The sequence below is a fragment of the Allomesorhizobium camelthorni genome, from assembly GCF_011045125.1.
GTDB lineage: Bacteria > Pseudomonadota > Alphaproteobacteria > Rhizobiales > Rhizobiaceae > Allomesorhizobium > Allomesorhizobium camelthorni.
On sequence record NZ_JAAKZF010000009.1, the window covers coordinates 1 to 56335 of the forward strand.

The 56335-nt window shown below is 63.4% G+C and carries 52 protein-coding genes and 1 pseudogene (1 of these 53 cut by a window edge); 30 read left to right on the forward strand and 23 right to left on the reverse strand.

What is annotated here, in order from left to right:
* Positions 1-257: 257 nt before the first annotated feature.
* From G6N73_RS09540 to G6N73_RS09560, 5 genes are all read left to right on the forward strand, one after another.
* Positions 258-431, forward strand: coding sequence for a hypothetical protein (locus G6N73_RS09540; RefSeq protein WP_165026752.1), 174 nt, complete (start codon positions 258-260; stop codon positions 429-431).
* A 141-nt stretch (positions 432-572) separates the two neighbouring features.
* Positions 573-899, forward strand: a complete 327-nt coding sequence (locus G6N73_RS09545; protein ID WP_165026754.1) for a DUF982 domain-containing protein — start codon at positions 573-575, stop codon at positions 897-899.
* A 9-nt stretch (positions 900-908) separates the two neighbouring features.
* Positions 909-1172: a DUF982 domain-containing protein gene (locus G6N73_RS09550; protein ID WP_165026756.1), complete on the forward strand. Its 264-nt coding sequence runs from the start codon at positions 909-911 to the stop codon at positions 1170-1172.
* A 128-nt stretch (positions 1173-1300) separates the two neighbouring features.
* A complete protein-coding gene (ku, locus tag G6N73_RS09555) occupies positions 1301-2137 on the forward strand; it encodes a non-homologous end joining protein Ku (RefSeq protein WP_165026759.1) in 837 nt (278 codons plus the stop codon).
* A 15-nt stretch (positions 2138-2152) separates the two neighbouring features.
* A complete protein-coding gene (locus G6N73_RS09560) occupies positions 2153-2923 on the forward strand; it encodes an exodeoxyribonuclease III (RefSeq protein ID WP_165026761.1) in 771 nt (256 codons plus the stop codon).
* Between the two features lie 25 nt (positions 2924-2948).
* Here G6N73_RS09560 and G6N73_RS09565 read toward each other — a convergent pair whose 3' ends face one another.
* Entirely contained in the window at positions 2949-3191 is a 243-nt protein-coding gene (locus G6N73_RS09565; protein ID WP_165026764.1) for a hypothetical protein, read from the reverse strand.
* A gap of 126 nt (positions 3192-3317) precedes the next feature.
* Between G6N73_RS09565 and G6N73_RS09570 the strand changes: the two genes are divergently transcribed.
* Positions 3318-3626: a hypothetical protein gene (locus G6N73_RS09570; RefSeq protein ID WP_165026767.1), complete on the forward strand. Its 309-nt coding sequence runs from the start codon at positions 3318-3320 to the stop codon at positions 3624-3626.
* Between the two features lie 29 nt (positions 3627-3655).
* Here the strand turns inward: G6N73_RS09570 and G6N73_RS09575 are convergent, their stop codons facing one another.
* Positions 3656-5521 (reverse strand): TadE/TadG family type IV pilus assembly protein, encoded by a 1866-nt coding sequence (locus G6N73_RS09575; RefSeq protein ID WP_165026769.1) that lies wholly within the window; start codon positions 5519-5521, stop codon positions 3656-3658.
* Between the two features lie 222 nt (positions 5522-5743).
* Between G6N73_RS09575 and cpaB the strand changes: the two genes are divergently transcribed.
* The 8 genes from cpaB (at position 5744) to G6N73_RS09615 (ending at position 13550) form a co-directional block, all read left to right on the forward strand.
* Complete coding sequence (cpaB, locus tag G6N73_RS09580) at positions 5744-6640, forward strand: Flp pilus assembly protein CpaB (RefSeq protein ID WP_165026772.1); 897 nt, start codon at positions 5744-5746, stop codon at positions 6638-6640.
* Positions 6641-6687: 47 nt separating this feature from the next.
* Entirely contained in the window at positions 6688-8097 is a 1410-nt protein-coding gene (locus G6N73_RS09585; RefSeq protein ID WP_425484067.1) for a type II and III secretion system protein family protein, read from the forward strand.
* Between the two features lie 2 nt (positions 8098-8099).
* Positions 8100-8369, forward strand: a complete 270-nt coding sequence (locus G6N73_RS09590; RefSeq protein ID WP_165026777.1) for a hypothetical protein — start codon at positions 8100-8102, stop codon at positions 8367-8369.
* Between the two features lie 15 nt (positions 8370-8384).
* Complete coding sequence (locus G6N73_RS09595; RefSeq protein ID WP_165026780.1) at positions 8385-9596, forward strand: CpaE/TadZ family protein; 1212 nt, start codon at positions 8385-8387, stop codon at positions 9594-9596.
* Positions 9593-11011, forward strand: coding sequence for a TadA family conjugal transfer-associated ATPase (locus G6N73_RS09600; protein ID WP_165026782.1), 1419 nt, complete (start codon positions 9593-9595; stop codon positions 11009-11011). Before G6N73_RS09595 ends, G6N73_RS09600 begins: the two co-directional genes overlap by 4 nt.
* Positions 11012-11016: 5 nt before the next feature.
* Positions 11017-11979 (forward strand): type II secretion system F family protein, encoded by a 963-nt coding sequence (locus G6N73_RS09605; protein WP_165026785.1) that lies wholly within the window; start codon positions 11017-11019, stop codon positions 11977-11979.
* Positions 11979-12947: a type II secretion system F family protein gene (locus tag G6N73_RS09610; RefSeq protein WP_165026787.1), complete on the forward strand. Its 969-nt coding sequence runs from the start codon at positions 11979-11981 to the stop codon at positions 12945-12947. Before G6N73_RS09605 ends, G6N73_RS09610 begins: the two co-directional genes overlap by 1 nt.
* Positions 12948-13082: 135 nt before the next feature.
* A complete protein-coding gene (locus G6N73_RS09615; RefSeq protein ID WP_165026790.1) occupies positions 13083-13550 on the forward strand; it encodes a tetratricopeptide repeat protein in 468 nt (155 codons plus the stop codon).
* Positions 13551-13558: 8 nt separating this feature from the next.
* On the opposite strand, the gene G6N73_RS09620 is transcribed toward G6N73_RS09615, so the two are convergent.
* Positions 13559-13858, reverse strand: a complete 300-nt coding sequence (locus tag G6N73_RS09620) for a hypothetical protein (RefSeq protein WP_165026792.1) — start codon at positions 13856-13858, stop codon at positions 13559-13561.
* Positions 13859-14130: 272 nt separating this feature from the next.
* Here G6N73_RS09620 and G6N73_RS09625 point away from each other — a divergent pair, with 272 nt between their 5' ends.
* Entirely contained in the window at positions 14131-14382 is a 252-nt protein-coding gene (locus tag G6N73_RS09625) for a GlsB/YeaQ/YmgE family stress response membrane protein (RefSeq protein WP_165026795.1), read from the forward strand.
* 74 nt (positions 14383-14456) lie between these two features.
* Here the strand turns inward: G6N73_RS09625 and G6N73_RS09630 are convergent, their stop codons facing one another.
* The 4 genes from G6N73_RS09630 to G6N73_RS09645 form a co-directional block, all read right to left on the reverse strand.
* Positions 14457-16280 carry an alpha,alpha-trehalose-phosphate synthase (UDP-forming) gene (locus G6N73_RS09630; RefSeq protein WP_165026797.1) on the reverse strand — a complete coding sequence of 608 codons (1824 nt, stop codon included), beginning with the start codon at positions 16278-16280 and terminating at the stop codon, positions 14457-14459.
* Between the two features lie 173 nt (positions 16281-16453).
* Complete coding sequence (locus tag G6N73_RS09635; protein WP_165026800.1) at positions 16454-18622, reverse strand: amylo-alpha-1,6-glucosidase; 2169 nt, start codon at positions 18620-18622, stop codon at positions 16454-16456.
* A 67-nt stretch (positions 18623-18689) separates the two neighbouring features.
* Positions 18690-19772, reverse strand: coding sequence for a glycosyltransferase family 4 protein (locus G6N73_RS09640; protein WP_165026802.1), 1083 nt, complete (start codon positions 19770-19772; stop codon positions 18690-18692).
* Positions 19741-20064 (reverse strand): hypothetical protein, encoded by a 324-nt coding sequence (locus G6N73_RS09645; protein ID WP_165026804.1) that lies wholly within the window; start codon positions 20062-20064, stop codon positions 19741-19743. Before G6N73_RS09645 ends, G6N73_RS09640 begins: the two co-directional genes overlap by 32 nt.
* An 89-nt stretch (positions 20065-20153) precedes the next feature.
* Between G6N73_RS09645 and ligD the strand changes: the two genes are divergently transcribed.
* Together ligD and G6N73_RS09655 are read left to right on the forward strand one after the other, a co-directional pair.
* A complete protein-coding gene (gene ligD, locus G6N73_RS09650) occupies positions 20154-22817 on the forward strand; it encodes a DNA ligase D (protein WP_165026806.1) in 2664 nt (887 codons plus the stop codon).
* A 152-nt stretch (positions 22818-22969) separates the two neighbouring features.
* Positions 22970-23374, forward strand: coding sequence for a Fur family transcriptional regulator (locus G6N73_RS09655; protein ID WP_165026808.1), 405 nt, complete (start codon positions 22970-22972; stop codon positions 23372-23374).
* Positions 23375-23547: 173 nt separating this feature from the next.
* Here G6N73_RS09655 and polA read toward each other — a convergent pair whose 3' ends face one another.
* Positions 23548-26502, reverse strand: a complete 2955-nt coding sequence (gene polA, locus G6N73_RS09660; RefSeq protein ID WP_165026810.1) for a DNA polymerase I — start codon at positions 26500-26502, stop codon at positions 23548-23550.
* Positions 26503-26903: 401 nt separating this feature from the next.
* Here polA and G6N73_RS09665 point away from each other — a divergent pair, with 401 nt between their 5' ends.
* The 6 genes and pseudogenes from G6N73_RS09665 to G6N73_RS09690 all read left to right on the forward strand — a co-directional run bounded on the left by G6N73_RS09665 (position 26904) and on the right by G6N73_RS09690 (position 32469).
* A complete protein-coding gene (locus G6N73_RS09665) occupies positions 26904-28292 on the forward strand; it encodes a M20/M25/M40 family metallo-hydrolase (protein ID WP_165026812.1) in 1389 nt (462 codons plus the stop codon).
* A gap of 7 nt (positions 28293-28299) precedes the next feature.
* Complete coding sequence (locus G6N73_RS09670) at positions 28300-28917, forward strand: ribonuclease D (RefSeq protein WP_165026814.1); 618 nt, start codon at positions 28300-28302, stop codon at positions 28915-28917.
* Between the two features lie 264 nt (positions 28918-29181).
* The gene (locus tag G6N73_RS09675; protein WP_165026816.1) at positions 29182-29484 is read left to right on the forward strand and encodes a hypothetical protein; all 303 of its coding nucleotides are present in this window, start codon (positions 29182-29184) and stop codon (positions 29482-29484) included.
* Positions 29485-29529: 45 nt separating this feature from the next.
* Positions 29530-29688, forward strand: a pseudogene (locus tag G6N73_RS38540) (transposase); the annotation flags it as partial.
* Positions 29688-30299, forward strand: coding sequence for an IS5 family transposase (locus G6N73_RS38545; RefSeq protein ID WP_425484068.1), 612 nt, complete (start codon positions 29688-29690; stop codon positions 30297-30299). The pseudogene G6N73_RS38540 and the gene G6N73_RS38545, both read left to right, overlap by 1 nt.
* On the forward strand, positions 30247-32469 hold the full coding sequence (locus G6N73_RS09690; protein WP_165026822.1) for a calcium-binding protein: 2223 nt from the start codon (positions 30247-30249) through the stop codon (positions 32467-32469). The genes G6N73_RS38545 and G6N73_RS09690 overlap by 53 nt, the downstream gene beginning before the upstream one ends.
* A 76-nt stretch (positions 32470-32545) precedes the next feature.
* On the opposite strand, the gene G6N73_RS37915 is transcribed toward G6N73_RS09690, so the two are convergent.
* Positions 32546-32680 carry a hypothetical protein gene (locus G6N73_RS37915; RefSeq protein WP_281352865.1) on the reverse strand — a complete coding sequence of 45 codons (135 nt, stop codon included), beginning with the start codon at positions 32678-32680 and terminating at the stop codon, positions 32546-32548.
* Positions 32681-32904: 224 nt separating this feature from the next.
* On the opposite strand from G6N73_RS37915, the gene G6N73_RS09695 reads away from it, so the two are divergent.
* The 3 genes from G6N73_RS09695 (at position 32905) to G6N73_RS09705 (ending at position 36519) form a co-directional block, all read left to right on the forward strand.
* Positions 32905-33270: a hypothetical protein gene (locus G6N73_RS09695; RefSeq protein WP_165026824.1), complete on the forward strand. Its 366-nt coding sequence runs from the start codon at positions 32905-32907 to the stop codon at positions 33268-33270.
* Between the two features lie 206 nt (positions 33271-33476).
* The gene (locus G6N73_RS09700; protein WP_165026827.1) at positions 33477-35702 is read left to right on the forward strand and encodes a transglycosylase domain-containing protein; all 2226 of its coding nucleotides are present in this window, start codon (positions 33477-33479) and stop codon (positions 35700-35702) included.
* Between the two features lie 67 nt (positions 35703-35769).
* Positions 35770-36519: an SDR family NAD(P)-dependent oxidoreductase gene (locus G6N73_RS09705; protein ID WP_165026830.1), complete on the forward strand. Its 750-nt coding sequence runs from the start codon at positions 35770-35772 to the stop codon at positions 36517-36519.
* Between the two features lie 57 nt (positions 36520-36576).
* On the opposite strand, the gene G6N73_RS09710 is transcribed toward G6N73_RS09705, so the two are convergent.
* From G6N73_RS09710 to G6N73_RS09735, 6 genes are read right to left on the reverse strand one after another with little or no spacing between them, the layout of a single operon-like run.
* Positions 36577-37038: a MarR family winged helix-turn-helix transcriptional regulator gene (locus G6N73_RS09710; protein ID WP_165026834.1), complete on the reverse strand. Its 462-nt coding sequence runs from the start codon at positions 37036-37038 to the stop codon at positions 36577-36579.
* Entirely contained in the window at positions 37035-37619 is a 585-nt protein-coding gene (locus G6N73_RS09715; RefSeq protein ID WP_165026837.1) for an amino acid synthesis family protein, read from the reverse strand. Before G6N73_RS09715 ends, G6N73_RS09710 begins: the two co-directional genes overlap by 4 nt.
* A gap of 13 nt (positions 37620-37632) precedes the next feature.
* Positions 37633-38604 (reverse strand): UPF0280 family protein, encoded by a 972-nt coding sequence (locus tag G6N73_RS09720; protein ID WP_165026840.1) that lies wholly within the window; start codon positions 38602-38604, stop codon positions 37633-37635.
* Positions 38601-40136: a 6-hydroxynicotinate reductase gene (locus G6N73_RS09725; protein ID WP_165026843.1), complete on the reverse strand. Its 1536-nt coding sequence runs from the start codon at positions 40134-40136 to the stop codon at positions 38601-38603. The genes G6N73_RS09720 and G6N73_RS09725 overlap by 4 nt, the downstream gene beginning before the upstream one ends.
* Positions 40133-43051, reverse strand: a complete 2919-nt coding sequence (locus tag G6N73_RS09730) for a molybdopterin-dependent oxidoreductase (protein WP_165026845.1) — start codon at positions 43049-43051, stop codon at positions 40133-40135. Before G6N73_RS09730 ends, G6N73_RS09725 begins: the two co-directional genes overlap by 4 nt.
* The gene (locus G6N73_RS09735; protein WP_165026847.1) at positions 43048-43911 is read right to left on the reverse strand and encodes an FAD binding domain-containing protein; all 864 of its coding nucleotides are present in this window, start codon (positions 43909-43911) and stop codon (positions 43048-43050) included. Before G6N73_RS09735 ends, G6N73_RS09730 begins: the two co-directional genes overlap by 4 nt.
* A 191-nt stretch (positions 43912-44102) precedes the next feature.
* Here G6N73_RS09735 and pncA point away from each other — a divergent pair, with 191 nt between their 5' ends.
* Complete coding sequence (gene pncA, locus G6N73_RS09740) at positions 44103-44702, forward strand: bifunctional nicotinamidase/pyrazinamidase (protein WP_165026848.1); 600 nt, start codon at positions 44103-44105, stop codon at positions 44700-44702.
* Positions 44703-44722: 20 nt separating this feature from the next.
* Here the strand turns inward: pncA and G6N73_RS09745 are convergent, their stop codons facing one another.
* The 8 genes from G6N73_RS09745 to gcvA form a co-directional block, all read right to left on the reverse strand.
* A complete protein-coding gene (locus G6N73_RS09745; protein WP_165026849.1) occupies positions 44723-45430 on the reverse strand; it encodes an ABC transporter ATP-binding protein in 708 nt (235 codons plus the stop codon).
* A complete protein-coding gene (locus tag G6N73_RS09750; RefSeq protein WP_165027055.1) occupies positions 45427-46152 on the reverse strand; it encodes an ABC transporter ATP-binding protein in 726 nt (241 codons plus the stop codon). Before G6N73_RS09750 ends, G6N73_RS09745 begins: the two co-directional genes overlap by 4 nt.
* Positions 46149-47114 carry a branched-chain amino acid ABC transporter permease gene (locus G6N73_RS09755; protein ID WP_165026850.1) on the reverse strand — a complete coding sequence of 322 codons (966 nt, stop codon included), beginning with the start codon at positions 47112-47114 and terminating at the stop codon, positions 46149-46151. The genes G6N73_RS09750 and G6N73_RS09755 overlap by 4 nt, the downstream gene beginning before the upstream one ends.
* On the reverse strand, positions 47111-47992 hold the full coding sequence (locus G6N73_RS09760; RefSeq protein ID WP_165026851.1) for a branched-chain amino acid ABC transporter permease: 882 nt from the start codon (positions 47990-47992) through the stop codon (positions 47111-47113). The genes G6N73_RS09755 and G6N73_RS09760 overlap by 4 nt, the downstream gene beginning before the upstream one ends.
* A 100-nt stretch (positions 47993-48092) precedes the next feature.
* Entirely contained in the window at positions 48093-49391 is a 1299-nt protein-coding gene (locus G6N73_RS09765) for an ABC transporter substrate-binding protein (RefSeq protein WP_165026852.1), read from the reverse strand.
* A gap of 147 nt (positions 49392-49538) precedes the next feature.
* Entirely contained in the window at positions 49539-51002 is a 1464-nt protein-coding gene (locus G6N73_RS09770; RefSeq protein ID WP_165026853.1) for a hypothetical protein, read from the reverse strand.
* 206 nt (positions 51003-51208) lie between these two features.
* Positions 51209-52516, reverse strand: a complete 1308-nt coding sequence (pncB, locus tag G6N73_RS09775; RefSeq protein ID WP_165027058.1) for a nicotinate phosphoribosyltransferase — start codon at positions 52514-52516, stop codon at positions 51209-51211.
* 103 nt (positions 52517-52619) lie between these two features.
* On the reverse strand, positions 52620-53594 hold the full coding sequence (gene gcvA / locus G6N73_RS09780) for a transcriptional regulator GcvA (RefSeq protein ID WP_165026854.1): 975 nt from the start codon (positions 53592-53594) through the stop codon (positions 52620-52622).
* 197 nt (positions 53595-53791) lie between these two features.
* Here gcvA and speB point away from each other — a divergent pair, with 197 nt between their 5' ends.
* From speB to G6N73_RS09795, 3 genes are all read left to right on the forward strand, one after another.
* Positions 53792-54853: an agmatinase gene (gene speB / locus G6N73_RS09785; RefSeq protein ID WP_165026858.1), complete on the forward strand. Its 1062-nt coding sequence runs from the start codon at positions 53792-53794 to the stop codon at positions 54851-54853.
* A 145-nt stretch (positions 54854-54998) separates the two neighbouring features.
* Positions 54999-56090, forward strand: coding sequence for an ABC transporter substrate-binding protein (locus G6N73_RS09790; RefSeq protein WP_165026860.1), 1092 nt, complete (start codon positions 54999-55001; stop codon positions 56088-56090).
* Positions 56091-56238: 148 nt separating this feature from the next.
* A protein-coding gene (locus tag G6N73_RS09795) for an ABC transporter ATP-binding protein (protein WP_165026862.1) crosses the window boundary here: on the forward strand, positions 56239-56335 show its beginning. The gene runs 941 nt beyond the window's last position; only the first 97 of its 1038 coding nucleotides appear in the window; the start codon lies at positions 56239-56241; its stop codon lies beyond the right edge, outside the window.

Sequence of the window (56335 nt, forward strand, 5' to 3'; positions counted from 1 at the left end):
GGCTCACATAGCGCAATCCGTAGAGCGCCCCTGGCCACTCTGAACCGGGAGCCCGCTCGCCGGAGCCGGCGGAAGCTCGCCGTCGCGACCACGGGAGGCCTCATTCTTGCGCATGGCGCGCTCCCGCTCGGTTCTCCGGTAAGCCAACCGACGACCGGGTCACTTGTTCCGAATCCGCCATGGGGATTTGTCGCCCGCATCGCCACGAAGCGGAACGAACGGGCTGGCGGATGGTTTTGGTTGTGAAGGAGACGCCGATGTTCGACACGCAACCGATCTGGATGTTCGCCACGGTGCTCGGCCCGGTGATCCTGGGCGCCATCATTGCTTACGCCCTTCTGGCGCGCCGCCGCCTGTCGCCTCGCGAAAAGCGCGAGCGCGATGCCGCCACACGCCGGCTCTATGATGAAGAAAGCAGCAAACGTTCATAGGCCGCAGCGCACCGGATCATACCTGCCGCTGTGGCTTCCAGCTGAGTGGAACCTTTTCGCGTCACGACAGTTTGAAGGCTCAGCCAGCGCTGCCCGCACCCGCTTGCTCAAAAGACGACCGATAAGAAACCGGAGGAAGTGATGGACGACAAACGCTTTCCCTCGCCGCTCGAACTGCGCCTCACCGAAGCCCATACAAGGCGGGTTGCCACCGTTTGGGAAGCGATCGAGTGCCTTCAAACACAATGGCCGATCAGCACCCTGCCGGCCTACCGCGCGGCGATGCGCGCCTGCCGGGACGCGCTCGACGGGCTGCGGCCGGTGTCGGAGGCGCGCCGCGCATTCCGCACTGCAGCGCGCGAGGCCGGCCTTCTCGGCGCAAAGGCGGGCCCGCCCGCCCGCCCCGTTTCACAAGATATAAACCCGCGCCGGACCGGCGCACCCGCAACGCAATCCAGATCCGCGTGAGAGGCCACGATGCTGCAGAGCGTTTTTGAAAAGCCGGTTAAGGTGGTTCTGGGCCGGCAGGCCGGCATCACCTCGGTCGTCGGCCCGGAGCAGGCCACGCAATGCCTGACCAGCGGCTTCTGGCCGGATAAGTCGGGCGTTGCATTCGAGAACGCGATGAGCGCCTGCCTCAAATCGCTTTCCGGCGCCTGCGCGCCCGAAATGGCGCGCGAAGCCTTCATATCGGCGGCAAGGCGCGCCCATGTCCTGGTGGAGGACGAGATCGCGCACTGAGCCGGCGGCCGATCCATCGGCGCGACCGCGCATCCTCCTCGACGCCTCAGAACCCAGGAACGAATCAGGCTTCCGGCCGTTCGCCTTCACTTGTATAGTCAAGGGCTTGGACGCCGTGGAGATGTATTATGGTAGCACGGGCGGTATGGAAGGGCTTTCTGAAACTTGGCACCGTCACCTGCGGCGTCAAGCTGACCGGGGCGACTAGCGAAGCCGAGAAGGTGCATTTCCGCACCCTCAATCGCAAGTCGAGATTGCCGGTGAAGGCCCGCTACGTCGACGAGGAGACCGGAAAGCCGGTCGAACGGGAAGACCAGGTCAAGGGTTACGAACTGGACAATGGCGATTTCGTGCTCATCGAGCCGGAGGAGATCAAGAGCCTGAAGGTGACGTCGGAGCATACGCTCGACATCGAAGGCTTCGTCGACAAGGCTTCGGTCCAGTCGCTCTACCTCGAAAAACCGTATTATCTCTATCCCGCCGACCGGGCCTCGACCGAGGCTTTCGCCGTCGTCCGCGAAGCGATGAAGCGCAAGAAGCGGGTCGGTACGGCCTCCATAGTGCTCTATCAGCGCGAGCGCCCGGTGGTCATCGAGCCGCTTGGCGACGGCATGATCATGACGACGCTGCGCAACCACAACGAGGTCGTCGTCGCCGACACCGTGTTCGACGACATCGGCGACCGCAAGGTCGACCCCGACATGGCCGAGATCGCCTCGCTGATCATCGAGAAGAAGGTGACGGCATTCGATCCGTCGAAATTCGAGGACCGTTACGAGAATGCTCTGATCGAGTTGATCAACGCCAAGCGCGCCGGCAAGAAGTTGCCCAAGGCAGCCCCTGCGCCGAAGGAGAACGTCATCAACCTCGCCGATGTTCTGCGCAAGAGCCTGGAGAAGGAAGGCGTAAAGGCTCCGGCCAGGAAGCCTGCCGCCAGGGCCGAGCCGAAGCGCAAATCCGCCTGACGCCGTCAGGGCGGGATGAAGATCGCGACGTTCAACATCAACGGCATCAATGGCCGCCTGCCTCACCTGCTGCAATGGCTGGAAGAAGCAGAGCCGGACGTTGTCGCCTTGCAGGAACTGAAATGCGCCGATCGGCGATTTCCGGCGGCGGCGCTCGCGCGCGCCGGATATGGCGCGATATGGCAGGGGCAAAAATCCTGGCACGGTGTCGCCATACTGGCGCGCGGCGCCGAACCGGTGGAAACGGCGCGCGGCTTGCCGGGAGACGATGGAGACGGCGAAAGCCGATACGTCGAGGCCGCGGTCAAGGGTGTGATCGTGACCTCGCTCTACGCTCCGAACGGTAACCCGCAGCCCGGCTCGCGCTTTAACTACAAGCTGGCCTGGATGGAGCGGCTGCAGGCGAGAGCCAGCGAGCTATACGAAACCGGCCTGCCGGTGGTGCTGGCCGGAGACTTCAACGTCGTTCCCACCGAAGCCGACATCTATCCGACCACTTCGTACCGCGATAACGCGCTGGTTCAGCCGGAAAGCCGCGCCGCTTTCCGCGCCCTCCTCGCCCAGGGCTGGACCGACGCGATCCGGGCGCGACACCCCTCCGAAACGGTCTACACGTTCTGGGACTACAAGCGCGGCCGCTGGTCGCGCGATGCCGGCCTGCGGCTGGACCATTTGCTTTTGAGCGGCGAACTCGCCGGCAAGCTTATAGACGCCGGAGTCGACAAGGCTGTGCGCGGCAGGGAAGGCGCAAGCGACCATGCGCCGACATGGATCGTGTTGCGGTAGCAGCGCGCGGGGAATGAGCCTGGGTTCAGTCGGCTGCCGGCGCGCTGTTGGTGGTTGTGGCGGGAGCGTCGGTCTGCTGCTGGCCGCCTCTTCCGGTGTCCGGCGTTGGGTCAGTATCGACTTCGGGCGCCGGGACGGGCTCCTGCGATCCAGGCGCGTTCGGATCGGTTTCGCCGCAGCCTGCCAGCATGGCAAGAAGTCCGATGGCGAGTATGTCGATCTTCATGCCGCCTCCGTCGAGCTTGATCCCCTTGGTTCGGATCAGCACTAGCTCTCGTCAACAGGCGGGCGCCCGATTGGTTCCGGTCCGGTGGCCCGGCGGAACCTTCCTCCCGGTCCATTGTTTCGGAAAGGGCCGGGCAATGCCGCCGTGGCAACTTCTGGAGCATCACCAATGAACACCGCGAATCTGCAGCTTGAGGGCCTCTATCTGGCCATCGCGTCCATCAACAGCGCGCTTGTAGGCAAGGGCCTGCTTACGGTCGAGGAAATCGACATGGCGCTTCGCCGGGCGGAAGCGAATGCTGCCGGCGAGGACCGGCTGACCGAAGATCTTCGCCCGGCGAACCGCGACGCCGTCTGCTTTCCCATCCGTCTGCTCCAGATCGCCAACAACAGCCAGGCGGCGGGTGATGTCCCGCAATTTTCGGAGCTGGCGAGGCTCGTCGGCGAAACCAAGCGACCCTACAACGACCAGATGTGACGGCCTGTTGCCAACCTGCCAGACGCTCGTCAGCTGACGATGCGCAAATTGGACAATTCGTTGGCGATGTCCTTGAAGGTCTCGGCGAGGTTGCCACCGGTGGTATTCCAGAACAGTTTCGCCGGCTTGGACGGGTCTGAGGGATCGTTGCGGAACCGCGAATCGGACGAGCATTTGCGCAGCGCATCGATCGCGTTGCTGCCGCTGGTGGTGCCCGAGTTGAGATCCAGCGCCACGGTCATCACTATTATCCCGCCGGATTTGGCGTTGTTGCAGAGCGTCGCCATCTGCTCGTTGAGCGCCTTGGTGTAGTTGCTGTTCGAATAATCGAACTGCCCGACAGCACTGCTGGTGCCGAGGAACAGCCGGCCGACGCTCGAGCCGTTGTAGCCCGGCTGGAGATAACCGTAGGACGAATAGATGGATTTGCTGCCGGCAGGGTCGGAATAGCCGAGCGAGGATGGGGTGTAGTAGGTGTTGGCGCCATCGGTCAGCACGATAACGATCTTGTCGTTGCCCCTTTCGCTGTTGGGGCGGCCTTGCGCAAACGGCTCGCCTCCGGAAACCGCGCGCCAGCCCCAGGCCATGCCTTCAGGCACGTTGGTTCCCCCGTTCGGCGCCATCAGGTCGATGGCTGCGTTGATCGACGAAAGTCCTTCCGGCACGCCGACATCGGTCAATGGCGTGATCGGGTTGGTCGTACAGCCGTAGTTCGGACCGGTGCCCTTGGGCGAGGTCGCGCCATAGGGCCTGACGTCGAAATATTTCGCCATATGGCGCTGGCGCTTGGTTCCGGTTCCGTCTTCGATGCCGTCGTTCCACCAGTTGTTGATTGCCGAAAATCCATCGGGATCGGGATGAGCGTCCGTCGCCCATCGGTCACCGGGTTCGTCGGGCGCAAACATCGGAACGAACATCGTCGCGGGATCGCCGACGCCGATGCCGGTATTCAGGGTTCCGCCCGATGCAGGCGCGTCGTTTACATTGTAAGGGTAGGGGCGGGCTTCAACGCACCCCTGCCAGCTCGCGTAGGTGCTGATGGTCTCGTCGTAGTTGACGACCTTCATGTCCTTGTAGAGCGACTGCCGCGAGAGGATTTCGCCGTCTTCGGCGCCCCAGCCGGTTCCCTTCTTTTTCCACACTCCGTCGATTTTTTCTGCGGTCTTGGCGGGATCCGAGAGCGTCGACCAGTCGAAATTCTCGTGATGCACCGGCGAAAGCCCTTCAATGTCCATCCAGGATGCGCCGGCATTCTGCGGGCCGACATTGACCGACGCGGCAAACGGCACCAGCGCGAACTGAACCGGCTTTTCGACCTGCTTGATCAGCAGAGCCTGCTTGGCCAACGTGTCGACGAGCTGCTTAGCCGCCGACTTTAGAAGGTCGATCCGCTTCTGGCCGGAGCCGGTGCCGAGCTCTTGCATCGACCCCGAATTGTCAAGCACTAGCGCCACTTCGAGCGTGTTCTTCAGCCGGATTTCGCTTTTGGCGCTGAAGCTTATTTGGTCGTCGCCCGACTTGCCGATGAGCTTAGCGAAGGCCGGAAAGAAATAGGGCTGGTAGTTGAGGCGAGCTGAAAGCTTGAGCGTCCCGCCGCCCGCCTGGCTATTGGGCAGCGTGACGCTTAGCGTCGTGTCGGCCGGATCGATCGAACCCAGATTGGCATGGAAGAAATCGGTGGCGTAGGCGATCAACGCCGCATCGCTGACGCCGCTGTCGATATGGCGCGCGGTCGCAATACCGGCTGCGTCCAGCGCGTTGAGCGTCGCCTGCTGCTGGCGGTTCATCTCTGCGAAGTCGACGGCTAGCGCCAGTCCGCCCATCAGCGGAATTAGCGCAAGGCCCGTCGCCAGCGCATAATTGCCCCTGGTATCCTGCAGAAACCTGCGGAACATGGAATTCGCCCCCATATCGCGGGGACACTCCCACAAAAGCCTAAAAAGCTTGTTTTGGAAATCGCTCGATTGCTGCCTGCCTGCTTCATGCCGCGGTAACCAAAACCCAACATAGATCGAAACCGAACATTCCAGGTTTCTAATTATTCAGGATTGCCACCTAGCTTCCGCTCGACAAAAGGGCGCGAAGGGGTTGACGGCGTGAGGGGCAAGGCAATTACCATGATCGGCATCGCCGCCGTCTTCGGCGCGGTTTCGATCTTTGCCGCCGATCTGTGGATCAAGAGCGAGGCTAGCGCTCGCACCACGGAAGCGGCGGCGCCATTGCCGGCCGCTCCGGAAGTCGAATTCAACACCATCGTCGTCGCCACCGAGCCGCTGCGTTTCGGCATGCCGGTCGACCGTGCTCAGTTGCGCGAGATTCCATGGCCGCAGGAGGCGCTGCCGCAAGGATCGTTCAGCACCATCGACGCGCTTCTGGCCGAAGGCAGCCGCGTCGTGCTGTCGCCGATCGAAATCAACGAGCCGCTGCTTCTGGCCAAGCTGTCCGGCCCCAATGGCCGCGCGACGCTTTCCAACCTTCTTTCGCCGGGCATGCGCGCCGTGACCATCCGCACTGACGAGATTGCGGGCGTCGGCGGGTTCGTGACGCCGGGCGACCGTGTCGATGTCGTGCTGACGCGCGACGCAGGCGCCATCACCGAGGTCCAGAAGAACGCCGAGGGCGCGGCCGGCTCGACCATCACCACCGAAATCGTGGTCGAAAACGCCAAGGTGCTGACGGTCGGCCAGGGCGCCGACACACGCCAGACCAGCCCGCAGATCGTGGAATCCGTCACCATCGAGGTCGATGGCGAGGGTGCGCAGAAGGTCGCGCTGGCAAGGACCGTAGGCACACTGTCGCTATCGCTTAGATCGTCCAGCCAGGGCGGCGCATCGCTCGACGGCGTGACGACCATCTCGGCCTTTGGCGGTTCGGTGGCCGCCGGGGTGGCGGAAGCCGCGGGCGCGCTGTTCGAGGCGGCCGCCGAGGAGCCGGAAGGGCCGAAATTCACGACGGTCATCGTGACGCGCGGCACCGAGCCGCAAAGCTATCAGGTCGTATCGCCTGACGAATGAGAATGCCGGCAGGGGCGCCGGTTGGGGACAGGGCAATGTTGGGGTGGATGGGGAATATAAGACTGCGTCGGGCGCGTGCCGCGGCGATGGCGCTTCTGGCGGTTGCGATCGCCGGCTCGATGCTGGTTGCGCCGCACGGCGCGCAGGCTGGCAATGATGTCGTTCACATCACCTCCTCCAAGAACGCGTCGATCAGGCTTGCCAAGGGCAAACCCAAGACCGTCAAGACCGATGTGCCATTCTACGAGATCGTTATCGGCGATCCCGAGATCGCCAACGTCAATCCGCTGACCGACCGCTCCTTCTATGTGCTTGGCAACAGTCTCGGCACGACCGGCATCGCTCTGTTCGACGAGAACAAGCAGCTCGTCGGCACCATGGACATCGAGGTAACGCTCGACACCGACCGGCTGGCCAGCACCATCCGCGACAGCGTGCCCGGCGCCGATATCAAGGTCAGCTCGGCCAATGGCCGCGTGGTCCTGTCGGGTTCGGCCGAGGATGCGGTCGCCGTCGACAAGGCGACGCGCATCGCGACGCGCTTTTCCGGCGAGGAGGAGGTGATCAACTCGGTCGACATCTCGTCGTCGCAGCAGGTTCAGCTCAATGTCCGATTCGTCGAGATCAACCGGCAGGTCGGCCAGGAACTCGGCACCAAGATCGGCGTCCGCTATCTGGGCTCCGACGGCGGTATTGCCTTCAACTCGACCCCGTCGGCCACCAACTCGCCGGCGGCGGCGCAGTTGCTCGGCACGCTGCTCACCAACGGCGTTTCGATAGACGTCGCCATCAAGGCGCTCGAGGATCGCGGCGTCGCCCGCCGCCTCGCCGAGCCCAACCTGATTGCGCGCTCCGGCGAGAAAGCCAGCTTCCTCGCCGGCGGCGAGTTTCCGATCCCGATTTCGGAAGAGGACGGCAAGATCACTGTCGACTACAAGAAATTTGGCGTCAGCCTCGATTTCACGCCGACAGTTTTGAGCGACGGCCTGATCGCCCTCGATATCGAGCCCGAGGTTTCGTCGGTCGACAGCTCGGCTTCCTATAATATCGGCAATATCTCCATTCCCGGCTTTGTTGTCCGTCGGGCGCGCACCTCGATCGATCTGAAGAGCGGCCAGAGCTTCATGATGGCCGGCCTGCTGCAAAGCGAGAATGACATGGTGCAGCAGCGCGTGCCGGGTCTCGGCAAGCTGCCGATCCTGGGGCCGCTTTTCAGCTCCAGGGCCTATCAGCGCCGTGAAACCGATCTGGTAATCATCGTCACGCCTTTCCTGGTCAAGCCGATCGATCCGACAAAGAAGCCGCTGGTCCCTACCGACGGCACGATGGCGGCAAGCAACGTCGATTACTTTCTGGGCAATGTGGAGGAAGTGAAAGCCGGCGCTCCGCAAAACGCTCTTACGCCGGCCGCTCCCATCGCCTCCGTCGGCCACTTCCTCGATCTGCCGAAGGAATGATTATGCGCAAGCTCTCGACCACAGCCCTGTTTGCAAGCATCGCTCTCTCCACCGGCTGCGCCACGGAGGAAACGGCGCGCATGGACGGCCTGACCGTCGGCGCTGGCAACGCCCTGGCGGCCAATACGGTCATGCAGATGGTCGACCCTTGGCCGCGCGGCGTCGAAGACACCACTCTGATCGTGCCTGCCGACCCCGGCCAGTACAGGACTGACGAAGCGGCCGCCGTCGCGGCGGAGCGGGTCGACAGTTCGATCGACGGCGACAACTAGGAACGGAGCAGCGAAATGGCCGCTACAAAAAGCAGCAAGCGCATCCTCCTGGTCTCGACCGACAAGGCGTTCCTGCAGGACACCAAGGCGGCGTTCGCCTCGTCCGAGAAGATCGAGCTGGTTGTGGTCGAGAAGAATGTCGGCGACCTGCGCGCAGAAATCCAGGAAGCCGACTGCGGCGCGGTTATTATCGACATGGACGCGGCGAGGCTCGACGAAATCGACGCGCTGCAGCGCATCACGCGCCGGCTGGAAGGCCGCGCCCCGATCATCGTCGTCACCCAGGAATTCAATGCCGCGGCGGTGCGCATTCTGGTGCAGCTCCAGATCGCCGACTTCCTCGTCAAGCCGATCACCACGGCCGATCTGGTCCGCTCCTGCATTCGCGCGTTGCAGGGGCCGGGCCGCGAGGAGAACGCCGAGTCGCAGATCTACACCTTCATGCCGGCAGCCGGGGGCGTCGGCACGACGACGCTGACCCTCCAGACGGCGTTCCAACTGCACAATTCGATGACCCGCGGCGCCTCCACCTGCGTCGTCGATCTGAATTTCCAGCAGGGCTCCTGCGCCGAGTATCTTGATCTCGAGCCCCGATTCGACATCAACGAGATCGAGAACCAGCCCGAACGCCTCGACCGCCAGCTTCTCGACGTCATGTTGTCGAAGCATTCGAGCGGGCTGTGCGTGCTGGCGGCGCCGACGCGGCCGTCGGAGATGCGTTCGTTCAACACCGATGTCGTCGTGCGTATGCTCGACCTCGTCTCGGCCTATTTCGACAATGTCGTCATCGACATGCCACGCACCTGGTTCCCTTGGACGGAGACGGTGCTGCTCGGCTCCAACAAGCTCTACATCGTCGCCGAGATGACGGTTCCGTGCCTGCGCCACACGCAGCGCCTGATCCAGGCGGTCTACGAGACCGCAGGCAAGGAAGTGAAGCCGAACGTCATCGTCAACCGCTTCGAGCAGCGCATGTTCGACAGCGGCATCAAGCAGGCGGACGTGCAGGAAATACTCGGCGAGCATTTCGTCGGCGGCATCTCCAACAATTACCGGCTGGTGCGCGAGGCGGTTGATCGCGGCGTGCCACTGCACGAGATCGACCCCAACGCCAATGTCGTCAACGATTTGAAGCGGATCATCCTGCCTGAGGAAGCTGTGGTCGTGGCGAAGAAATCGCGCTCGTTGTTCGGCCTCGGTAAGGGACTTCTGAGGAAAGCCGGATGACCAGCCGCTTCTCGACCCTCCAGAAACGCGATGTAAGGCCCGAGCGCCCGCCGGAGCCGGCCGCCGGCCAGCAAATGGCGGTGGTGATCCCGACGACGCGCAAGCCTGCACCACCCAAGGCCGAGGTCGGGCCGGCCAAGCCGACCAAGGTGCTCGACGCGCGCGTGCGCATTCACCGCATGCTGATCGAGGAGATCAATCTGGTGGCGCTGGAGCGGCTGCCACGCGACGAGATGCGCCGACAGGTACACGAATTCGTGTCGGAGAAGACCCGCCAGGAGCGGTTGGCGATCAATGTCGCCGAACTCGACGCCCTGGTCGACGACATCGTCGATGAGATGGTCGGCCTCGGTCCGTTGGAGCCGCTATTAAAGGATCCGACCATCAACGACATCCTCATCAACGGCCACGAGAATTGCTTCGTCGAGCGGCGCGGCAAGCTCGAGCAGGTGCACATCCCGTTCAAGGACGAGGCGCATCTGTTGCGCATCATCAATAAGATCGTCGCGGCGGTCGGGCGGCGCGTCGACGAATCCCAGCCCATGGTTGATGCGCGCATGCTCGACGGCTCGCGCTTCAACGCCGCGATCCGTCCCGTCGGCGTCGACGGACCGCTGGTTTCGATCCGCAAATTCTCGAAGAACAAGCTCGGCCTGCACAAGCTGGTCGAATTCGGCGCCATCACCCAGAACATGGCCGAAGTGCTCGCCGCCGCCGTTCATGCCCGCAAAACGACGATCATCTCAGGCGGCACCGGCACCGGCAAGACAACCATGCTGAACGCATTGTCGGCCTTCATCCCCGAGGACGAGCGGCTGATCACCATCGAGGACGCTGCCGAGCTTCAGTTGCAGCAGCCGCACGTGGCTCGCATGGAGACGCGGCCCGCCAACATCGAGGGCCATGGCGAATTGAAGCAGCGCGATCTGGTCAAGAACGCGCTGCGCATGCGGCCCGACCGCGTCATTCTCGGCGAGTGCCGCGGCGAAGAGGCGTTCGACATGCTGCAGGCTATGAACACCGGCCATGAAGGTTCGATGGCGACCATCCACGCCAATACGCCGCGCGACGCCATCAGCCGCCTGGAGCAGATGCTCGGCATGACCGGCATGCCGATGACGGTGCAGTCGATCCGCAGCCAGATCGCCAGCGCGCTGGACATCATCGTGCAGCTGACCCGCCTTTCCGACGGCAAGCGCAAAGTGACGAGCGTCGCCGAAGTCACCGGCATGGAAGGCGACGTCATCCAGATGCAGGAGATCTTCCGCTTCGTGCGCACCGGAATGGAGGCGGACGGAAAGATCCTCGGCCATTTCGAGGCAACCGGCATCCGCCCACGGTTCCTCGAGGATATGAGGGCGATGGGCATCGAGTTTCCGGGCAAGTATTTCGAGCCCGGCCGGCCGCTGGAATAGCTGTGATGTTCGACGGTTTCAGCGCCATCTACCTGATCTATGCCGGTGCCGCCCTCACCGGCATCATCATCGCTGAGGCGTTCTATCTGCTCTATGCCGGTAGCAAGGATCGGCGCGCCGCGATCAACCGCCGCGTCAAGCTGCAGGAGAAGAAGCTCAGTCAGGAACAGGTGTTGATCCAGCTTCGCAAGGAGCGCGGCCTGGAAAGCGCGCCTATGTTTTCGCTCGATCGCTTCCGCGCGCTGCGGACCCAGTCCGGCCTGATAACGCCGCTGCCGAAGTTCTTCGCCATCACCAGCGGCGTCGCCGCGTTGCCGGTCTTTGTGGCGATCTGGAAGGGGCTTCCCGTCCTTTTCGGGCTCGCAGCTCTCCCGGTTCTCGGCCTCCTCATTCCTGTGATGACGCTGCGCTTCCTGCGAAACCGCCGCCACAAGATGTTCGGTCGGCAGCTTCCTGAAGCGCTCGAACTGATCACGCGCAGCCTCAAGGCCGGTCATCCCGTTCCCGTCGCCATTTCCATGGTGGCCCGCGAAATGCCCGACCCGATCGGAACCGAGTTCGGCGTCGTCGCCGACGAGGTGACCTACGGCTCGGACCTCGTTACAGCCCTGCATTCGCTGTTCGAGCGCGTAGGACACGAGGATCTGCCGCTTTTCGTCACCGCGGTATCGATCCAGAGCAGTTCGGGCGGAAATCTGCGCGAGATTCTCGACGGGCTCTCCTCCGTGATCCGCGAGCGCGGCAAGCTCAAGCGCAAGGTCCGCGCCATCTCCACCGAAGGTCGCATGTCCGCCTACATCCTGACCGCTGTTCCGGCGCTGCTTATGACCGGCATTCAAGTGCTTATGCCGCAGTTCTACAACGACATCTGGGGTGAGCCGATGACCTGGTATCTGCTCGGCGGGTCGTTCGCCTGGCTGATGATCGGCAACGCCATGATGTTCAAGATGTCGAATTTCAAATTCTGATGGAAACCCTGATCGTATTTCTCGCAGCGCTTCGGCCGACCTCGTTGGCGCCGGTTGCGCTGCTGCTTCTGGTCCTCGGAGGCGCAGCGGTTGTGTGGCCGCTGCTTGCCCATCGTGGCGGCCGCAGCGACGTGAAGCGCCGGTTGAAGGTGGAGGCTGACATCCCGGTCGCGGCCGCGGACGCCACGCCGAAGAAGAAATCCCCCGGCGTCGTCCGCGAAAAGGCGATGAAGACCGCGCATGATTTCTATGCCAAGAGCGATCCCGAAAACGTCGCGCGGCTGCGCATGCGGCTGATCCGGGCCGGTCACATGGATCCGTCCGCGGTCGGCAAGTTCTTTCTCATACGGTTCGTCGGCTTCGCTGTCGGCGCAATCGGCGCGTTTCTGGCAGACCAATGGATGGGCGGCAACTCTTCCGCGATGAGCCGCTGGGCGTTCGTCATCATGGCCGGCGGCGCCGGCTACTTCTTCCCCGGCCTGGCGCTTTCGCGGCAGATCAGCGTCAAAATGCGCGAATACCGCAACGGCTTTCCTGATTTCATGGATCTTATGATCGTCTGTTCCGATGCCGGCATGAGCATGGAAGCGGGCATCGAGCGCGTTGCCAAGGAACTTTTCCTTACCTATCCGTCGCTCAGCCAGAACCTCACGCTCGTCTCGCTGGAATTGCGGGCGGGACGCAGCCTCGACGATGCGCTGAAGTCGCTTTCCGATCGCCTGAGCCTTGAGGAAGTGCGCTCCTTCGCCACATTGCTGCAGCAGTCGAAGGAACTCGGCACCAGCCTGTCGGGGGCGCTGCGCGTGTTTTCAGACGAAATGCGCCACAAGCGCATGTCGATGGCCGAGGAGAAGGCGCATGCCCTGCCGGCCAAGATGTCGGTGCCGGTCACCGTCTGTATCCTGCCGGTCGTGCTGATGGTGGCGATCATCCCGGTCATCGTGAAGATGTCGATGACGGGCGAGTGAACGCGGCTCTGGTTAACGCTTCCTATTAGAGTCTCCTAATTTTAACGACGTTCTGGCACTTTGATTTTAACGGCTAGGCTGTAGTGTCGGTCCTGGGTAACGACCCGGAAAACCGGGCTCTACGGGACGGGGCAGATGCGTCACATCCATTTCGCGGCCATGGCCGCCATCGCGCTTGCGGTCGCGTCGGGCTGCACGTCGAGCAAGATCGACAAGACCGAGACGACGGCGATCGCGCCGGTCGCGCCGGATATAGGCGCGGCCGATCTTACCGCAGGCAAGGCGCAGTTCCGCGAAGCCAATTACGGTCTCGCCGAAAAGCACTTCCGCAAGGCCGTCGAGCTCAGCGCCGACAATGCAGAGGCGTGGATGGGCCTCGCCGCATCCTACGACCAACTCGGTCGGTTCGACTTCGCGGACCGCGCCTATGACCAGCTTCTCAAGGTCGCCGGCCGCAAGGCGCGGATCGTAAACAATATGGGCTATTCGCAACTCCTGCGTGGCAACAGGAAGAAGGCGCAGGCCCTGCTTCTGGAAGCCAGAGCGGGCATGGCCGACCCCGCAATCGTCGACGCCAATCTGGCGCTCCTTAACAAATCATAGAGTACGATCTATTCGGACGGGCGTTCGGCAAGCAGCGCGCCGTCAAGCGAGGAAGGCAGGCACGGCAGATCGCTATCGAGGCAAAGCTGCGCCTTCGCGGTTGATGCGGCTTTTTCCGGCCGGGTTTTGCTTTCCAGGCCCAGATAGGTCAGCCGCACCGTTTCGGGCTGCCTGATATCGCTCAGAAAATAGAACGACAGGAAGACCGCCACCGCCATGACCGAAGCGGACAGGATGGCTTCGAAGACGCCGAATGGCTGTTTTGGTTCCAGATGCATTGTCCGGCTCGTCGTCTGGTCTGCTCTCATGAAACGGCTTTCCCGCGCCGGCGGTTCCGAATTTTGCCGATCCAATAGCTACTCGCCTTTCGCTGGTTTATCTGTGGGTTTGATCACAAACTCAGCCTGCATCCGGCCGTGATGGAACGCTTCCGTCGCCAATTGCATTTGTTGCAGGAATACAACCGGGCATCGACGGAGAGCCGGCAATTGCCCGGCCATGAACGGAGTAGGCAGGCGGCATTCCCGCCGTGCCCGAAACAGTGCATTATGCCTTTGGATTTTTGAGAGAGGAGAGCGACATGGAAGACGCAGGCGTTGGTTGGATAGCTGCCATCATAATCGGTGGCGTGGCGGGATGGCTGGCCGAGCAGTTCATGAAGAGCAATCTCGGGCTGCTCATGAACATCGTTCTCGGCATCGTGGGGGCGGTCGTGGCGAATGCCCTCCTTGGCCTCGTGGGCGTGAGCCTGGGCGGCTGGATCGGTTATCTGATCGCAGGCTTCATCGGCGCGTGCATCCTGATCGCTATCGGCCGAATGTTCAGGCGCTAGAACCGGCAGGCTGATCCATCCCGACGGTTAACCTCCAGCCCAGGGCTGGAGGTTAACTTTGCGTTGGACGTCGCTCAGGCCGTCGTCTTGTCGCGAATCAGGCTTTTGCGCTTGTCGAACATGCGTACGATATTGTCTCCCAGATTCTGCTGCTTCGGATTTTCGGTCACTTTCTGAATGCTGTTGCGCTTGCGCAGCCGTGCGGCGTCCTGGAGCATGCTTCCGGCCCAGCGATAGATGTTGTTGTCGCGAACGATCTCCCGCATCCGCAGCATGCGCTGGCGCTGTTCCTCCGCCGGCATCGTCAGGGCGCGCATCATGGCCTCGCCCATGGCGGTAGCGTCGTATGGATTGACGATCACCGCCTCGAGCAGTTCGCGCGCCGCGCCGGCGAAGGTGCTGAGGATAAGCACGCCCTGCTCGTCGTCCCTTGACGCTACGAACTCCTTGGCCACCAGATTCATGCCGTCATGCAGGCTGCTGACCACGCAGGCGTCGGCGGCGCGATAGACATTGTAGATGTCCTCTTGGGTATGGTGTTCCGCCAGCATGATGATCGGTTTGTAGCCGTCGGTTCCATACCGCTGGTTGAAAGCGTCGACGAAGCCGACGCATTCCTGGTGAAGGTGCTGGTAGGCCGGCAGTGTGCCGCGGCTCGGCGCCGCGATCTGCAGGAACACCAGCCGGCCGATCCATTCGGGATGATTGGTGAACAGTTCGTCGATCGCCTGGAAGCGGTCGACGATGCCCTTTGTATAGTCCATGCGCTCGACCCCGACGAACAGCTTCATGTCATCCGACAGGCCGTACCGCTCGAAGATCTTGCGCCGGCACTCCTCGACCGGCGGCTGCGCTTCGAGCGCCGCGGGTGGCCACTCGATCGAGATCGGGTAGGAATGCACCAGGGTCGTCTGGCCGCCATAGGAGATCGAGGAGTGCTCGCGCTCGATCCGGCTTTCCAGGAAGCGATCGACGCTTTCCATGAAATTGTTGCAATGGAATTGGATGTGGAAACCGACAATCGAGCTGCCGAGCAGGCCGTCGAGGATCTGCTCCCGCCATGGGCAGATGCTGAACACTTCCGAATTCGGCCATGGTATGTGCCAGAAGGTGATGATGATCGCCTCCGGCAGCCGCCGCCGGATCATGCGCGGCAACAGCGCGAAGTGATAATCCTGAATCAGCACGATCGGCCGTTCGTTGCGCGCCTCCTCGACGACGACGTCGGCGAATTTCTGGTTCACCGCCTCGTAGGTCTCCCAGTCCGAGGCGCGGAACAGCGGCCGCGTGAAAGCGATATGGCAGAGGGGCCAAAGCCCGTCATTGGAGAAGCCGGAGTAATGACCCTGCTGTTCCTCTTCGCTCAGCCACACCCTGCGCAGCGTATAGGCCGGCTTGCCCGGCGGCACCTGCACGTGATCGTGCTCGTCGACAGTGATCTTGTCGGCCGAACCGCCGCCATGCGCGATCCAGGTGCCGGCGCAGGCGCGGGTCACCGGCTCCAGCGCGGAAACCAGCCCACTCGCCGGCACGATGAGATCGACCTTACCGTCCTTCAGATTGTGGATATAGGGTTCGCGGTTCGAGACCACGATGACCTGCGCGCCCGGCAATTCCGTCCGCAAGATACGGCGCAGCGTGTCGGGCGTCCATGAGACGAGCGGGTCGTCGACCGCTCCGCTGTTCTTTTCGAATTCACGCAGCAACTGGCGCGCCGTTTCCGCCATCGGGCCGGTGTTCTGGAAAAGCGGCTCGTCCGCGCCGGCGGCCGAGCGCCATCTCATTAGCATGGCCGCCGAAATGGCGACGGCCAGCCCGGAAAGCAGAAGGCTGGTCGCAAGCAGGCCCCACATTCCGCCAGGATATGTTTGCAGAAGACTGGGATCGATATCTGTCATGATCGGTTACGAAGTACGCTTGACGTAAATAACATCGGGTAGGGTTTATCCTCATGCGGGAAAACCGGTTACGCCGGCCAATCGGCCAAAGCCGGCCCGCCGCATCCTGTCTGGAGGGGAACTCCCGGGGCATCGATCCGTTCCGGAAAAAATCGCCCTTCGCGATCTCCTGGTCAGGAACGCACGATCAGCGGCGCCAGCCCCTCATGGCGCGTGTCCAGATAAGCCACCACGCGGTCGCCGACGCGCTGGAACGACAGGTCCACCTCGGCCGCGCCGACGCTCAGCCGGCGTATGGTGAGATGGTCGATGCCGATCGGCAGGCGCGGCCGGGTAACCTGGATTTCGCCTTTCAGCCCGTCGATCTCCAGGCCGAGGCAGGCCTGCATCAGCATGAACACCGATCCCGACGACCACGCCTGCGGCAGGCAGGCGACGGGATAGGCGATCGGTGCTTCACCGGGCTGGCGGGTGAAGCCGCAAAACAGCTCCGGCAGCCGCATGTTGAAATGCACCGCCGCCTCGAAAGTGCCGCTCAGCAGCCTGACCAGGCTGTCGCGGACCCCGTAGCGCGCCAGCCCGGCTGCGCATATAGCGGTGTCGTGCGGCCAGATCGAGCCGTTGTGATAGGACATCGGGTTGAAGAGGATCTCATCGTCGGCGAGCGTGCGCACGCCCCAGCCTGAATGGAACGACGCCGACAGCAGTTGGTCGCCGACCCGCTGTGCCCGCTCCGGCGATGGCAGGCCGACGAAAAGCAGGTGTCCGGCATTCGACGTCCTGACCTCGCAGGGACGCCCGTCGCCGTCGAGCGCCAGGGCATAGAACTCCCGGTCATCCATCCAGAAATGTTCTTCCACGTTTTTTCGCATGGTTTCTGCGCATTCGGTCCAGTGCACCGCCCTGCCGGCGTCCTCGCGCAGCAAAGCGAGTTCGGCGAGGCCTCGATAGGCGGCATAGACGTAGCCCTGCACTTCCACGAGCGCGATCGGGCCTTTCGGAATCGTGCCGTCGGCATGAAAGACGGAATCGAAGCTATCCTTCCAGCCCTGGTTGGACAGCCCGGATTCAGCGGCTCTCTGGTAGGCGACAAATCCGCTGCCGTTTTGCTGGCTGGCCTCCTCCATCCAGCCTGCGGCAGCGCAAAGCGAAGGCCAGAGGGAGTTGATGAATTCCATGTCGCCGGTGCGCGTCGCGTAGGCGCAGGCCAGGTAGATGTAGAGCGGCGTCGTATCGACCCCGCCGTAGTAGCGCCCGAACGGCAGTTCGCGCAGCACCGCCATCTCGCCTTTGCGGGTTTCGTGCATGATCTTGCCCGGTTGCGAGTCGCTGAAGGGCGAGGTTTCCGTCGCCTGGTGCTGCGCCAGAAACGACAGCACGCCCCGCGCCAGCCCCGGATTGAGCCACAGCATCTGCAGCGCCGAGATCACGCCGTCGCGGCCGAAGGCGGTCGAGAACCAGGGGATGCCCGCATAGGGGTAGGGTCCGGTCGGCAGGTCGGTGGTGAGCAGCGCAATGTCTGCCCTCGCCCGAGACAGCCAGTCATTGAACACGCGGCCGGAACTGAACACAGTTGCGCCGTGGCGTCGCTTGGCGCGCATACCGAAGCGCGCCCGCGCCGCCGCCGCCCGATATCTTTCGCGGCTCGGCGGGGCAGGCCTGTCGGCGCCCACCTCGATGAACAGCGTTTCGCTGCCACGTTTCGACAGGCGCATTGTGAAATCGGCGCGGTCGGCAAGGATGCGGTCAGGCCGCACCGAAAACGCGATGGTCGAGTGGCGGTCGAGTTTGTCGAGCCCCTCGTAGCGCATGCTGACGCTGTCTTCCGTCGTTTCCACGTCGTAGGCCCGGCCGCGCCTGCTGCGGATCGAGCCGCGCACTTCGAACATGTCGCGGAAATCGGCGGCGAAGCGCAGCGTCAGAGGCACCAGCGCCTCGCGTTCGCTGTAGTTAGAGAGCTTGATGCGCTCGAACATCCGGTCCTCCCACAGGAGGCGCGAGCGCTCGATGTAAATGACGCCCTGTGGGGTGGCGCCGCCGTCAAGCGTCGTAAGCGGCAGATTGGTCAGATTGGCGGTGAAAATCATGTTGTCCTGGCTAAGCGAAGCGCCCAGCAGCGAAGGAACCCGCTCGCCGACCAGCAGCCGGAAATGCGACAAAACCCGCGTGTCGTCGCGGAACAGGCCGTCGCCGCTGCCGCGTATATCGCCATAGGCGTCCGCCACGACGAAGCAATCGCCATGCTTCAGTGCAAACTGCCTATGCGGCTCGCGCGGGGCGGTATCGTCGAGCCCCGCCAGAGCGACGGCCGGATCCAGTTTTCGCTCGTCGAGTATCGTCATTGCTGTTCAACCAGTTTCGTCCGCGCCGTGAGGCAGATTGCTTCGCAGCGGTTTGCCATAGAGGGAATCAAAGGGCTGCCATCGCCCCAATTCTACGTCCGTGAGACGCTGTGTCGAGCAGTTGCCCGTAGATGGCGGCATAGTCGCGGGCCATCCGCATTGCCGAGAAGCGCTTCTCGAACGCCGCCCGCACCAGATTCCGGTCGAACTTTATGGTTCTCCCGACCGCAGCGACCGCCTCGTCGATGGAATCGACGACATGGCCGGTCACGCCTTCGTCGATGATCTCGTGCATCGCACCGCAGTTCCAGGCGACCACCGGCGTGCCGAAGGCCATGGCCTCGATCACCACCAGCCCGAACGGTTCGGGCCAGTCGATCGGAAAAAGCAACGCTGCGGCATTGCCGAGGAAATCGGCCTTCTGGTCCTCGCCGATCTCGCCCAGATATTCGACCGAAACGCCGTCGATAAGATGCTCGATCTCATCGTGGAAATAGGCCCGGTCGTCCTCCCCGACCTTGGCCGCGATCCTGAGTTTCATGCCGGATCGGCGGGCGATCTCGATGGCCCGGTCAGGCCGCTTGTCGCGCGAAAGCCTGCCGAGAAAGGCAAGATATCCGCCGCCCTCAGCCTCGCGTCGCGGGATCGGCTTGTAGAGATCGAGCGGCAGGCCGTGGTGAACCGTTCCGACCCAGTTGGCCTCTGGCAGCGGCTGGCGCTGGCGGTGCGAGATCGAGATCATCGGAAAGCGTGGCCAGCGCCGGTAGGCGCTGGAAAGATCCTTGTAGTCGAGCCGTCCGTGCGGCGTCGTCACCGTCCGTTCGGGCATGTCCTGGAAGGACGGGAAATGCAGAAAGTGGCTGAGGTGAAAATGGATGATGTCGAATTCGTCGGCCCGCCGGCGAACTTCGTCCAGCATAGCGAGGTGCGCAGCGATTTGCGATTTCAACGGATAGGGATCGAGTCGCAGCGCCTGGTCTCTGACGGGCACGAGCGTCGCGGTGGTCCTGGAATCGCCGCTGGCAAACAACGTCACCTCGTGTCCGAGTTCCACCAATCCGTCGACGAGGTATGTGATGATGCGTTCGGTTCCGCCATAATAACGCGGAGGCACGCTTTCAAATAGCGGCGCGACATGCGCAATTCTCATAAAACATTTCCTTTGGAATCCATCCTGTCCACAGGGCGCAATTTATCGCCCCACCATACAGAAGCCGGTTTCGCGGGGAAAGTTCCATGCCCGGCGCGTGCCGCATCCGGGCGGGCGACGAGACGCCGCCGGTCGCGACGCGTTGCCAGTTGGGGAGGAAGACGATCGGCCGCATCTCGTCGGCGCCGAACAGCGGGGCTCGACTTATGTTCCTTCGGCTGTCTCGTGCTTGCATGGCGGCATTGCGCAAATCGACGCCAGAAACCAAACTGGGCCGCGTGCGTTCGAGCATGATCCCGAACCGAAGGTCCGCGCAGCGAAAAGTTGCAGACTTTTCGGTCAAGTTCATGCGGCAGGAAGACAGCCGCTGCGGAGAGCCTGATGGCAGAGACGAAGCTTTCGAAATACCGGTCGAAACGCGACTTCACCAAGACCGCCGAGCCGAGCGACGAGACGGAAGCGTCGCCGTCTCCGCGTCTCCGCTTCGTCATCCAGAAGCACGCCGCGACGCGCCTGCATTACGATCTGCGCCTCGAACTAGGCGGCGTCTTCAAGTCCTGGGCGGTGACCCGCGGCCCCTCGCTCGATCCGCATGACAAGCGCCTGGCAGTCGAGACGGAAGATCACCCGCTCGCCTATGGCGATTTCGAAGGAACTATCCCCAAGGGCCAGTATGGCGGCGGAACGGTGCAACTCTGGGACCGCGGCTACTGGAGCGTCGAAGGGCGCAAGACGCCGGAGAAGGCGCTGGAATCCGGCGACCTGAAGTTCACGCTCGAAGGCAAACGCCTGCATGGCAGCTGGGTCCTGGTGCGGATGAAGAACGATCGCGACGGCGGCAAGCGCACCAACTGGCTGCTCATCAAGCACCGCGACGCTTTCGCGCGCGAAGGTGACGGCGAGGCCATCTTGAAGGAAGATCGTTCGGTCGCCTCGGGCCGCACCTTGGCGGAGATCGCCAAGGGCAAGGGTAAAGGGCCGACACCCTTCATGCTGGCCGGCGGCGAGGCGACGAGCCCCGATGCGGTCTGGAACTCCAACAGGAGCGATGGCGAAAAGCTCTCGCCCAGGCAGGAACTGCGAAAGCCGGTCGCACGCAAGCGCGGCAAGTCGGCCGGCATGCCCGATTTCATTGCGCCGCAACTTTGCGAAACCGTGAGCCGCGCGCCGAGCGGGTCCGACTGGCTTCACGAGATCAAGTTCGACGGCTATCGCATGCAATCGCGCGTCGAAGACGGCCGCGCGGTGCTGAAGACGCGGAAGGGCCTCGATTGGAGCGGCAAATTCGGCGTGATCGCCGCCGAAGGAGATGCGCTTCCCAATTGCATCATCGACGGCGAGATCGTCGCGCTGGATAGCTCCGGCAGGCCGGATTTCAGCGCGCTTCAGGCCGCTTTGTCCGAGCAGGATACCGGCGACCTGGTGTTTTTCGCCTTCGATCTGTTGTTCGACGGGTCTGACGACCTGCGGCCGCTGCCGCTTACCGAGCGCAAGGCGAGGCTTCAGGAACTGCTGGCCGACGGCGCGGATGACGTGCCGCATATCCGCTTCGTCGAGCATTTCGAAGGCGATGGCGAGGCGGTGCTGCGTTCGGCGAGCAGTCTCGGCCTGGAAGGCATCATCTCCAAGAAAGCGAGCGCGCCTTACGAATCCGGGCGGACCGCGAGTTGGACCAAGGCGAAAAGTCGAGAGGGTCAGGAAATCGTGATCGGCGGCTGGACGACGACCAACGGCAAGTTCCGCTCGCTGCTCGCCGGCGTCTTTCACGACGGGCATTTCGTCCATGTCGGCCGCGTCGGAACCGGCTTCGGCCGCGACAAGGTCGAAAAGCTGCTGCCGAAGCTGAAGGCGGTGAAGACGACCAAATCTCCCTTCACCGGCGCCAATGCGCCCGCCAAGGCCCCGAACATCAACTGGACCAGGCCCGAACTGGTCGCCGAGATCCAGTTCGCTGGATGGACCGAAGGCGGCCAGATCAGGCAGGCGGCGTTCAAGGGATTGCGCGAGGACAAGCCCGCGCGCGAGGTGAGGGCGGAAACGCCGGTGCCCGTCGAGCAGACGCAAGTCACCGAACCTGAGGCCGCTGTCAAGGAAGCCGCAAAGCCTGCCAGAATCCGTGGCAAGGGAGGAAAGCCGATGGTCATGGGCGTCGCGATATCGAACCCGGACAAGGAGATGTGGCCCGATGCCGGCGACGGCGAGCCGGTCACCAAGCTTGACCTCGCAGAGTATTTCGAGGCGGTCGGGCCCTGGCTGATAGAGCACATAAGGGGCCGTCCATGCTCGATAATCCGCGCGCCGGACGGCATCGGCGGCGAGCAGTTCTTTCAGCGCCATGCAATGCCCGGCACGTCGAAACTGCTCGAACTGGTGCCGGTCTTCGGTGACAAGAAGCCCTATTTGCAGATCGATCGCGTCGAGGGTCTCGCGGCCGTCGCGCAGATCGGCGCGCTAGAACTGCATCCGTGGAATTGCGAACCCGGAAAGCCGGAAGTGCCGGGCCGGCTGGTTTTCGACCTCGATCCGGGACCGGAAGTCGAATTTGCCGCCATCATCGAGGCGGCCCGCGAGCTGCGCGAGCGGCTGGACGCGCTCGGCATGGTCTCATTCTGCAAGACCACCGGCGGCAAGGGCCTGCATGTGGTGACGCCGCTGAAGGCGCCGGCCAGGGGCGTGCCCGACTGGAAGGAAGCAAAAGCCTTCGCGCAGGAGGTCTGCAAGCAGATGGCGCGCGACAGCCCCGACCGCTATCTCGTCAACATGGCCAAGAAGCTGCGCACCGGCCGCATCTTCCTCGACTACCTCCGCAACGACCGCATGGCGACGGCTGTCGCGCCGCTATCGCCGCGCGCCCGGCCCGGCGCCACCGTCTCGATGCCGCTGAACTGGGAGGTGGTGAAGCCGGGCCTCGACCCCAAGCGCTACACGCTGCGCACCGCGCCGGCGCTGCTCGCCAAGACCGCCGCCTGGAAGGATTACAATGACGGTGAAAGGCCGCTGAAGCCGGCCATCAAGCGGCTCGGCAAGGCGAAGGCGGCGGCTTGACACTCGCGGCGGAACGTTTGCCGCGTCTGCAGCGGGTGTCGCGTCAACGCCCGCTGGCAAAACCGGCCGTCAATCGCTATTTGCTGGAGAGAAATGACATCGCTTGCGTACCGTGCGAAAATTCGCCGGCGCGCCGAAGGAACCGAAACATCATGGCAGGCAGGGACACGTTGACGAAAAACCAGTTGCGGGTGCTCGAAAAGCTCGAGGCTGCGACCGGGCCGCTCAGCGCCTATACGCTGCTCGACCAGTTGCGCGACAACGGCTTTCGCGCGCCTCTGCAGGTCTATCGCGCGCTCGACGGGCTGATGAATGCCGGCTTCGTGCACCGCCTCGAAAGCATGAACGCCTTCGTCGCCTGTTCCGAGCCGCACGACCACAGCCATCGCATGATCGCTTTCGCCATTTGCGACAAATGCGGCCAGGTGGCCGAGTTTTCAGACGAGAAGGTGGGAAAGAGCCTCGACGCCTGGGTCGGTTCGACCGGCTTCGCCGCCAAGAAAGCGGTCATCGAATTCCGCGGGACGTGTGCGGCTTGTGCGGCCGTGGCGGCTTAGCCTATTCACGCCCGAGGGTGTGTTGAGATTCAGGTCAGGCCGAGCCGGAATCGAAGAGGGCGCGTAGCGACCAAAAATGGTGGATTTCGAGAACCGGAGCGCAGCGGACATTTGGGTCCGTGAGCACCGGAAGCGGAGAAAGCCGCCATTTGCAGGCCGGCCTCACCTGAATCCTAATGCGCCTCGTCCCAATTGTCGGCCGCCCTTGCATCCACTTGTAGCGGCACGGCCAGATTGACCGCCGGCATCGCCGCGCCGGCCATCACTTCGCGCACCACCGGCAGCGTCGCCTCGACCTCTTCCTCCGGCGCCTCGAAAACCAGCTCGTCATGCACCTGAAGCAGCATGCGCGCCGAAAGCTTCGCCTCGGCGAGCGCGGCGTCCATGCGGATCATTGCCCGGCGGATGATGTCGGCTGCCGAGCCCTGGATCGGCGCGTTGATCGCGGCACGTTCGTTGAAGGCGCGGTGCTGCGGGTTTGACGAGCGGATTTCGGGGTAGTGCGCCCGCCGGCCGAAGATTGTCTCCACATAGCCCTTGTCGCGGCAGGAGGCCTTCGTCTGCTCCATATAGTCGCGAATGCCGGGAAAGCGTTCGAAATAGCGTTTGATGTAATCGCCGGCCTCCTCGCGGGGGATCGACAGCTGGTTGGCGAGGCCGAAGGCCGAGATGCCGTAAATGATGCCGAAATTGATCGCCTTGGCGCGGCGGCGTACCTCCGAAGGCATGCCCTCGACCGGCACGCCGAACATCTCGGACGCCGTCATCGCATGGATATCGACACCGTCGGCAAAAGCCTGCGTGAGTTGCGGGATATCAGCTATGTGGGCGAGCACCCGAAGCTCGATCTGGCTGTAGTCTGCCGAGATCAGCTTGTTGCCCTTCTCGGCGATGAAGGCCGTCCTGATCCGGCGGCCTTCTGCCGTGCGGATAGGGATGTTCTGCAGATTGGGCTCGGACGAGGAGATGCGTCCGGTCGGGGTCGAGGCGAGGGCGTAGGAGGTGTGGACGCGCTTGGTTTCGGGGTGGATATAGTCGGGCAGGGCGTCGGTATAGGTCGACTTCAGCTTCGTCAGCTGCCGCCAGTCGACGATCTTGCGCGGCAGTTCGTAGCCTTCGGCGGCCAGTTCCTCGAGGATCTGGGCTGTGGTCGACCATTGGCCCGATTTGGTCTTCGAGCCTCCGGGAAGGCCCATGCGGCCGAACAATATGTCGCCGAGCTGTTTCGGCGAACCGATGGTGAAGCGCTCGCCGGCGACCGTGTAGATCTCGTCCTCGAGGGCTGCCGCGCGCTGCGCCAGCTCGCCCGAAAGCCGGCTGAGCATCTGGCGGTCGACCGAGATGCCGCGCCCTTCCATCCGCGCCAATACGGGTACCAGCGGCCGCTCCAGCCGCTCATAGACCGATGTAAGGCCGTTGGCGACGAGACGCGGCTTCAGCACGCGCCACAGCCGCATAGCGAGATCGGAGCCTTCCGTCGCATAGGTCGTCGCCCGCTCGATCTCGACGAAATCGAAGGTGACGAGGTTACGGCCGGAGCCGACCACATCCTTGAACGGAATCACGGCATGGCCCAGCCAGCGCTCCGCCAATGTTTCGAAAGCATGGCTGCCGTTCCCGGCATCGAGCACATAGGAAATCAGCATCGTGTCGTCGAACGGCGCGATATCTAGGCCCAACCGGTGCAGCAGCAGCCAGTCATATTTGACGTTGTGGCCGATCTTGAGCACCGACGGGTCGATGAGCAGCGGCCCGATTGCCGCCAGAGCCTCGTCGAAGGAGACCTGGTTCGGCGACCGGCCGCCGCCGAGCAGGTCGCCTTCGCTGGAGCGATGCGCGATCGGCACATAGGCAGCGCGTCCCGGCCGGATGGCGAGCGAAAAGCCGACCAGTTCGGCCAGCATCGGGTCAAGCGAGGTGGTTTCGGTGCGGAAGGCGACGGTGCCCGCCTCGCGCGCCTCGGCGACCCAGGCCTGCAGGGTGGCGATATCGCGGATGCATTCGTATTTCGAGCGATCGATCTTGGCCGCGACGGCGGCCTCGGCGCGCGATTTGGCAAGCGTGGCTGGAGTTGCACCCTCCGCCCTCGAGGGGGTCACCGAAGGTTGCGTGCCCTCTGGCCGCTGCGCACGCGCTTCTCCCTCAAGAGATCCAGAAACCAAGGCATCCAGATCCGGCCCGTGCGCCTCCGCGCCGGTCTGCACGGTGATTCGAGTCGCCTCGATCTCGTTCGGTTCCGCCCCGGTGGCCTCGGCGACGCGGCGAGTGAGCGAGGAGAATTCCAGCGCCTTGAGAAACGAAATCAGCTTCGGCCCGTTCGGCGGCTGCAGCGCGAAATCGTCCAGGCCGTCGACCAGGGGCACGTCGTTCTTCAGCCGCACCAGCTCGCGCGAAATCCGCGCCTTCTCGGCATTGTCGATGATCGACTGGCGGCGCTTGTCCTGTTTGATTTCGCTTGCGCGAGCGAGCAGCGTGTCGAGGTCGCCGAACTGCTCGATCAGCTGGGCCGCCGTCTTGGGTCCAATGCCCGGCACGCCCGGCACATTGTCGATCGAATCGCCGGTCAGCGCCTGTAGGTCGATCATCTTTTCGGGCGGCACGCCCCATTTCTCTATCACTTCGGGAACGCCGATCTGGCGGTCCTTCATCGGGTCGTACATCGACACGGTCGGGCCGACCAGTTGCATCAGATCCTTGTCGGAGGAGATGATGGTCGTGTCGGCGCCCACGTCGCAAGCCAGCCGCGCATAGGTGGCGATCAGGTCGTCCGCCTCGAAGCCGTCCATCTCGATGCAGGGCAAGTTGAAGGCCCGCGTGGCCTGGCGGATCAGGCCGAATTGCGGGATGAGGTCTTCCGGCGGCGCCGTGCGGTTCGCCTTGTATTCGGCATAGAGTTCGTTGCGGAAGGTTTTGGAGGAATAATCGAAGATCACGGCAAAATGCGTCGGCACGATGCCTACATCGGTGTTGCGCGCGTCCTGGGTGAGCTTCCAGACCATGTTGCAGAAGCCCAGCACGGCGCCGATCGGCAGCCCGTCCGATTTGCGGTTCAATGGAGGGAGTGCGTGGTAGGCTCGAAAGATGTAGCCGGAGCCGTCTACGAGGAAGAGGTGATCGCCTTTTTTCATGGCGAAAGCGATAGCGTGGAGGGCAAACCCTGTCCACTTCCAAACATCCGGAAGCAGCCGTCCGGCGCTGGCCAACTGACATTCCGGATCGATCACGCGTTTGTTACAAAACTGTAATGTTGTTGCCCTTGAATCACCACTTTCCGGTTTCCAAATGATTGTCATCGGCGTTTTTTGCCGAGTCCGGAGTATGGCCCGTCCCCCGCCTAGCCCGGACACAGCGGCAGCCTAATCCCCCCTCTCCGGGCTGCCGCTCCATTTTGAAGTACCGCCGCCGTGGTCTCCCCCTCCGCCACGGCGGCATTTTTTTTGCCCGCCGGCAAGGGCTGCACCAATCTTTCCGGGCTTTTCGCGGCCGTTGCGACCCATTAGGGTGCGCCGCAGATTCGAAAGGCTTTGAAATGCTGGCTCTTCCACCCGTCCTCGACCGTCTCGACCAGAACCTCGACCAGAGTGTGGAGCGCCTGTTCGGCCTGCTCCGCATCAAGTCGATCTCCACCGATCCGGCCTATGCCTCCGAATGCCGCCGCGCCGCCGAATGGCTGGTCGCGGAGCTGACCTCGATTGGCTTCGACGCCAGCGTCCGCGCCACGCCCGGCCACCCCATGGTGGTCGCGCATCACGACGGGCCGACGCCGGATGCGCCGCACTTGCTTTTCTACGGCCATTATGATGTCCAGCCCGTTGATCCACTCGAGCTTTGGGAGAGCGACCCCTTTGACCCGGCGCTGAAGGATATCGGCGGCGGCCGCAAAATCATCACCGGCCGCGGCTCCTCCGACGACAAGGGCCAGCTGATGCTCTTCGTCGAGGCGTGCCGCGCATACAAGCAAGTCCACGGCAAGTTGCCCTGCAAGGTCTCCATCCTGTTCGAGGGCGAGGAGGAATCGGGCTCCTTCTCGCTAAAACCGTTCCTGGAAGCCAATGCGGCGGAGCTGAAGGCTGATTTCGCCATGGTCTGCGACACCTCGATGTGGGACCGCGAGACGCCTGCGCTCTGCATCGGCCTGCGCGGCCTTGTCGGCGAGGAGATCACGGTCCATGCGGCCGACCGCGACCTGCATTCGGGCGAGTTCGGCGGTGCGGCGGCCAACCCGATCCGCATCCTGGCCAAAGTACTGGCCGACATGCACGACGAGACTGGCCGCGTCACCATCCCCGGCTTCTACGAAGGCGTCGAGGAGACGCCGTCGCAGATCCTGAAATCCTGGGAAGCGCTGGGCGAAACCGCCGAAAGCTTCCTCGGCGAGGTCGGCCTGTCGATCCCGTCCGGCGAGAAGGGCCGCTCGGTGCTCGAACTCACCTGGGCCAGGCCGACCTGTGAGTTCAACGGCATCACCGGCGGCTACACCGGCAAGGGCTTCAAGACGGTCATCGCCTCGCAGGCATCGGCAAAAATCTCCTGCCGCCTGGTCCACAAGCAGGATCCGAAGAAGATTCGCGAAGCGCTGCGCGCCTTCGTCCGCGAGCGCATTCCCGCCGACTGTTCCGTCGAGTTCCATGAGCATGGCGGCTCGCCGGCGATCCAGCTTTCCTACGATGCGCCGTTCCTGACAAAGGCCAAGGCGGCGCTGTCCGACGAATGGGGAAAGCCGGCGGTGATGATCGCCATGGGCGGCTCCATCCCGATCGTCGGCGATTTCCAGAAATATCTCGGCATGGAATCGCTGCTCGCCGGCTTTGCGCTCGTCGACGACCGCATCCACTCGCCCAACGAGAAATACGACCTGTCCTCCTTCCACAAGGGCCAGCGCTCCTGGGCCCGCATCCTCGACGCGCTGACCCGGTGAGGCCCTCATGACCATCCGCTTCCATAGAAACGACCTGCCTGACCTCACGCATTACGAGGTCGACGCCGTCGCCATCGACACCGAGACGCTGGGCCTCAAGCCACACCGCGACCGCCTTTGCGTCGTGCAGATCTCACCGGGCGACGGCACGGCCGACGTGATCCAGATCGCGCCCGGCCAGACCCAGGCGCCCAATCTGGTCGCCCTCCTGCGGGATGCGAAAATCACGAAACTTTTCCACTACGGCCGTTTTGACATTGCCGTGCTCTACCATGCCTTCGGCGCCATGGCCGAGCCGGTGTTCTGCACCAAGATCGCCTCGCGCCTGACCCGCACCTATACCGACCGCCACGGGCTCAAGGATATCTGCGCCGAACTGATCGGCGTGAACCTCTCCAAGGCGCAGCAATCCTCCGACTGGGCCGCCGAGACGCTGTCTCAGGAGCAGCTCGAATATGCGGCGTCGGATGTGCTCTACCTCCACCGGCTGCGCGACGTGCTGGCGGCAAGGCTCGCGCGGGAAAACCGCACCGAGGAAGCCGAGGCCTGCTTCCGCTTCCTGCCGACGCGCTCCAAGCTCGATCTTCTCGGATGGGACGAGGAAGACATCTTCGCGCACAGCTGAGGATGTGCGGCCTACGGCGCCCGTTGGTCGCACAGCAAATTCCGTAACTCAACCCAGCGTAGTGGATTGACACGCAGGGGAAAGATTGGAAAACCTTCTCCTCGGGGGAGTGGGTTCCGACCGGCATGTCATCCTGCAGGATTGACGCACTCCATTCAGTAGCAGTTCGAGGAGCGCGTCGGGTGCCTCCGCACGCCGGCATCGTAAATACCAGATGGTGAAATCCAGAAGGCCGTTGCGCTGGCGCAATGAGCAGGGGGACTTATGGCGACTTACAATTTGACAGCGGGCAACGATGTTCTGACCGGCACGGAGGGTGATGACACGTTCGATGGCGTCTTCAACGGCGTGACTGGCGGGAACGATACGCTCGATGGGGGCGGGGGAAACGACAATTTCATTATTGGCGCCGGTCTCTTCGTTAACGGGGGCTCGATCGATGGGGGGGCAGGCACCGATAGCGTCACCTTGCATGATGAGCGTTCGCTCGGCTCAATGGCATTTAGACGGTGTGGACGAATTGACTCAGGTCTCCGATTGAGTATTCCGCGAACGGATTCAATCTGATTCATGGATTGCCGACTGATTTGGAGGTCGGTGATGTCTACGAAGATGACGGATACGGATTGGGCGAACGCGCTGGAGGTGTTCCGCGCTTCGCTACCGCGGCGCGGGGCGAAGGGCCGGAACGACCGGCTGGTTCTGGAAGCCCTGCACTATTTCTCGGTTCACAACATCACCTGGCGCGCGCTGCCGGAACGTTTCGGTAAATGGAACAGCGTGTGGAAGCGGTTCGACCGGCTGAGCAAAGCCTGCGTCTTCGAGACCTTCTTCGACCACCTCGCCGCGCTCAGCTCGTCTGCGCATCTGGTGCAGATGTTCGACTCGACTGTCGTCCGTGCCCATGTCTCGGCAGCCGGTGCAAAAGGGGGCAGAAGGACCAGGCGCTCGGCCGTTCGCGCGGCGGCTTCTCGACCAAAATCCATCTGAAGACAGATTTCGACGGCCATCCTATCGCCTTCGATCTGACCGGAGGCGAGAAAGGCGATGCACCGCACTTCCCCATCCTGCTCGGGCTCGGCCCGGATGTCGATCCGCGCGCGGCAATCGGCGACAAGGGTTACGCCAGCAAGGCCAATCGGCAAGCGGCGCGGGAGCGCGGCGCTATTCCCGTTATCCCGCACAAGGTCAATGAAAAGGACAGGCCGGCCTTCTTCGCCAAAACGCTCTACAAGGGCCGTGCCCGCATCGAGCAGGCCGTCGGAAAAATCAAACGCTTCAAACGCATCGCCCTGCGCTGCGAGAAAACAAAGCGCAACTTCGCATCCTTTGTCGCTCTCGCTGCCGGCTTCATCTTGCTCAAATCCGTCCACACCGCCTAGCAATGTGGAAATTCTAGATTTCAAGGAAGCATCGAGCGACTACAGGATTTTTGCCACCATATCGCAACTTTCCTCCTTCGCTTCGATCATCAACTCCGTGACGGCCCTCCCGCAACTCAGTTTCTATATAGCGGGGGATGGCGGCACGATTGATTTTTCGACGCGCATCGAAACAGGCTCTTCCATTGACGTTGACGCCAATTACTCTAGTGCCGGCGTTACAATTATCGGTACCGAAAATGACGACGTACTCAGTGGATCGAATTATAACGACACGCTGAACGGGGGCGAAGGTTCCGACGTGATTCGCGACTCCGGGGGCGCGGACATACGAAATGGCGGCGCGGGAGACGACCGCTTCATATTACGCACTGGCGGTACAGTCGATGGAGGCGTGGGAACGGACACAGTCGAAGTCTCGGCGTTTGACAGTTCTCTGGTCTTAGTAAACGTGGAAATACTAAATCTATTCGGAGGTTACCTTTCGGCTGCCACCGCATCTCAGATAAATTCCTTCACTTCGATTGTCCCTGTATATTTTGCGGCCGGTCAAATGGAAATCAGATTGAATGACGGGGGCACCGTAGACTTTTCTACAAAAGTGAATGGGATGTATTCTGTAAATGTGTTCGGTTCTTCGTCTGCGAGCGCTTATGTGATTACTGGCACAGCCAATGGGGATGTTCTTCGGGGAGGGCAAGGTAACGACACGCTGAATGGTGGTGGCGGGGCGGACAGGCTCGACGGCGCCAGCGGTGCTGACCAATTGACCGGAGGCGCCGGGAACGACAGTTATTATATCGACCATGCTGGAGACCAAATTTTCGAAGGCGCGGGAGGCGGCTCGGACCGGGTGCTAACCTCGATCAGCTACGCACTTGCGGTGGGCACGGAAGTGGAACTTTTAGTCACCACCAACGAGGTTGGAGCGGATGCAATTAGCCTGACCGGCAACACGTTCAGCCAGCAGATCATCGGCAATGCCGGCGCCAACGTCATCAATGGCGGCGGCGGGTCTGACACGATGCGAGGTCTCGGCGGCAACGACATCTACTACGTCGACAACGCCGGCGACATTATAGTCGAGGAAGCCGACGGCGGGACCGACACCGTTCGCAGCTATGTCAACTGGACTCTCGGCGGCAATGTCGAGCGGCTCGAGCTTCAGGGGGCGGGCAATCTGAACGGTGCCGGAAACACGCTCAACAATACGCTGGTCGGCAATGCGGGCAACAACCTCCTGAATGGCGGCGCCGGCAACGACTACATGGTCGGCGGCGCCGGGAATGACATATTCGTTGTCGATTTGGCGGGGGACAGTACGGTCGAGAATACCGACGGCGGGACCGACACCGTTCGCAGCTATGTCAACTGGACTCTCGGCGGCAATGTCGAGCGGCTCGAGCTTCAGGGGGCGGGCAATCTGAACGGCGCCGGAAACACGCTCAACAACACGCTGGTCGGCAATTCTGGCAACAATCTCCTCAACGGCGGCGCTGGCAACGACTATATGGTTGGTGGCGCCGGAAATGACATATTCGTTGTCGATTTGGCGGGGGACAGCACCGTCGAGAATGCCGGCGGCGGCACCGATACGGTGCGTTCCTTCGTCAACTGGACGCTTGCCAACAATGTCGAGCGGCTCGAGCTGCAGGGCGCGGGCAATCTGAACGGCGCCGGAAACACGCTCAACAACACGCTGGTCGGCAATGCGGGCAACAATCTCTTGAACGGAGGCGCTGGCAACGACTACATGGTTGGCGGCGCCGGCAACGACACGCTGACCGGAGGCAGCGGCAATGACCGGCTGGTCGGCGGCGCCGGCAGCGACATCCTCAACGGTGGCACGGGAAACGATACCTTCGATTTCGACCTCGTTTCCGACAGTCCGGCCGGACCGGCGCTTCGCGACTCCATCGTTGGCGGCTTCAGCCACGGCTTCGATTGTATCGACCTTGCGACCATCGACGCGAACACGCTCGCCGCCGGCAATCAGGCGTTCTCCTTCATCGGCAGCGCGGCTTTCTCCGGCGTGGCCGGCCAGCTTCGTTACACCAACTACAGCGGGAACGTCATCATCAACGCCGACTTGAACGGCGATTCGACCGCCGACATGCAGATACTGGTCGCCGGCACGAACTTCATGACCGGTACCGATTTCATCGTCTGAAGTAGCCAACCATCGACCTGCGTCACGTCAATCGCACTCAAGAAGACATCTTCGCCCACAGCTGAGGCGGGCGCACTCAGCCCGGATTGACCGGTTGGCGGCGCGGTGGCGTTTGTTTCGGCGGCGCCGAGGGTGCGGCGGGCTGCTCGGGCTCGCTGTTCCACCATCTGTAGAATGCGTAAGCCGCAAGGGCGAAAAGAATGCGCTTCATCGGCTGTCTCCCTGAAGTGGTTTGTTGAAAAAATCTTGGCGACGCGATTTCGTTCCCCGCGCAGGACCTGGATGCGTGCTGATCAAACCTGCGTGAAAAACGCGGTTTTGCTGCTTGCAATGACGGAAATCCCGCCGGTTTCAGGCCGAAACGCGCGCTTTTCGCCTCGGCTGGAATACGGAACCTTTCATCGGCGCTGCTGTTGGAGACCCGAGGGTCACCGGATGACCGGTGAAATCGATATCAGGAAGGAAAACGCCATGAAAATTCTTCTAGCCACGGCATTCTCCGTCATCCTCTCGCTCTCCGGAGCGGCCTTCGCCCAGGAGACCGGGGCCACCCAGCCGGACCCGCTCGGAACCGACGCCGATCGCGGCGGCGGCATAACCGATGCCACCACCTATCTCGAAGGGCCCAACATTCATCGGTTCTATGTGGATGAAGGGTTGACCACCCTGCGTCCCGAAGCAGAGATCAGGACCGCATACCTGGCCTTGCCTGTGACCGAGAGGACCAGCCTGGAAGTGGCCTGCGACAAAAACGATGACGTGAGGTTCACGGATCTGTGCCGGGCCATCAATGGGATGTAACGGTACATGAAGCGAGAAAAAGCCCGCCCGGCTGACGGGCGGGCTTTTCTTTGCTGCGGGATCGCAACTGCCGTTGTGAATTCCAGCGCTTCTCCGCGCCGGACCGTTTTGCCGGATCGAACGCCCAAGCCGGCTTAACGCCCCCTTAAATCGCCGCATTTACTGTCCAGTTGGCGTCGCTAACGGGACGGACACAGCGGGACGGCATGGCGAACCGAAACAAGACGCGCATCGAACCGACCTTTGACGGTCCGGCGCGCGCAAAATCCTCGGCAGGCCTTTCGGTGAACGAGGACGATCGCGTCCTGCCGCGCCAGCGCAAGCCTGCGGCCAAGCGCAGATCCGAAAGCAGATCCGAAAAACGCACACGCGGCCGGGCGCGCAAGCGGCGCGGGCTGTTCGGCGGATTCGCGAGGCTGTTCTACTGGTGCTTCGTGCTGGCGCTCTGGGGCGGCATCGCCGCCGCCGGCACAGTCGCCTGGTATGGCGCCAAGATGCCGAGCGCCACGACCTGGGCCATTCCCGACCGCTCGCCCAACATCAAGATCGTTTCCGTCGACGGCAAGCTTGTCGCCAATCGCGGCATGACCGGCGGCGAAGCGGTCGGCCTGCACGAAATGTCGCCCTATATTCCGCAGGCGGTCATGGCGATTGAGGATCGCCGCTTCTATTCGCATTTCGGCATCGATCCGATCGGCCTGGCGCGGGCCATGTTCGAGAACATAACGAATGGCCGCTTCTCGCAGGGGGGGTCGACGCTGACGCAGCAGCTCGCGAAGAACCTGTTCCTGAAGCCCGACCGGACGATCGAGCGCAAGGTGCAGGAGGTGCTTCTGGCGTTCTGGCTGGAGCACAAGCACACCAAGGATCAGATTCTCGAAATGTATCTGAACCGGGTCTATTTCGGCTCCGGCTCCTATGGCGTGGAGGCGGCCTCGCGCCGCTATTTCGGCAAATCCGCGCGCGACGTGACGCTATCGGAGGCAGCACTTCTCGCAGGCCTCCTGAAGGCGCCGTCGCGGCTGTCGCCGGCGCGCGACCCCAAGGCCGCCGAAGGCCGCGCTCAGCTGGTGCTGGCGGCGATGCGCGGCGAGGGCATGATCGGAGAGAAGGAACTCACCGTCGCGATGAGTGCGCCGGCGACCCGCGCTACCGCCTATTGGACCGGCTCGGAGCACTACGTCGCCGACCGCATCATGGAGGAACTGCCTGGCCTGATCGGTGATGTCCGCGCCGATATCATCGTCGATAGCACCGTCGACCTGACGCTGCAGGATATCGCCGAAAAATCCATCCGCCGGCTGATCGCGGAGAATGGCGACAAGCTGAACGTCAGCCAGGGCGCTCTGGTCTCGATCGACAATTCGGGCGCGGTGCGCGCCATGGTCGGCGGCTACGACTACGCCAACAGCCAGTTCGACCGCGCCTCCGAGGCGCGCCGCCAGCCCGGCTCGGCCTTCAAGCCCTTCGTCTTCCTGGCCGCGCTCGAACAGGGCCGCACCCCGGCCAGCGTGCGCACCGACGCGCCGATCAGGATCGGCAAATGGACGCCGGAAAACTACAACGGCAAGTATTTCGGCAAGGTCACGCTGGCGACCGCGTTGGCCAAGTCGCTGAACTCCGTCGCGGCCCAGCTCACCATGGAGGTTGGCCCGGAAGCGGTCGTCGAGGCTGCCCACCGCATGGGCATCGAATCCGAGCTCCAGGCCAACACCTCGATCGCGCTCGGCACCTCCGAAGTGACGCCGCTTGAGCTGACGGCGGCCTATGTTCCCTTCGCCAATGGCGGCTACCGCCCGGAAGTCCACTTCATCCGGCGGGTCACCACGACCTCCGGCGAGGTGCTTTACGAAAACACTGGCGGCTCCGCGCCGCGAGTCATCCGGCCCGAGATCGTCGGTATGATGAATTCGATGATGACCGGGACGGTCGAGACCGGCACCGCCACCAAGGCCGGTTTTGCCTGGCCGGCCGCCGGCAAGACCGGCACCAGCCAGAAGTCGCGCGACGCCTGGTTCGTCGGTTATACCGCCAATCTGACCACCGGCGTCTGGTTCGGCAACGACGACGACGCCCCGATGAAAAAAGTCACCGGCGGCGCCCTGCCGGCGCAGGCGTGGCATGAATTCATGGTGGCGGCGCATGAGGGCGTGCCGGTGGCGCGCCTGCCCGGCTCATGGACCCCCACACCGGCGACGACGCCCGGCTTCGAAGACGCCGTTTCCGAGGCGATCTCCGGGGCGGACAAGCCAGCCACCCAGGCGGCCCGTCAGAAGCGCGTTGTCGAGACGGTGGAGGCGGCGGGCGGCTTCGAGCTGCCGCGCCAGGATGCGCCCACCGCTTCGATCCAACGCCCGGTGCCCCCTGCCGATGTCGGCGGTCCCGCGATAAAGCGCCAGACTTCCATCCTCGACATCATCCTAGGTAACTGAGTCCAGGAATCGCCCCCTCGCCACCGGCCTGGCGTTCGGTTACATAGCGGGCTGGAGATTTGACCCGATGGCCGAGATCGACACCCGAAAAACCATTGTGCTCACCGGCGCGAGCCGCGGCATAGGCCATGCCACGGTGAAGCGCTTTTCGCGCGAGGGCTGGCGCGTCATCACCTGCTCGCGGCAGGCCTTCACTGCCGACTGTCCCTGGCCGGCAGGCCCCGACGACCACATCAAGGTCGACCTTGCCGACCAGGAGGATGTCGGCATCGCCGTCTCGGAGATCCGCCACCGGCTCGAAGCGCATGGCGGCAAGCTGCACGCGCTGGTCAACAATGCCGGCATTTCGCCCAAGCTCAAGGACGGCAGCCGGATGAATTCCATCGATACGCCGATGCATCTCTGGCGCGACGTGTTCCAGGTCAATTTCTTCGCGCCGATCATGCTGGCGCGGGGGCTGTTCAAAGAATTGGCAGCGGCCGGCGGCTCGATCGTCAACGTCACCTCGATCGCCGGCACCCGCGTGCATCCATTTGCAGGAACGTCCTACGCCACCTCCAAAGCGGCCCTCGGCTCGCTTACTCGCGAAATGGCAGCAGATTTCGGCCCGCACGGCATTCGCGTCAACGCCATCGCCCCCGGCGAGATCGATACGGCGATCCTGTCGCCGGGCACGGAAAAGATCGTCGAGACGATACCGCTGCGCCGGCTTGGCGCGACCTCGGAAGTCGCCGACATCATCTTCTTCCTGTGCTCGACCCAGGCGTCCTACGTCACCGGGTCCGAGATCCACATCAATGGCGGCCAGCACGTCTGAGCCGATCCCGAAATCCGGGCCGGGCTGACAGATCTCGCACGCGAGACACGCGCCCGCTCACGCCATCTTGGCCAGCAGCTTCATGAAGGTCGCGACCTCTTTCGGCGACAGCGGCGATAGCGTTTCGTCGGTGATCTTCTGCGCCAGCGGGATCAGCCGCTCGACCGCCTCGCGGCCCTCCGGCGTCAGGCTGACCAGTAGCCGGCGCTTGTCGACTTCATGCCTGGTCAGCTCGACAAAACCCCGCGCCTTGAGCCGGTCGATCACACCCTTCACCGTCGCCGCATCCATGGCGATCAGCTGGCCGAGCTGGTTCTGCGAGGTCTCGCCGACATCGTGCAGCTTGGCGAGCGCGGCGAATTGCGGCGGCGTCAGGTCGGCAATGTGGGCGGCAAAGATCGAGACGTGGCGCTGGTGCGCCCGGCGCAGAATGAAACCGACCTGGTCCTGCAACCGGTAGCCCTCGCCGTCCGGCTCCTCTGCGTCCACCAGCTTCAGGATGTTTTCCTCCGCGCTCATCGCAGGCCGTCCCAGGTCTTGATGCCGTCGGCTTCCAGCCCGCCCATGCGGTTGTGGATGCGCGGGCCGATGGTCATGGCGAGGCAGAACAGAATCTCGTCCGGCCGCGGGCCGTCGCTGACGCCGACCTCCATGGCATCGAAATGGCTGCGCACGTAAGCCGCGTTGATATGGCCGAGCGGCACGTCGAGCCGCGCGCCGAACGCGCCGACCTTCTTGGCCGACGGCACGATCGCCTTGGCGTCACCCAGCCTTTCGCGCATGGCGTAGCCGCCCGGCACGTGCCACAGCGCGCCGTGCTCGAGCTCGCCGGCCATGCCGACGATCGCGCCCTTGCCGTAGCCGTCGATCGCCTTCGGGTCGCCGCCAAGCGCCGAAATCAGCCGGTCGGCAAGCATGAGGCCGAGCGGCTTCAGATCGTCCATGGCGCCCTGCAGCTCCTCGACATAGCGGCCCGCAAACGGGTTCTTCACCAGCGCCAAGGCGGCCGCCCGCCGGCGCGGCTCGGCCGCCACCGGCCCGCCCTCGTGAAATATTTCTTCAGTCAGGACAGCGATCTTGCGGATGGGGAATTCAGGCATGGGCGGGCTCCTCTTAGCAATGCAATTCGGCCGACGTCTTGAACTGCCTGCATTCTGTCGCGCTCCCCCTCGAGGGGGAGATGTCCGGCAGGGCAGAGGGGGCAGCGTCGAGTACATTTTTGGAAGTTGGGACTTTGCCCCGGTTCTCGGACGCAAGCGCTCCACAGACGCGGCTCTCACCCGCCAGAAACAGCGCCGCGGCATGGATTAAACCCCGCTCGCGGCAATCCTCGGCGAGAGCGAGTCCGGCGTCGAGTGCCTCCGCCACCTCCGCGCCGGAAAGCGCGCCAACCCCTACCGTCACCAATCTCTCCCCGAGATCGCTGTCGGGCTGGAGCAACGAGGCCGGCGCCCGCTCGACCGCCGGATGGCCCGGCAGGTCGACGGCGTTGGCGATGATCGTCACGGCCGCATCAGCCGCGGCGGCGTCTTTCGCCAGCACCGTGACCGCGTCGGCGATACCGAGTGAATGGCTGCGCCCGCGCCAGCCCGAAGTGGCGACGCCGCGCACCGGGTCTTCTGCCCGGATCGTCACCCGGTCGGCAAGACCGTGGCCGGTGCCGGCAATCGCTATCGTCACCGACTGAGCGTCGGCGAGGTGCAGCGCGCTGTCGCCGCCGTTGTTGACATAGGCCTTTTGCAGCGCCCGCCCTGCTAGCATCGCCGCCATGATCTCGTCGGCGACCGAGCCGGCGACCGCCGCCATCGGTGTGATGAAGGTTTTCGCATGGGGACAGACCGCGCGCTCCATCCGTTGCGCCGTCGGACCAGCGAAACCTCGCGGCCGCAGGCCGGCCGGGCTGCGAAGTTCCGGCAATTCCCTAACAAGCTCGGTCAAAATCGTCTCGAAGCGAGCGACCGCCTGGCCGTAGGCGGCGTGCATCTCGGAAGCGTCACCAAACGCCTCGATGATAAGGTCTATCGGGCCGTGGTTGAGGTGAAGCCGCCGCCCGTCCTCCAGCCAACTTGCAAGCGGGCCGGTCACGAGGAGCCTCCGGGCGGCACGCGGCGTAGTTGTTGCAGCGGCGGCCACGGATTATCCGCAGGCGCTGCTTTTTGCGTGCGCGGATTCAGATATTCTCCGCCGGACGCGACGATGTCTTCAATGGCGCGGATTTCCGAGACGTAGCCGCCGAGGCGAAGATAATCGTCGCGGCGCAACGTGAATTCGATCGGCGCGACCAAAGCCGGCGTCGGCACATAGCCGAAGGCGTTTTCCGGCACGCGCATCACGTCTACCATCAAGGTGATGCCGCCGCCCGGCCAGACATAGGTGGGCGCGCCGCCGACCGTGACATAGGTCTTCAGGCCCTGCACCGAGCGGGTCAGATTGACCGGGTTTTCGACCACGCCGGCCCTCAGAGACCCGCCCGCCCCGCCGACGAACAGCACCGTGCACAGAGCCGGCTCGCAATTGTCCTCAATCAGCCCGACTGATTTGCGCAGCCTCTCCGGGAAAGACTTTTCGACAGGCTTCAGATTGTCGTCCAGCTCGAAATAGGCGAACTGCTCGCCTGTTGTCGAAACCATCAGCAGCGACAGTCCGGGCCGCGCGCCCTTCTTCGGGTTCCAGTCGCCCAATATGCTAAGCGGGTCGGAAATCGTCGTGCCGCCCCAGCCGATGCCGGGCTCCGAAACCTTGAAGTAGCGGCCAGGCGTCGAGCGGCGGCCGATGATTTTTATGCCGGTGTCTTCCCAGCCCAGCACCTTGCCGGCCTGATGCTCCGAAACCACGCCGGTGATGTGATCGTCCACCACGACGACCTCGTCAACCAGTCCCCGCCATTGCGTCGCGAACATCCCGATCGTCGCCGAGCCACAGCCGACGCGCATGCGGTGTTCTGTTTGCCCGTCGATGACCGGCGCCTTGCCGGCCTCGACGATGACGGTCGCACCGCCGTCGACCGCAAGCTCGACCGGCTTGCGGTTGCACAGGTCGAGCAGCGTTTCGCAGGTGACGCGGCCTTCGGATTTCGAGCCGCCGGTCAGGTGGTGAACGCCGCCGAGCGACAGCATCTGCGAGCCGTATTCGCCGGTAGTGACATGGCCGACAGCCTCGCCCTGCGCCCGCACCGTCGCCGTTTCCGGGCCGATATGGCGGTCGGTATCGATCTTCACCTTGACGCCGCAATAGGAAAAAATACCCTCGGTGACAACGGTCACGAGATCGACGCCCTCGACCTCCTGGCTGACGATGAAGGGCGCGGGCTTGTAGTCGGGATAGGTCGTGCCGGCGCCGATGGCCGTGACGAAGCGCTTTCCCGTGTTGACCAGTTCGCCGTCCCATTCCTCGCCGGCGAAGGGCACGACGGCGGAGCCGGCATCGGCGGTATGTTCCAAAATGGTCAGCGGGTCGCAGCGCACGATCCTGCCGCCGACATTGCCGTAGCGGTCGCAGGCCCCGGTGCGGCCCTCGGCGATGTAGCACATGACCGGGCAGGCGTCGCAGCGGATCTTTTCGCCGACCTGTTTTGCTCCGACTTCTGTCGTCTCGAAGCGCTCGGACAATTCGCTCATGCCTTGGCCTCCGCCTCGCGGATCGCCGCGCGGATGCGGCTCGGCGTCGCCGGAATTTTGGTCACGAGAATGCCGGTGGCATGGCGGATTGCATTGAGGATCGCGGGTGCTGTCGGGATCAGCACATGCTCGCCCAACCCCTTGGCTCCGAAGGGTCCTTCCGGATCCGGAACTTCTATCAGGATGCTTTCGATCGGCGGCACGTCGCCGATCGTCGGGATGAGATAGTCGTGCAGGTTTTCGGTGCGGCCCGGAATATACTCCTCCATCAGCGCCATGCCGATGCCCTGGGCGATGCCGCCCTCGATCTGGCCTTCGGCGAGCAGAGGATTGATCGCCTTACCGACATCGTGCGCGGCTGTGAACTTGATCAGCTTCACCGTGCCAAGTTTCATATCGACTTCGAGTTCGGCGATCTGCGCTCCGAAGCCGTACTGGGCATAGGGTTTACCCTGGCCCTTGGCATCGAGCGGCGTGACCGGCGGATCGTAGGTTTCCTCCGCGCCGAAGACAAAGCCGTCGGCGTCGGCTTTCATGCCGGCGAGAGCGAGGCGGCGGACCGCATCGCCCTCACGGATGACGAGCACGGCGCCCTCGAATTGCAGCGCCGCCATTTCCGACACATTGGCGAAGCGCAGGATTTTTTCGCGCAAACTCCGCCCAGCCCTTTCCGCCGCTTTGCCGCTGACAAAAGTTTGGCGCGAGGCCGACGTCTTGCCGGCATCGGGCGTGATTGCGGTGTCGGCGCTCTTCAACCGAAGCGTTTCGAGCGGCACGCCCAGCGCATCCGCCGCGATCTGGGCAATGACCGTGTTGGAGCCCTGGCCGATGTCGACCGCGCCCTGATGCAGGATAACCGCCCCGTCGGGCGAGATGCCGAGCTTTATCGTGGAAGGGTTCGGCAGCGAAGTGTTGCCGCAGCCGTACCAGCACGAAGCGATGCCGACGCCGCGCTTGCGGTCGCCGTGTTTCGCATTGAAGCTCTCCGCGTCGGCAAGCGCCCGCGCCCAATGCGGCTTCAGCGCTTCGAGGCAATCGGCAATGCCGACACCTGCCGAAAGCACCTGCCCGGTAACCGTTTCGCACCCGTTTCGAAGCCCATTCTTCAAGCGGAACTCAAGGCGATCCACATTTAGCTTGGCGGCAAGCTCGTCATACTGCGTCTCCTGCATGATCGTCGCCTGCGGCACGCCGAAACCGCGAAACGCGCCGGAGATTGGCCCGTTGGTGTGGATGGCGCGGCCCTCTGCTCGGTAGTGCGGCGTCACATAAGGACCCGACGCATGAACCGGAACGCGGTTGGCCACCGTCGGCCCCCAGCTCGCATAGGCGCCGGTATTAAAATCGCCGGAAAAGATCATACCGCAGATGGCGCCGTCGGCATCGGCTCCAACGGTCGCCCGCATCGACGCCGGATGGCGCTTGGTCGTCGACGTCATGGATTCGTTGCGGGTGTAAACGATGGCGGCCGGGCGCCCGGTCTTCAGCGCCACAAGCCCGATCAGCGGCTGCAGCGAGACGTCGAGCTTGGAGCCGAAGCCGCCGCCTGCGGCTGTCGGCACGATGCGGACCTTTTCGGGCGGCAGGCCGAGCACTTTCGCCGTGTCGTCGCGATCCATATAGGGCGCCTGCGTGCAGGCGGTGACGACCAGCGTGTCGCCGTCCATGTAGGCGAAGCCGGCCTCCGGCTCGATGTAGGCGTGCTCGACATAGGAGGTCTCGATCGTGCCAGAGACGATGTGGGTGGCCGCGGCGAGGGCGGATTCGGGGTCGCCGCGCTCGACGAAGCCTGCCGTTAGAAGATTTTTGGCGCGCCCGGCATGGATCTCGAACGCCCCATCGGCCTGCGCCTGGCTGGATTCCAGCACATAAGGCAGCTCGGTCCAGGTCACCGGGAATTTGGTCAGGTCGAGATCGGCGATCGCGGCGCGCTCGCCGGCAATCAGCGCCACAGCCTCGCCGCGGAAACGCGCCCTGCCCTCTGCAAGCGCCGGCTGGTCAGCGAAGGGCGGGATAACGCCGAAGCAATTCTTTCCCGGAATGTCGGCGGCGGTGAAGACGCCGGCGATACCAGGACTTGCCGCCACATAGGCATCAAGGTCGCCGAACGAGAACCGAGCGTGATAATGCGGGGAACGCACCACCAGGACGTAAAGCGCGTCGGCCGGAAAGGAGTCGCCGCCAAATTTTTCCGCGCCGCTGACCTTTGCCAAACCGTCGAGTCTGACTGGGGACGCGCCGACGGCACGGCCGGCGGGCGGGAGGCGGCGGTCCAATCCTGCCTCGTTCCATTCGGAGGCGAGGACAATCGGCATCCGCCCCTCACCCTTACCCTCTCCCAGTGAAGGACGGGGAGAGGGGGGCGTCAGCGTTGCGGCAGTCTCCCTTCTCCCCGTCACTTGCGGGGAGAAGGTGCCGGCAGGCGGATGAGGGGCAGCGCCGGCGTTCGCTTGTTCGGCATACCGCGAAGCCCCCATTACTGCGGCGATGATTTTCCGATAACCGGTGCAGCGGCACAGCACGCCGCCGAGCGCGTCCCGGACCTCGCTCTCATCGGGATGCGGGTTCCTGTCGAGCAGCGCCGTCGCGGCTATCAGCAGGCCCGGCGTGCAGATGCCGCACTGGGCAGCGCCCTGTTCGAGGAAGGACGCCTGCAGCGCCGACAGGCTGCCATTGGCGAGGCCCTCCACCGTGCGGACCTTTCGGCCCGACACGGAGGCGGCGGGAACCAGGCAGCCGCACACGGGCTCGCCGTCGAGAAGCACGGTGCAGGCGCCGCAATCGCCGGCGTCACAGCCGACCTTGGTGCCGGTCAGGCGCAGTTCCTCGCGCAGCACCGATGCCAGCCGCGCAACCGGCGAGACAGCAACCGCCACGGCGGCGCCGTTGAGCTCGAAATCGATATGCGTATTCATGCAACCACCGTTTCGGCACCGGAATGAGCGCTGGCAGCCATGACCGCGCGAAAAACGATCTCACGCGCGGCGTCGAGCCGGTATTCCGCGGTGCCGCGCACGTCGTCGATCGGAGCAAGCTCGGCCAGTCGCGCCTCGGCGACAATATCCCGGAGCGCCGGCCCGGCGGGCAGCCCGCGCAATGCGGCTTCCAGGCCGGTCAGGCGTTTGGCCACCGCCGAGCAGGAGCCCACCGCGATAGCCGCGTCAGCTATGCGGCCGTCCTCGCCCACGGCAATCCGTGCGGCGGCCATGGCGATCGAAATGACCAGATAGCGCCGCGCGCCGAGCTTCTGGAAATTCGACGCGCCGACGGCCGAGCTCCTCGGCACGCGGATCGCGGTCACCATTTCGCCGGGTAGCAAGGCCGTGCGGCGATTGCCCAGGATAAAATCGCCCAGCGGCAGATGCCGCGTCCCGCCGAGCGAACGCAGTTCGGCATCCGCGTCGAGGATCAGCAGAGGCGGTACGCCGTCTGCGGCCGGCGAGGCGTTGCAGAGATTGCCGGCGACGGTGGCGGTATTCTGGATCTGCACCGAGCCGACCTCGCGGGCGGCCTGCCACAACGCGTCGAATGCAGGCGGAAGGTCCGCCTTGACGATATCGGTCCATGTCGTGCGCGCGCCGATGATAAAATGCGATGCGGTTTCGGCGATGCCGCGCAGTCCCGCGAGCCCGTTTATGTCTAGGACGTTTTCCCTGAGTGGCTTTGACCCCAATGCGGGATAAAAATCCGTGCCGCCGGCCAGGACCCGCCATTGCGTCTTGCCCAAAAGGGCAAGCGCATCGTCGAGATCGGTGGGTTTCGCGTAACGCATCACGCAATGCCTCCCGGCGCCAGCCGGTCAAAATTCATTCGTACGCAAATGATATCAAGGCCGCGTGGATTGTCAAAGCGGAGTTTTGCCCCGGCCACCGTTTGCAGCGGTATTGCGGGACGAAAGCCGGTTGACGGCGCGGCCGCTTTCGGCCGAACTTGCTCGAATCGCCGAAGCAAATACAGGATTGAATCATGGACCGGCAGGCACTGATCGTCATTGATCTCCAGAACGATTTCTGCCCCGGCGGCGCGCTTCCGGTCGCCGGCGGGCACGAGATCGTGCCGCTGGTCAACGAACTCATCCAGCGCTTCGATCACGTCATGCTGACGCAGGACTGGCACCCGGCGGGACATTCGAGCTTCGCCTCGACGCATCCAGGCAAGCAGCCTTTCGAGACGGTGCAGATGCCATATGGCGGGCAGACGCTGTGGCCCGATCACTGCATCCAGGGTTCAAACGGCGCGGCGTTCCACCCGGCGCTGAAATGGACCAAGGCCGAGATGGTCATCCGCAAGGGATTCCGCACGGCGATAGACAGCTATTCGGCGTTCTTCGAAAACGACCACGCCACGCCGACTGGACTTGCTGGCTATCTGCGCGAGCGCGGCATCGAGGAACTGACGCTGGTAGGGCTGGCGACGGATTATTGCGTCGCCTATTCGGCGCTCGATGCGGTTCAACAAGGCTTCCACACGACCGTGCGGCTCGACGCCTGCCGCGCCATCGACCTCGGCGGCTCGCTGAAGCAGATGACCGAGACGATGCGCGAGGCGGGGGTGAGGCTGGTTTAACCGAGCCGTTTCAGAGAGCGCTACCCCACCCCGACATAGCGCTGCACGAAAGCCGGGTCCTTACGTAGCCTTCCCACGCCGACCGTCTCGCGGTTGCGGCCGTTTTCGATGAAGGACACGCGGTCGGCGACGGATAGAACGGCGTCGACGCGCTGCTCGACGAGGATCGTCGACACGCCGCGCGCTCGCAGCTTCGTCACCGTCTCGCGAATCCTGGCGATCATCGACGGCATCAGGCCTTCGGTAGGCTCATCGAGCAGCAGCACCTCGGGCTCCAGGCAGAGCGCCCGCGCCATGGCCAGCATCTGCTGCTCGCCGCCCGACAGCGTTCCCGAACGCTGGCGCAGCCGGTCGCGTAGCAGCGGGAAAAGCTCAAGCACGCTTTCGCGGGTTTGTGAGCCCTTATTCCGCGTCATCAGCCCGATCTCGATGTTTTCGGCGACCGTCATCTCGGCAAACAGCCGCCGCCCTTGCGGGACATAGGCGACGCCGGCCTTGGGTACCTCATGCACGGCGAGCTTTGTCAGATCGTGGCCATCGAGCATTATCGAGCCCGAACGGGCAGGCACCAGCCCCATGATCGCCTTCAGCGTTGTGGTCTTGCCGGCGCCGTTACGGCCGAGCAGGCAGAGCACCTCCCCCTTCCTGAGATCGAGATTCAAGCCGTGCAGCACCTGCACTTCGCCGTAGAAGCAGTCGAGCCCGGAAATCGTCAGCGCGCCGGTCATGCTTCGGTTCCGAGATAGGCGCGCTGCACCTCGGCATTGGCGCGGATCTGTTCGGGCGTGCCTTCAGCCAGGATTTTTCCGGTGTTCATGACGGTTATGCGGTCGGCGAGCCCCATCACAACCTGCATATTGTGCTCGATCAGGAGCACCGTCGCGTCGCGCGCGATCTCCCTTACAAGCTGCATGAAACCCTCGATCTCACCGTCGGACAGACCCTGCGTCGGCTCGTCGAGGATGAGCAGGCGCGGCCTCAGCGCCAGCCCCATCGCCACTTCGAGCAGGCGCTGATGGCCGTAGGACAGCGCCCCGGCAACTGTATCGGCGCGGTCGGCGAGCCCGGTGCGCTCGAGCGCCGACATCACGCCCGCATGCAAACGCCCCTTGGAGCGCCCGTCGGTCAGCGTGCGCTGCACCGGCAGCGCAACATTGTCGTAGGCGGTCAGGTTGGAAAACACGCTGGTGATCTGGAATGTATAGGCTATGCCGCGCCGCACCCGGTCATGTGCCGGCAGGTCGGTGATGTCGTTGCCGTCGAACACGATCTGGCCGGAAGTGGGCGGCACGCGGCCGCAGATCAGGCTGACGAAAGTTGTCTTGCCGGCGCCGTTGGGCCCTATCACGGCGCGGATCTCGCCGGGCACGATGGCGAAGTCGACGCCGTCGACGGCGCGCAGGCCGCCATAGCTTTTGCGCAAGTCGCGTGTCGTCAGCAGCGGCGTCATGGCAGCCATTTTATCCACCGCTCGCGAACCGTGCCCAATATGCCTTTCGGGAAATAGAGCACGAGCAGGATAAGCGCCACGCCGACGATCAGCAGATAGGCTGAGGTGTAGCCGCTGGTGATGTCGACCACATAGAACATGAACAGGGTTCCGACCAAGGGGCCGAGCGTGGTCGCCGCACCGCCGAGCAAAACCCAGAGCAGCGGCAGGATGGAATACTGCACCGTGGCGAAGGTCGAGCCGACATAGCCGAAGAGAAGCGCGTAGGCGGCGCCCGCGGCGGCGCAGATGACGCCCGAAACGACGACCGCAGCGAGCTTGTTGGCGAATGTATCGTAGCCCAGCATGCGGGTTCGCTCCTCGTTCTCTCGGATCGCCACAAGCACCCGGCCATGCGCCGAGCGGACGATCGCCAGCGTCGCCAGAAGGACGACGGAGAACAGCGCAAGCGCGGCCATGTAGCGGGTCGCCGGATCGGTGAGGTTGAAATGCAGATCGCCAAGGTCGATCCTGCGCGCCTGCTGGGCGAGCACGAAGCCCTCGTCGCCGCGCGTCCATTCGGCGAAATAAAGCGTCAGCAGATAAAACACCTGGGCGAACATCATGGTGACGATCATGAAAGCGACGCCGGTGGTGCGCAGCGCCAGCACGCCGATGACCAGCGCCAGCAATGCGCCGGAAGCGATGCCTGCCGCAAAACCCGCCGCCATGCCCCAGCCGAGATGCGAGACGGTCAGGCCAGCGCCGTAGAGCCCGGCTGAAAAGAACATTGCGTGCCCGAGGCTGAGCAGGCCGGAGTAGCCGAATAGGATGTTGTAGCCCATGGCGAAGACGGCCAGCACCATGACGCGCGCCAGCACGCCGTGATGATATTCGGGCAGCATGAAGTTAAGCGCGAAGAGCACGGCGATGACTGCGGCGTGCAGCAGATAAACCTTTTTCGGCGAGTTTCCTGGGCTCATCTGGCGGCCGTGCCGAACAGGCCCTGCGGGCGGAATACCAGAACCATCGCAACGATCAGCGTGGCGATGATCTTGGCGAGAGTCGGCGAGAAGAACACCGAGATGATGCCGTCGCTCAAGCCTATCAGCACGGCTGCGACCACTGTGCCGCGCAGCGAGCCCAGGCCGCCGATGATGACCACGATGAAGGAGAGGAGCAACGGATCGAGACCCATCAGGTAATGAGCTTGCTGGATAGGCACGATGAGTACGGCGGCGATCGCCGCCAGCATCGCTCCCAGCGCGAAGACGCCGGCATAGACACGCCCGACCGGAATGCCGAAAGCCTGCGCGGTTTCGCGGTCGTATTGCGTGGCGCGCATCACCAGACCGATCTTGGTGCGGGTCAGCACGAACCACGTGGCCAGAAGCAGGATGGCGGAGAAGGCGATGACCGACAGCTTGTAGCCGGAATAGCCGAACCACGGCAGCAGGATGCGATAGCTGAACGGAGCCTCGACCGGCCGCGCCTCAGGACCGTAGAAGGTTAGCGCCAACTGCTGGATGATGTAGAGCATGCCGATGGTGGCGACGATGGTGGCTTCCGGGTTGTAGTCGAGCCTCCTCAGCACCAGCCGCTCGGCGACCAGTGCGACAGCGCCGACGATCAGTGGACTGACCACGAGCGCCAGCAGGAACCCGACAGCCGGGTGGCCGGTGGCGAGCGAGGCGATCCACCATGCAAGCACCGCGCCCAGCATGAAGAACTCGCCATGAGCGACATTGACGACGCGCATGACGCCGAACACCAGCGACAGGCCGAGCGCCGTCAGCGCCAGGACGGCGGAGGTGACCAGGCCTTCAAGCGTGGCGAGCAGGAGATGAGGACCGAAGGACATTCAGGCAGGCCGCGTTGGAGACGCATTTATGACATCCCACCCTGCCCGACAGGGCAGAGTGGACATCGTAGAATTCGGCAGTCTCACCCCGCCGAAAAACTCACAGCGCCTGTGTCGTGTAATCGCCCTCGGGCTCGTACAGCCCGTCCTCGATCGAGGTCCGGTGCACGACCTTCAGCTTGCCGCCTTCGACGACGGAAATGTTCTGGTGGCCGAAGCACTGGTGGATCTTGCCGTTGAAGGTCTTGTCGCCCTGCGGATGTTCCGGCCCTTCCTTGAATTCCGTCAGCGCCTCGGTCGCCTCGACCAGCTTGCCGCGGTCCTCCGGGCCCTTGTAGCCGGCTCCTTCCATCGCCTGCTTGACGACGTAGAGCGTCTCCCAGCACCCGAACATATGGGCCGAGGTCGAAACGTCCTTGGGGTCGCCGACGGCCGCGCCGTTCTCATCGATGCCGACGGCATTGCGATAGGCCTTCACCGCGTCCGACGCATCGGGCTGCAGATAGCGCGGCATCCCTTCCCAGAAATGGCTGCCCTCGAGGAATTCGAGGCCCGGGCTCGCCACGTCGACCGCTTCCAGCGAGTCGATGAAGCCGAAGAGCTGCGGCCGGTTCGAGCCGTAGAACTCGCCGAGCTCTTTCACGAAAGTCAGCACGGCCGGGCCGACCATGACGTGGTAGATCACCTCGGTCTCGGCCGGAATCTGCGGGAAATAGCGCGTGAACGAGCTTTCGGTCGGCGGTATGGGGATCTGGGCGATGACCTCTCCGCCCTGAGCCGCGATCGCTGGCGTGAAATAGTCGCGGTGGTCGTGACCGAAGGCGAAATCCGGGTAGATCATGGTGATCTTCTTGCCGACATTGGCGGCGATCCACGGCGCCATCGAGATCACCTGGCTCTTCACGTCGGTGATGCCGGGCTGGAAGCAGTAGCGGTTCATCTTGGTCGAGGCGACATGATGGCCCTCGCTGACCACGTAATAGGGCATCTTCAATTCGCCCGCGGTCGGCGCGGAACCGATCACGACATGCGAAAACAGTGTGCCGAAGACGATGTCGGTCTTGTGCTGGCTGGCGAATTTGCCGACCACTTCGGCGCCGCGCTTGGGGTCGGTGCCGTCGTCCTCGGTGATGATCTCGACCGGCCGGCCGTTGATGCCTCCGGCTTCGTTGATGAGCTTGAGTGCGGCGGCCGTCGTCTTTTCGTACCAGCGGCCATAGGCGGCGCCGATGCCGGTGCGGTGCGCCTGGAAGCCGATCTTGATCGGAGCCGAGCTTTGCGCCTGCGAATAGCGCACGAAACCGGGCGCCGCCATCAGCCCGGCCGACGCGGCCAGTCCCTGGAGCGCGGTGCGGCGGTTCAGGCTAAGTAGGCCCGAATTCCTGTTCTTGTCGATCATGCCGGTTCCCCTTGTTTTGAGTTATGAACGCGTGCTCGCTTCGCCCATTTTCGAAGCGGAAAATTGCATGTGTACAAACTAAATCATCAAACCTGAAGCATGGCAAGTGCGGTTGCCGCAGGGTTATGTCGCAACCCTCCGCGGCACTCAACCGGCCGTCGGCGTCGACAGCAGCCACAGTCCGAAAACCGTATAGAAGATCATCAGAACGGTCAGCGGCAACTGGCTTTTCGCGGCCGTCATCGGCGACGGATGCAGACGGAATGCCAGCGCGTGGGCGATGAGCACGGCCAGTACATGGCCGCCGATGATCGCAGTTGCCTGGAAGTTCCAGATCGTCCACGCGGCGCCTGAGCCCATGGTGAAACCGGCGGCGATGTTCATGTACGCTGTGCCGAACAGGTTCCAGCCCTGTGCGAACGGGTCCGACAGCGCGACCAGTGCGTACTGTCCATTCACCAGCAGCGCGGTCAGGTAATGCGAAAAATGGTAGGCGAGCGCGATCGGCACGATCGACCAGACGAAAAGCCCCGCCGCCTCGCGAAAGAGATGACCGCTTCCGGCGAGACGCTCGCCAACCCGCACCGCAAAGAGATAGACCGCCGCGAGCGCCACGAACATCAGTGCGAGTCCAGCGCTGTTGATGCCGACCAGCGCCGAGCGGCCGGGAAATTCCAGCGGATTGACGTCATTGGCGCCGAGCCACAGGAACGTCTTTGAAAAGCCGTCGAACGACACCGAACTCAGCGTCAGCAGCAGAAAGAACATGCCGCTCGGCGGCAGCTGTTTTGCGTGCCAGAGCTTTGCTCCGGGAAAGCACAGGAACAGGCGCTGCTTGCCTTTGCCACCTTCCGGCGACGCTTCGACGATGCCGAAGCGCGACACCATGCGGAAAAACACCGACAGGAACTCGCCGCGCTGGCTCCAGTTCTCGTAGCCGAAAGCAAGCATGCAGGCGAAGCTCACGGCCCAGTAGAGCGCCACCGCAAGCGCCAGCCGCGCCGGATCGTCGGGCGCGGGATAGACCAGTTCGAACCATGCAAAGCCGGCAAACACAAACAGCGCCGGCCAATAGCCGAGCCAAGCCGGCATGGTGCGGCCGCCCAGATTCGGGAATGCCGCAAAGACAAGCCGCCACGGCCCGTACCACGGATTGATCCAAGCCCAGAGATTGCCGAACGCGCCCTGTACCAAAGTCACTCCGACCCAGAGCAGGGTCCAGACGGTCAGCGGCAGCGGATTGGACAGGGGATCGCGGCTCCCGAGAAAACCGGCGGCGACCAGCACCACAAGAACGGCGAACGAGAGCAGGCTGGTCCACATCCGCACGCCAAGGCCGATCCGGCCGAGCGGCACGCGCAGTGCGGCGACACGCCCGAGCAGGTTCGGCGGCAACATCGCCAGCATCAGAAAGCTCGCCGCCACAGCCATCGCCCCGCCAGTGACGTAGTAGCCGGTCGGCAGGAGAAGAACATGCCCGCGCTCGGAGGCATGCGCGAAGGCAGGGGTTGGCAGGAGCGTGGATGCGAGGACCAGGAGCGGAACGACAAACGCGGAATTCGGGAGTCGAAGTTTGCGCTCTACGTTGCCCCCCTCTGTCCTGCCGGACATCTCCCCCACAAGGGGGGAGATCGGCTGTCGAGGCGGCTTTCGCCAATCTCGAACTTTGCAGGAGAAGCGCCGAGGATTCGGGAAGCCAATCTCCCCCCTTGTGGGGGAGATGTCCGGCAGGACAGAGGGGGGCGCGAAGGAACTCAAGCTATCAAGATTTTCCTATTGCCACCGTGACGTAATGCGGCAACTCCTGCACCGCCCCGTCAAACCTTCACCAACTGCTCCACCCGATCTTTCTCGCCGAATATCCGGAGGTAGCGCTTGATCTCGCGCGGATCGCCGGTGGCCTTGGCCGGATTGTCCGCCAGCTTGACGGCCGGACGGCCGTTCGCCTCAGTCACCTTGCAGACGAGCGAGATGGCTTTTAGCCCGTCCGTTTCATCATATGGCGCGCAACCCTCGAAATCATTCGTCAGGTTGGTGCCCCAGCCGAAGGACATGCGCACCTTGCCCTCGAAATGCTTGTAGGTCTCGATGATCGTGTCGACCTCCAGCCCATCGGAGAAGATCAGAAGCTTGCTGCGCGGGTCCTTCCCCTTCTCGCGCCACCACTCGATGATGCGCTCGCCACCCTCGATCGGCGGGGCGCTGTCGGGGCGAAAGCCGGTCCAGTCGGCCACCCAGTCGGGCGCATCGCGTAGGAAGGCTGCAGTGCCGAATGCATCGGGCAGCACGATCAGGAGATTGCCGCCATAGTAGCGCTGCCAGTCCCGCAGCACTTTATAGGGCGCCTTCCTCAGCTCCGCCTCGTTGTCGGCGAGCGCCGCCAGCACCATCGGCAGTTCGTGTGCATTGGTGCCGAGCGCCTCGAGGTCGGTATCCATGGCGAGCTTGACGTTGCTGGTGCCCATGAAGGCCTCGCCTATGCCTTCCTTCAGCGCCTCGACACACCAGCGCTGCCAGAGAAAACTGTGTCGCCGGCGCGTGCCGAAATCCGAGATGCGGATGCCGGGCAGCTTCTTCAGCCGCTCGGTCTTGGCCCACATTTTTGCTTTCGCGCGGGCATAGAGCACGTCCAGAGCGAACGGTCCGAAGGCCTTCATCGCCGCGCGCGAGCGCAATTCGTTGATGATGGCGAGCGCGGGTATCTCCCACATCGTCGTATACATCCACGGCCCGTGGAATTCGAGCTCGAACTGCCCGTCGCGCTTGTGCAGCTCGTATTCGGGAAGCTGGAAATCTTCGAGCCAGGCCAGGAATTCCGGCTCGAATATCTGCTTGCGGCCATAAAAAGTGTTGCCGCCCAGCCAGATCATTTCCTTCTTGGTGAAGCGCAGTGTACGGACATGGTCGAGTTGGGCACGCAGTTCCTGCTCGTCGATCTCGTCGGCCAGCCTGACCGAGGTCGCGCGATTTATCAGCGAGAAGGTGGCGTCGACCTTGGGATACATGCCCCAGATCATCTGCAGCATCAGCAGCTTGTAGAAATCTGTGTCGAGCAGGCTGCGCACGATCGGATCGAGCTTCCAGGTGTGGTTGTAGACGCGCCGCGCTATGTCCGTCCGTGCCACCATTTGCGCCTTCCCGATTTGCCAGACAGCGCCTATAGCACTGAAAATGCCGCCGCGCTTTCGGATTGCAGCGCTGGACCGACAAAAATGCAACCCTGCCGGCCTATCCTGCGGCAGCCGCGCCCTGCTTCTGCGGCGAGCGGCGTCGGCGGATCGCGATCTGGCCGGCGACCGCCGCATCCGCGCCGACGGCCGACTGGTCCCGTTCGGCAAACAGCCAGTCGATGAACACCTGGGCGATCGGAGCCGATTTCACCTCGTTGCGGCACACCACATAGAAAGCGTCGACGGCCGGCACCGAAAGGTTGAACGGCGTTACCAACTGTCCCTTGGCGAGCAGGCCGCTGGCGGTGACGCTATCGCCGAGCGCGACGCCATGACCGTGGATCGCCGCCCCGATCGCCAGATGCGCGTCGCTCATGTGGTGGCGCTGCCCCCGGGTGAGATCGAGCGCGTCGGCGGCGGCGAGCCAGGTGTGCCATTCGCGCCCGTCATCGGCGTGCAGCATGACATGGTCCGCGAGGTCGCGAACAGTGCGGATCGGCCGGTTGTTGATGAGCGTCGGGCTGACCACCGGAAACAGCTCCAAATCCGACCACTTCTTCAGCCAGCAATCTGTCCAGCTTCCGTCGCCGTAATGCACGCAGACATCGATGTCGGGCGAGCGGATATCGGCTGCGTCATTGGAGCCGATGAGCTTCAGCCTGATGTCGGGATATTGCGCGGTGAAGCTGCCGAGCCTGGGGATCAGCCATAGCGACAGCAGCGCCGGCACGCAGCTTACCGACAGCGCGCCGGAGCTGCATGGCCGCGTCATGCGCTGGGTGGCGGCGGCGATGCCGTCAAACGCGCTCGACACCGCCGGCAAAAGCTCGGCGCCGTGCGGCGACAGCTTCAGCTTTTGCCCCGCGCGGTCAAAGAGTTTCACATTGAGCGATTGCTCCAGCGCGCGGATCTGGTGGCTGATCGCGCCATGGGTGACGTTGAGCTCGCCCGCCGCCTTGGTGAGCGAGCCATGCCTGGCAGTCGCCTCGAAGGCGCGCAAAGGGTTAAGCGGCGGCAGGCGCTTGGCAGGCATCCATATTGGTCCAGCTGTGAGAAAACCTCACACCAGACGCTACAACAATATCAATTGATTTTCCAACTGCGCTGCCGCATCAATTCGGGACAGCACAAAAATAAGAAGAGACTTGGAGGGCATGCCCGGGGACAGCACGACGCGGCCAGCGATGGCCGGCGCGGGTTGTCGGGCGTCCGTACGAAGAGGAGACCGAAATGGGCTACGATCGCGGAAAACTCGACGCGCTTCGCCAGAAATACGGCGAGAGCCATGGCGGCGAACTGTTCAGCCCGCAATTCCGGCGCGTCGCCGACAAGATCTTCACCGAAAGCGGCACGCGGCTTGCGCCCTATTCCGGCATCCCGACCTTCCTTACCGCGCCCTATGTAGCGGTCGACCACGACAATCCGGATTTCGGCGACCTGCAGGTCGCCATGGTCGGCGTGCCGATGGACCTCGGCGTCACCAACCGGCCCGGCTCGCGCTTCGGCCCGCGCGCGCTGCGCACCATCGAGCGCATCGGGCCCTACAATCACGTCCTCGACTGCGCGCCGGTCCAGGATCTGCGCGTCGCCGACATCGGCGACGTCCGCTTCCAAAGCCGTTACCGGCTCGAGCTTTCCCATGATGACATCGAGCGCCGCTTCAACCAGATCGTCGACGCAGGCGTCATTCCGCTGTCGGTCGGCGGCGACCATTCGATCAGCCATCCAATCTTAAAGGCGGTCGGCAAGAAGCGCCCCGTCGGCATGGTCCATATCGACGCGCATTGCGACACCGGCGGCGCCTACGACCTGACCAAATTCCATCATGGCGGCCCGTTCCGCAATGCGGTGCTCGACGGCGTGCTCGATCCGACCCGCACCATCCAGATCGGCATTCGAGGCTCGGCCGAGTATCTGTGGGAGTTCACCTACGAATCCGGCATGACGGTCATCCACGCCGAGGAAATCTCCGGCATGGGCATCCCCGCGGTCATCGAGCGCGCAAAACAGATCGTCGGCGACGGGCCGACATATTTGTCCTTCGACATAGACAGTCTCGACCCGGCATTTGCGCCCGGCACCGGCACGCCGGAAGTGGGCGGTCTGACGACGCGCGAGGTGTTGGAGATCATCCGCGGCTTCAAGGGCGTCAACCTTGTCGGCGGCGACGTGGTGGAAGTCGCGCCGCAATACGATTCGACGACCAACACCGCCCATGCCGGCGCGCAGGTGCTGTTCGAGATCCTGAGCCTCATGGTGTTCAGCCCGGCAATCACAGGCAAGGGAGCCTGACATAAAGCAGAAACAAAGCCGGCGGAAACACCACGCCTGAGACGCCGGCATCGCGTTACCTGTCATTGAGGCGCAAGCGCCCCGGTGATTTAATGAACCAGAAACAAGGGAACAGCCGCAAAGCCGGCAACAGAGGAGAACAACGATGAAACAAATTCTGAATGGCCAAGTGAGCCGTCGGGCGGTGCTTGGCGCCGGCTTGGCCAGCGCCGGTATGCTGGCAATGCCGTCGATCCTGCGCGCTCAGGACAAGTCGCTGAAGATCGGCGTCTATGGCGGCTACTTCAAGAAATCCTTCGACGAGAACATTTTTCCGGAGTTCACCAAGGCGACCGGCATCGCCGTGGAATCGATCGCCGAGCCGACTGGCGAGGCGTGGCTGGTGCAGCTCGAACAGGCCGCCAAGGCCGGCCAGGCTCCGGCAGACGTTTCGATGATGTCGCAAACCTCGACGCTTAAAGGCCATGGGACCGAACTGTGGACGCCAATCGACATGGCGAAGATCAAGAACGCCGGCGATCTGCTTCCGCAATTTGTCAACAAATATCCGGATGGCCGCGTCGCCGGCGTCGGGGCGGTGGCCTGGTACATCACGCTGGTGACCAACACCAAAGTCTATCCAACCCCGCCCGACTCGTGGGCCGTCATGTGGGACCCGGCCAACGCCGACAAGCTCGGCCTTCTAGCGCTCGCCTCCAACTCCTTCCTGCTCGAAGTGACGGCGAAAACCTTCATGGGCGGCACCAAGGCGCTCGACGCCGAGGACGGCATTCTCAAGGCGATGGAGAAGCTGGCCGAACTGAAGCCGAACGTCCGCCTGTGGTACCGCGACGAGGCGCAGTTCGAACAGGCGCTGAAATCGGGCGAAATCCCGATGGGCCAGTACTACCACGACGTCACCGGCCTTGCCGCCGCCGACGGCCACCCGGTGCGCTCGACCTTCCCCAAGGAAGGCGGCATCCAGGATTCCGGCAACTGGGTCCTGACCCGCGCCTCCAAGAAGGTCGACGAAGCACATGTCTTCATCGACTACATGAGCCAGCCGGCGATCCAGGGGCTGATGTCGCGCAAGGTCGGCACCGCGCCGACGCTGAAGAAGGAAGTGCTCGACCTGACGCCGGACGAGTTCGCCGCGGTGTCATCGGAAATCGAGCCGATCCTGCCGCGCTACGACCTCTACACGACCAAGTCCGACTGGATAAACCAGAAGTGGACCGAGCTTATCGTCGCGGCGTAAACCATCCTTCTTCCTTCTCCCCGTTCTGAGCTTGTCGAAGAAATGGGGAGAAGGTGGCCCGAGGGGCCGGATGCGGGGGCAGGGCTGACCTCGCCAAAAGTTAGCGCAGGATTTCGAACCCATCGCGTTCAGCGGCAAAGGTGAAGCTATGTCCGGACTGGCACTGCAAGACGTAACCAAACAATTCGGCGACTTCAAAGCGGTCGACAACGTCAATCTGTCGGTGCCGCACGGCAAGTTCGTCT

What these genes read in the sequence shown, in the direction of transcription:
- G6N73_RS09540 (WP_165026752.1), top strand. Translation starts at nt 258, where the DNA reads ATGTTCGACACGCAACCGATCTGGATGTTCGCCACGGTGCTCGGCCCG.
- G6N73_RS09545 (WP_165026754.1), top strand. Translation starts at nt 573, where the DNA reads ATGGACGACAAACGCTTTCCCTCGCCGCTCGAACTGCGCCTCACCGAA.
- G6N73_RS09550 (WP_165026756.1), top strand. Translation starts at nt 909, where the DNA reads ATGCTGCAGAGCGTTTTTGAAAAGCCGGTTAAGGTGGTTCTGGGCCGG.
- ku (WP_165026759.1), top strand. Translation starts at nt 1,301, where the DNA reads ATGGTAGCACGGGCGGTATGGAAGGGCTTTCTGAAACTTGGCACCGTC.
- G6N73_RS09560 (WP_165026761.1), top strand. Translation starts at nt 2,153, where the DNA reads ATGAAGATCGCGACGTTCAACATCAACGGCATCAATGGCCGCCTGCCT.
- G6N73_RS09570 (WP_165026767.1), top strand. Translation starts at nt 3,318, where the DNA reads ATGAACACCGCGAATCTGCAGCTTGAGGGCCTCTATCTGGCCATCGCG.
- G6N73_RS09575 (WP_165026769.1), bottom strand. Translation starts at nt 5,521, where the DNA reads ATGTTCCGCAGGTTTCTGCAGGATACCAGGGGCAATTATGCGCTGGCG.
- cpaB (WP_165026772.1), top strand. Translation starts at nt 5,744, where the DNA reads ATGATCGGCATCGCCGCCGTCTTCGGCGCGGTTTCGATCTTTGCCGCC.
- G6N73_RS09585 (WP_425484067.1), top strand. Translation starts at nt 6,688, where the DNA reads ATGGGGAATATAAGACTGCGTCGGGCGCGTGCCGCGGCGATGGCGCTT.
- G6N73_RS09590 (WP_165026777.1), top strand. Translation starts at nt 8,100, where the DNA reads ATGCGCAAGCTCTCGACCACAGCCCTGTTTGCAAGCATCGCTCTCTCC.
- G6N73_RS09595 (WP_165026780.1), top strand. Translation starts at nt 8,385, where the DNA reads ATGGCCGCTACAAAAAGCAGCAAGCGCATCCTCCTGGTCTCGACCGAC.
- G6N73_RS09600 (WP_165026782.1), top strand. Translation starts at nt 9,593, where the DNA reads ATGACCAGCCGCTTCTCGACCCTCCAGAAACGCGATGTAAGGCCCGAG.
- G6N73_RS09605 (WP_165026785.1), top strand. Translation starts at nt 11,017, where the DNA reads ATGTTCGACGGTTTCAGCGCCATCTACCTGATCTATGCCGGTGCCGCC.
- G6N73_RS09610 (WP_165026787.1), top strand. Translation starts at nt 11,979, where the DNA reads ATGGAAACCCTGATCGTATTTCTCGCAGCGCTTCGGCCGACCTCGTTG.
- G6N73_RS09615 (WP_165026790.1), top strand. Translation starts at nt 13,083, where the DNA reads ATGCGTCACATCCATTTCGCGGCCATGGCCGCCATCGCGCTTGCGGTC.
- G6N73_RS09620 (WP_165026792.1), bottom strand. Translation starts at nt 13,858, where the DNA reads ATGAGAGCAGACCAGACGACGAGCCGGACAATGCATCTGGAACCAAAA.
- G6N73_RS09625 (WP_165026795.1), top strand. Translation starts at nt 14,131, where the DNA reads ATGGAAGACGCAGGCGTTGGTTGGATAGCTGCCATCATAATCGGTGGC.
- G6N73_RS09630 (WP_165026797.1), bottom strand. Translation starts at nt 16,280, where the DNA reads ATGACAGATATCGATCCCAGTCTTCTGCAAACATATCCTGGCGGAATG.
- G6N73_RS09635 (WP_165026800.1), bottom strand. Translation starts at nt 18,622, where the DNA reads ATGACGATACTCGACGAGCGAAAACTGGATCCGGCCGTCGCTCTGGCG.
- G6N73_RS09640 (WP_165026802.1), bottom strand. Translation starts at nt 19,772, where the DNA reads ATGAGAATTGCGCATGTCGCGCCGCTATTTGAAAGCGTGCCTCCGCGT.
- G6N73_RS09645 (WP_165026804.1), bottom strand. Translation starts at nt 20,064, where the DNA reads ATGCTCGAACGCACGCGGCCCAGTTTGGTTTCTGGCGTCGATTTGCGC.
- ligD (WP_165026806.1), top strand. Translation starts at nt 20,154, where the DNA reads ATGGCAGAGACGAAGCTTTCGAAATACCGGTCGAAACGCGACTTCACC.
- G6N73_RS09655 (WP_165026808.1), top strand. Translation starts at nt 22,970, where the DNA reads ATGGCAGGCAGGGACACGTTGACGAAAAACCAGTTGCGGGTGCTCGAA.
- polA (WP_165026810.1), bottom strand. Translation starts at nt 26,502, where the DNA reads ATGAAAAAAGGCGATCACCTCTTCCTCGTAGACGGCTCCGGCTACATC.
- G6N73_RS09665 (WP_165026812.1), top strand. Translation starts at nt 26,904, where the DNA reads ATGCTGGCTCTTCCACCCGTCCTCGACCGTCTCGACCAGAACCTCGAC.
- G6N73_RS09670 (WP_165026814.1), top strand. Translation starts at nt 28,300, where the DNA reads ATGACCATCCGCTTCCATAGAAACGACCTGCCTGACCTCACGCATTAC.
- G6N73_RS09675 (WP_165026816.1), top strand. Translation starts at nt 29,182, where the DNA reads ATGGCGACTTACAATTTGACAGCGGGCAACGATGTTCTGACCGGCACG.
- G6N73_RS38545 (WP_425484068.1), top strand. Translation starts at nt 29,688, where the DNA reads ATGGAACAGCGTGTGGAAGCGGTTCGACCGGCTGAGCAAAGCCTGCGT.
- G6N73_RS37915 (WP_281352865.1), bottom strand. Translation starts at nt 32,680, where the DNA reads ATGAAGCGCATTCTTTTCGCCCTTGCGGCTTACGCATTCTACAGATGG.
- G6N73_RS09695 (WP_165026824.1), top strand. Translation starts at nt 32,905, where the DNA reads ATGACCGGTGAAATCGATATCAGGAAGGAAAACGCCATGAAAATTCTT.
- G6N73_RS09700 (WP_165026827.1), top strand. Translation starts at nt 33,477, where the DNA reads ATGGCGAACCGAAACAAGACGCGCATCGAACCGACCTTTGACGGTCCG.
- G6N73_RS09705 (WP_165026830.1), top strand. Translation starts at nt 35,770, where the DNA reads ATGGCCGAGATCGACACCCGAAAAACCATTGTGCTCACCGGCGCGAGC.
- G6N73_RS09710 (WP_165026834.1), bottom strand. Translation starts at nt 37,038, where the DNA reads ATGAGCGCGGAGGAAAACATCCTGAAGCTGGTGGACGCAGAGGAGCCG.
- G6N73_RS09715 (WP_165026837.1), bottom strand. Translation starts at nt 37,619, where the DNA reads ATGCCTGAATTCCCCATCCGCAAGATCGCTGTCCTGACTGAAGAAATA.
- G6N73_RS09725 (WP_165026843.1), bottom strand. Translation starts at nt 40,136, where the DNA reads ATGAGCGAATTGTCCGAGCGCTTCGAGACGACAGAAGTCGGAGCAAAA.
- G6N73_RS09730 (WP_165026845.1), bottom strand. Translation starts at nt 43,051, where the DNA reads ATGAATACGCATATCGATTTCGAGCTCAACGGCGCCGCCGTGGCGGTT.
- pncA (WP_165026848.1), top strand. Translation starts at nt 44,103, where the DNA reads ATGGACCGGCAGGCACTGATCGTCATTGATCTCCAGAACGATTTCTGC.
- G6N73_RS09745 (WP_165026849.1), bottom strand. Translation starts at nt 45,430, where the DNA reads ATGACCGGCGCGCTGACGATTTCCGGGCTCGACTGCTTCTACGGCGAA.
- G6N73_RS09750 (WP_165027055.1), bottom strand. Translation starts at nt 46,152, where the DNA reads ATGACGCCGCTGCTGACGACACGCGACTTGCGCAAAAGCTATGGCGGC.
- G6N73_RS09755 (WP_165026850.1), bottom strand. Translation starts at nt 47,114, where the DNA reads ATGAGCCCAGGAAACTCGCCGAAAAAGGTTTATCTGCTGCACGCCGCA.
- G6N73_RS09760 (WP_165026851.1), bottom strand. Translation starts at nt 47,992, where the DNA reads ATGTCCTTCGGTCCTCATCTCCTGCTCGCCACGCTTGAAGGCCTGGTC.
- G6N73_RS09765 (WP_165026852.1), bottom strand. Translation starts at nt 49,391, where the DNA reads ATGATCGACAAGAACAGGAATTCGGGCCTACTTAGCCTGAACCGCCGC.
- G6N73_RS09770 (WP_165026853.1), bottom strand. Translation starts at nt 51,002, where the DNA reads ATGTCCGGCAGGACAGAGGGGGGCAACGTAGAGCGCAAACTTCGACTC.
- gcvA (WP_165026854.1), bottom strand. Translation starts at nt 53,594, where the DNA reads ATGCCTGCCAAGCGCCTGCCGCCGCTTAACCCTTTGCGCGCCTTCGAG.
- speB (WP_165026858.1), top strand. Translation starts at nt 53,792, where the DNA reads ATGGGCTACGATCGCGGAAAACTCGACGCGCTTCGCCAGAAATACGGC.
- G6N73_RS09790 (WP_165026860.1), top strand. Translation starts at nt 54,999, where the DNA reads ATGAAACAAATTCTGAATGGCCAAGTGAGCCGTCGGGCGGTGCTTGGC.